The following is a 56979-nucleotide window of genomic DNA, read 5'->3' on the forward strand; positions in this document are numbered from 1 at the left end:
GTTTCCGCGCTAGCCGCGCAACGCGGGCCGGGCCCCCGCCCGGCAATGCGCGCGAGGGTCCGTGGACGCGCGCGCGGGCGCGTCAGTGTTCGTGGTGCAGGTACTTCGCCTGCCGCGGCAGGCGGAAGGCGACAAGGAACACGATCACCATCATCACCGTCACGTACCAATAGAAGCTCGATTCGTGGCCGAGCGATTTGAGGTCCAGTGCAACGTACTCGGCCGAGCCGCCGAACACGGCATTGGCCACCGCATACGCTAGCCCCACGCCCAGCGCCCGGATCTCGGTGGGGAACATCTCCGCCTTCACGATGCCGCTGATGGAGGTGTAGAGACTGACGATCGCCAGCGCGATGCAGATCAGCACGAAGGCGGCGAAGGGGCTGTGCACGCTCTTGAGCGCCGTCATCACCGGCACCGTGGCCAGCGCGCCCAGCGCGCCGAACATCAGCATGTTGTTGCGCCGCCCGATGCGGTCCGACAGCATGCCGAAGACCGGCTGCATGCACATATACACGAACAGGCAGCCGGTCATCACGTAGCTGGCTGTCTTGATCGACATGCCGGCCGTGTTGACCAGGTACTTCTGCATGTACGTGGTGAACGTATAGAAGATCAGCGAACCGCCCGCGGTGTAGCCGAGCACCGTGAAGAAGGCTGCCTTGTGATGGCGGAACAGCTCGGTCAGCGTGCCGGCCTCCTTGCTTGCGCGCGTGGCGGCAGAGGTGGTTTCATGCAGCGTGCGGCGCAGGAAGAGCGCGACGATGGCGGTGATCGCGCCGATCACGAAGGGAATGCGCCAGCCCCAGGATTTGAGCTCCTGCTCGTCGAGGAACTGCTGCAGCAGCACGACCACCAGCACGGCCAGCAACTGGCCGCCGATCAGCGTGACGTACTGGAACGAAGAATAGAAACCGCGCTGGCCCTTGAGCGCGACTTCGCTCATATAGGTTGCGGTGGTGCCGTACTCACCGCCCACCGAAAGGCCTTGCAGCAGGCGCGCCACCAGCAGCAGCGCGGGCGCCCACGCCCCGATGGTGTTGTAGGTCGGCAGGCTGGCGATCAGCAGCGAGCCGCAGCACATCATCAGCACCGAGATCAGCAGCGAGTTCTTGCGGCCATGCCGGTCGGCGATGCGCCCGAATATCCAACCCCCGATCGGCCGCATCAGGAAGCCGGCGGCAAACACGCCTGCGGTGTTGAGCAGTTGCGCGGTGGGATCGGATTTGGGGAAGAAGGACCCGGCAAAATAGATCGCGCAGAACGCGTAGACATAGAAGTCGAACCACTCGACCAGGTTGCCTGACGAGGCGGCGACGATGGCGTAGATGCGCTTGCGTTTTTCTTCGGCAGTCGGGGGGGCGTTCAGGGCGGGGGCGGACAGGTCGGTCATGGTTTGCCTCTTGCTTTTCGTCCTGAGGCCCCGCGCTGAAGACGGCCGCGGGGCCGGGCAGGCACGCAGGTTTCCAGTGTAGTGCGATTGCGCCGGCTCTGCGGCGGTGTGCGCAAAGGTGCATTCGGAGCGGAATCTGCGTGGTCGACAGGACCTGCTAGAGCACCATGAAGTAGTCGAACTCTCCTGTCACGACGTGACATTCCATGCAGCCCGGGACGTTCTGCGCGGCCTTTTCGAAGCCCGCGAAGGATATGGGCGCGGGGCGGTCCGGCACGGCTGAAGGGGAGGGAATACCTGGGCGGCGCACGAACGCCGCGCACGCCGGGGGCACGCGCCTGTCGCGCGATGCCTGCGGGCGTCGCGCGAATGAGGGCCTCCCGGGTGATCGCGCGCAATGCCGCGCGTATCGCTTGCCGCCTGTCTTTCCGCGGATTTACTGCGGTTCTTGCCGCGATTCCTGGCGCGGCTCCTGCGCATCCTGTGCTTCCTGCGGCCAAACGCCGTCCACATCCCTCAGCAGATGGCCTGCCAGGATATAGTCGCCCAGTCGGGTGGCCTTGGCTTCGAGATCGAGCAGTTCGTGATCGGCCAGCGTGCCGAGGTCGAACTGGCAATACAGGTTGCGTTGGCGGAAGGTAGTCTTGGTTTTGGCAAGCCCTTCGATCAGGGCTTCGCGCGAATGGACAGCGATGCTTTCCTGTCCCCGGTACTGCACTTTAATGCCGCGTTTCTCTCCGAGCCGGCCCAGTTCGACGGCGTCCTGCCATCCGGTCTCATAGTCCAGCTCAAGGGCCAGCACATCTTTCGATGCGAGAAGCCGAAGCGCTTCTGCCTTGCTGCTAGCTCGCACTATTGACATCCACACCTCTTATATCAACTTATACTGTACGAATATACAGTCAACGCGCTGTTGCGGCAAGGGGTCGCCCCCCGGCCGGCCACGCTGCCGCACCGCGGGCGTCCTGCGACACCCGGGCAACCTCCATTTTCCTCCACTCTCGCGGTTTCAGGGGGATGGCGTTGCTACCGCAGGGGTGTTGCCTGCCTTTATGGTGGCTGCGCCATCTTGCGCTGCCGTGACAGAAAAATCTCCTGCGTATACCTGGACCACCCTGGCCGGATCCACATACTTGCGGATCGCGGCGTTGACCTGCTCGACGCTCGCCGTGGCGATAGCTTGCTCGAACTCCGTGACATAGCGCATGGTGCGCCCGAGAAACAGCTGGCCGGCCAGCGTGCCGGCCAGGGCCGAGTCGCTGGTGCGCGCGAGCGCGCCTTGCTGCAACAGGCCGCTCCTGGCCTGCGCCAGTTCCTCCGGCGTGATGCCTTGGGCCGTCAGCCGAGCCAGTTCTTCCGCGACGCCCCGCTTGAGCTTGTCGAGGTTTTGCGGCGCATACGCCGCTTGCATGCCGAGGCGCCCATTGGTATCGAGCGCGCCAACCTGAACGAAGCTGCCCACACTGTAGCTGATTCCGTCCTGCTGGCGCAGGCGGTCGGCCAGCCGGCTCTTGAGCGGGTTGCCGCCGAAGACGCGGTTGGCGATCACCAGGGCCGGATAGTCGGGGGCGTCGCTGGTCAGCTCCACCGGCAGCGCGGCCAGATACACGGCGTTGGCCTTGCCCGTTGTCTCGCGCGTGAGGCTCGCCGGCGGCAGCGCCACGAACGGCCGCGCGATGCGTGCATACGGCGCCTGTGCGCGCCAGTCGCCGAACAGGCTGGCCAGCTGGGCGCGGGCGGCCGGCTGGTCGAAATCGCCGACCAGCGTGACCTGGCCGTCGCCGGCCCCGTAGAAGCGCGCGTGGAAGGCGCGGACCTCGTCGAGCGTCAGTCGCCTGAGGGCGGCGATGTCTTCCTGCGGCGTGGCCACGTAACGGGGATCCCCGGCAGGGTAGGGATTGCCGTGCCGCCCCAGCGCGAGCGAAGCGAGCGTTTCCGGGCGCCCCAGCCCGCCTTCGATGCCGGCGATGGCGTTGGCGCGCAGGGTCTCGAACTCGGCGACAGGCAGGCTGGGCTCGCGCAGCACGTCGCGGATCAGTGCCAGCGTCTGCGCCAGCGTGTCGCGCCGCGCCTCGAAGCGCACCGTGACACCCTCCGCATCGCCCTGCAGCGACACCGAGGCCTTGAGCGCGGCCAGCCGGTCGGAGATCTGTTGCCGGTCCATCGTGACCGTGCCCCGCATCAGCATGGCGGCCGTGATGTCGCCCGTGGCGTCGAGGCCCTGCAGGCTACTCAGCTCGCCCGTGCGCAGGACCACCCGGCCGCTCACGGTCTGTCCGCGGCTGGGCTTGGGCAGCAGGGCGAACTGCATGCCGTTGGCGAGCTTGCCGCGCAGCGTGTGCGCTTCGATATTCTCCGGGCTCGGGTCGAAGGCCGCCACCGCGGCCCTGGCCGGCTTGGCCTGGAAGCCCGCCACCATGGCGGCGACATCCGGCGCGGCGGGCATGGCGGCGGGCGCCAGCGCGGCCGTGGCGGTCTCGCCGGGCATGTCGACGGGGATAAAGCGGCCGAGCGTGCGGTTGCTTGGGCGCAGGTAGTTCTGCGCCACGCGCTGCAGGTCGTCCAGGGTGACGCGCCCGGCCTGGTCGCGCGCGATCAGCAGCAGGCGCCAGTCGCCCTTGGCGATGGCATCGGACAAGGCCACGGCGTAGCCGGAGGGGTTCTCCAGCAGGCGCTCGTAGGCATTGAGCAGCCGGGTGCGGGCGCGCTCCAGTTCCGCCTGGGTCACCGGCCGTTCGGCAAAGCCCTCCACCTGCGCCAGCAATGCCCGCTGCGCGGCCTCGAGATCCTGCGTCTTGCCCAGGCCCGCGGCGAACAGCACCGAGCCGGGATCGCGCATGGCCGACACCGAGCCCGACTGCCAGTTGGCCTTGCCGCTTTCGACCAGCGCCTTGTACAGGCGGCCGCCCGCCCCGTCGGTCAGGATGTCGGCCAGCAGTTGCATCGCCACGGCATCCGGGTGCGCGCCCGGCGCGATGTGGTACTGAATCGCCACCATCTGCGCGTCACCCTTGCGGCGCAGGGTGATCTCGCGCGCGCCTTCCTGCGGCGGCTCCACGGTGTACTCCGCCGGCAGCGTGCGCGCCGGCTTCGGGATCGCGCCGAAAAACGTGCCGATGCGGGCCAGCGTGGCGGGCACGTCGAACTTGCCTGCCACCACCAGCACCGCGTTGTCGGGCTGGTAGTAGCGACGGTAGAAGGCCTGCAGGTTGCCGATGGAGACATGCTCCACGTCGCTGCGCGCACCGATCGGCGCCTTGCCATAGTTGTGCCAGCGGTAGGCCGCCGCGCGCATCTGCTGCGCGAGCATGGCGCCGGGTTCGTTCTCGGAGCGCTCCATCTCGTTGCGCACCACCGTCATCTCGCTGTCGAGCGCCTCGCGCGCGATGAAGCTGTTGACCATGCGGTCCGCTTCCATCTTCAGCGCCCAGTCCAGGTTCTCCTCGCTGGCGGAGAAGCTCTCGAAGTAATTGGTGCGGTCGAAGCCGGTGGTGCCGTTGAACTGCATGCCGCGGCGCGTGAGTTCCTGCGCGATGGTGTTGCCGGGCAAGGCCGGCGTGCCCTTGAACAGCAAGTGCTCGAGCAAATGCGCCATGCCGGTCTCGCCGTAGTTCTCGTGGCGGCTGCCCACCAGGTAAGTCATGTTGACGGTGGTCACCGGCTGGGCGTCGTCGGGCGCCAGCAGCACGCGCRGGCCGTTGGGCAGGCGGTACTCGGTGATGCCCTCGGCGCTGGCTACCTGGGCCGGGGTTGCCGCGGCAGGCTGCGTGCCGGCGGGAGCAGCAGGCGTGGAGACGCTGAAGGCCAGGGCCAGCAGGCAGGTGAGGCGCTTGAGGATAAGACGCATGCGGAATTCGGCTTGGAATGGGTTTGCTCCGGCGCGGGCGGACGGCAGGAACAGGCTGCGCCACCTGCGGCAAGGAAGGTCCGGAGGCCGATTCTAGCCGTTGCCGCGCCCTGTGGCGGCATGCCGTCGCGCTTTCCGACATTTCCGCATGCCGCCGGCACCCGCGAGTGCCGGGGCAAATGTCCGAATCCAGCCAGTCCGGTGCCGCCGACGGAGTAGCATGCACCCTATGAAACTCGATCCGGACACCTGCTACAAGGCCGTGGCCTCGCACGACCGCCGCTTCGACGGACGCTTCTTTGTCGGCGTGTCGTCCACCGGGGTGTACTGTCGCCCCGTGTGCGCGGTGCGCACGCCCAAGCGCGAGAACTGCACCTTCTACGAGACCGCCGCCGCGGCCGAGAAGCGCGGCTTCCGGCCCTGCCTGCGCTGCCGGCCCGAACTGGCGCCGGGGCACGGCTTGTCCGATCTGTCCGGGCGGCTGGCACAGGCGGCGGCCACGCTGATCGATGACGGCTTCATGGCCGATGCCGGCGTGGCCGCGCTGGCCGCGCGCATCGGCGTCACCGAGCGCCATCTGCGGCGGCTGTTCGACGCCCAGTTCGGGGTCTCGGTGCTGGAGTACGCGCAGACCCAGCGGCTGCTGCTGGCCAAGCGCCTGCTGACCGATACCGCGCTGACGGTGACCGACGTGGCGCACGCCGCCGGCTTTGGCAGCGTGCGGCGTTTCAACGACGTGCTCAAGACGCGCTACGGGCTCACGCCGCTGGCGATGCGCAAGCGCGCTGCCGACAACATGGCCGACGAACTGGTGTTCGAGCTGGGCTACCGCCCGCCGCTGGCATGGGCGTCGTGGCTGCAGTTCATCGGCGTGCGGGCGGTGGACGGCGTCGAGCAGCTCGGCGACGGCACCTACGCGCGCACGCTGGCCATCGACGTCGGCGGCCGCACCCATCTTGGCTGGCTGCGGCTCGAACATGTAGCGCGCCGCCACGTGATCCGCGTGACGCTGTCCGGCTCGCTGGCGCACGTCATCCCGCAAGCGCTGGGTCGCGTGCGCCGCCTGTGCGACCTCGGCTGTCGTCCCGATGTGGTGGACCAGCACCTGGGGCCGCTCGCGGCGCAAGCCCCCGGCATGCGCCTTCCCGGCGCGGTGGACGGTTTCGAGATCGCCGTGCGCGCGGTGGTCGGGCAGGTGATTTCGGTCAAGCATGCGCGCACCTTGCTGGCGCGGCTGGCAGAGCACCACGGCCCCGCGCTGGCGCAGCCGCTGCCGGGCCTGCGCTACGGCTTTCCAGGCGCTGCCGCGCTGGCGCTGGTGGCGCCCGAAGCGTTGCGCGAGATCGGCATCCCGCTGGCCAAGGGCCGGGCGATTCACGCCATCGCCAGCCGCGTGGCGGCGGGCGAGCTGAAGCTCGAACCGAGTGCCGCGCCCGAGGACGCCATCGCGGGCCTGTGCGCGATCGAAGGGGTGGGCGACTGGACCGCGCAATACGTGGCCATGCGCGCGCTGGGCTGGCCTGACGCATTCCCCGGTACCGACTACGCCTTGCGCAAGGTGCTCGGCATTGCTACCGTGCGTGCCATGAACGAACACGTTGCGCAGTGGGCGCCCTGGCGCGCCTACGCCGCCATCCATCTGTGGCGGCGCTATGAAGAGCGCAAGGAACAAGAGTCGAGAGACAAGGAGAAGGCCACGCCATGATTGCCTATCGCATTATCCCCAGCCCGCTGGGCGAGGTGCTGCTGCGCGCCGACGGGGCGCGCCTGAGCGGGCTCTTCTTTGCCGGGCAGAAGCATTATCCCGCGACGGCCACTCCGGCCGCGATCGTGCCGGCCGCGGCCAAGGCCGTCTTCGAGCAGGCCGCCGACGAACTGGACGACTACTTCGCCGAACGGCTGCAGGCATTCACCGTGCCCATGGTGCTGGCCGGCAGCGCTTTCCAGCGCTCGGTCTGGGACGCGCTGCGCGCGATCCCGTTCGGCGAGACGCTCTCGTACGGCGAACTAGCCGCGGGCCTGGGCCTGCCACCCACGCATGCGCGCGCGGTCGGGGGCGCGGTGGGACGCAATCCGCTGTCGGTGATCGTGCCATGCCACCGCGTGCTCGGCGCCAGCGGAGACCTCACCGGCTACGCCGGCGGCACCGACCGCAAGCGCGCGCTGCTGCGCCTCGAGGGCACCGCCGCCGCGGCTGCCCTGCCCATCCTGCGCCAGTCAGCGCTGGCGTTCGAATGAGCGGCAGGCCGCCGCCGCCTTTCGCCGGTATTTCCGCTCCTGTACGATAGGGAGCGGACCCGGAAGTGGCCTGGCCGGCAAGTTGCCCGGGCAACCATGCGAGGGCCGAATCGATTGAAGCCACCGGCTGGCTTCAGCGGAGCGTGGTTTCGAATCTCGGCAGGGGTGGCTCACCATGGCATATCGGCTGGATCCGCTGTTCCTTGGGCTGGGTATCGTCGTCTGCGATATTCTCGCCTGGCGCCTTATCCGCGCCGAACGCCAAAGGCTGCGCCTCTTCGTCCGTCTGGCCATCTTCGCGCTCCTGACCATCGTCCTGTTCCGGGGCGGCATGGTCCCGCTCGATGCCGCTCCGTGGCCTGACCAGCCAGTCCGGCATTTTCTCGCGCAGGCGCTGGAGATCACCTGGTGGCTGCTCGGCGCCCGGGTCCTCGCGGCGCTCTCGGGCGCCCTGTTCCTGCCCAAGGCCTGGCAAGGCGAGCGCCTCTTCCAGGACGTTCTCGGCGCGCTGATCTTCGTTGCCGCCGCCGTCGCCGCCGTTGCCTATGTGCTGGAGCTTCCGGTGAGCGGCCTGCTGGCGACATCGGGGGCGCTGGCGATCATTGTCGGGCTGGCCATCCAGAGCACCTTGAGCGACGTGTTCTCCGGCCTTGTCCTCAACACCACCCAGCCCTACCACCTTGGCGACCTGGTATCCATCGATGGCGTCGACGGGAAGGTGCTCGAGATCAACTGGCGCGCCACCCATCTGCTGAGCGCGCAAGGCAACCTGATCGTCATTCCCAACAACGCAACCGCGCGCGCCAAGATCACCAACTTCAGCCGGCCTTCGGAGCTTCATGGCGTCAACGTGATCATCGAGGTGACACCGGAGGCGCGCCCGCAACTGATCCTCGATGCGCTTGAACGTGCCATCAGGGGCTGCCGGGTGGCACTGCCGAAGCCGGAGCCATCCGTCATGGTCAAGCGCATGAACACGAACGCGATCGAGTACGAGATGACGTGCTACGTGGCCTCCCTGGCGAGCAAGGCAACCGCGGCGAACCAGCTCTTCGATCTCGCATACCGACACCTGGCTTCCGCCGGCATCGACCTGCGCTCGCTGGCCACCACCTACAGCAAGCCGCCTTCCGCTTCCGACCGTCGCCTGCGGCTGCTCTCCACGGTGAACATCTTCCAGGAGCTCGATGCGGATGAGCTTTCGCGTCTGGCCAAGCGCCTGTCGCGGCATGAATACGAGTCAGGACAGGAGGTCGTCGCGAGTACCGATATCACCGACTACCTCCTGCTGGTGGACGCCGGCGTGCTCTCCGTGACGGCGAACCGGGGGGGCGAGCGCGTCGAGACCGCGCGGCTCGGCCCCGGCGATACCTTCGGGGAGTTCGGCGTGCTCGCCGGCATTCCCATGCAAGTCACCATCGAGGCCATCACCAGCGTAGTGCTCTACCGGCTGGAGAAGACGGATCTCACGCCGATTCTCCAGGCGCGCCCGGAAGTGGGGTCGAGGATGTGCAACCTGCTCTCCCAGCGCAAGGAATCGAACGATACGCTGGCGAAGATGCGAGTCGCGCCGGAAGCACAGAAGACCAGCATCCTGCAGTGGCTGCAGGCAAAAATGCATGCCCTGCACGATATGGCATGAAGTGACGCGCGATTGCCGGCGCGATTGCCGGCGCGATAGCCGCATCCGGCTATTGCACTGCCCAGCCTGCGTCGGTCAGCGTTAGCGCCTGCGTGAGCGGCATGCTGCCGCTGCCCTTCACCACCCGCGCCAGCACCGGAAAGGCTTGCTGGACGGCGGGCTCGCGCGTCCATGGCGCGGCATCGATGACGTAGGTATAGCGCACCGTGGTGGTTTGCCGCGGCCGCGCGCCCTCGCCGGCGCGCGGCGGTTCCCAGTCGAGCACGCGCGCCAGGCTGATCTTGCCGTAGCAGAGATCGGCCTGCGCGGCGCCGGCCTGCGCGGTGCTGACCTGGGGGTGTTCGCGGAAATACTCGCGGCCCTTGTCGGTCAGCTGGTAGCGGCGCGCCTTCACGGTCTCGCTGCTGCCGTCCTGGTGATGCAAGGTCATTTCCGCCGGCGTGTGCGCGACCAGGCCGGCACGTTCCAGCGCSGGCATCTGGATGCCGTCGCGCAATCCGCTCGCAGCAGGCGTATCGGGTACGTCCACGGGCCACAGGTGGCGGCCGATGCACAGCTCGCCGTGCCCTTCGAAATACTGCTGCAGCGCCGCGCCGAAATTGCGCTCGCTCGGGTCGGAGGCTTGCTGGCAGGCGGCCAGCAGCGTGAGTGACAGGGCGCAGGCGATCGCGTGCGCGGGCCGGGAGGAGATGTTCATCGTGAAGCCTGGGTAGTGGTGGCCGGCGTGGTGGCCGGCGCGGCGGCCGGCGTGGCGGCGCGCGCGGGGTCGTAGCCGTCGGTCAGCGTGGCGAGGAACTTGAGCAGGTCCGCCATTTCCGCGTCGGTCATGGGCGGCTTGCTGCCGGCGCGGCGCTGGTCCAGCGGCATCTGGTCGTCCAGGTTGGCGCGGTAGCGCGCGGGCAGGTCGTCGAACTTGCGCACCTTGCCGCGGGCGTCCCTGGGGTACCACAGCTCGGGCCGGGTATCGCGCGTGTTGTAGAACTTGACTACGTCTTCGAGTGACTTGAACACGCCGTTGTGCATGAATACGTGGCGCGTGGCGATGTTGCGCAGGACCGGTGTCTTGAACATGCCGCAACCGCTCGCGGCATCCTTGCCCTTGCCCTTGCCCTTGCCCTTGCCCGGAAGGTGGTCGGTGCGCAGCGGTCCGCACAGGCCCAGGTCGAAATGCGCGGGATCGGCGTTGGCCGGGATGTCCTTGTTGCGCGGCACGCCGATGGCGGCGAACGAGTAGTCGCTGGTGATGTCCAGGCTGCCGTCGTTGCCGCCGCCGAGCAGGTGGCAGGCCATGCAGTTGCCCTTCTTTGGGTCCAGGAACACGCGCAGGCCGCGTGCCTCGGCTTCGGTCAGCGTGCCGCCGGTCTTGTTGTTGCGGTAGCGGTCGAACTTGCTGCTGTACGGATGGAAGCTCTTGTCCTCGACCTGGAAGGCCTGCAGCGCGGCGCCCGCCAGTGCGAAGGCGCGTTCGGGCTGGTCGAGCGCATCGGCGCCGAAGGCCTGGCGGAACAGCGCAGCGTAGGGCGCGTGGCGGATGGCTTCCACCACCGCGGCCGGGCTGTCGTTGGCCATCTCGTTGGGTGCCAGCAGCGGAATCGCGGCCTGCGCGGCCAGCGTGTCGGCGCGCCCGTCCCAGGCAAAGCCGCCGCCGGGTCCGGGCGGGCTGATCGCGTCCGGGTTTTCGTAGGTATCGGAGTACGCCTTGGTGTAGTCCTTGTACATCAGCGTGGGCACCGCGCGCGTGCCGGCCAGCGTGAGATCGCGGCCGCCGAGCTGTACCGCCAGCTTGTTCGGCGGGCCGTAGGCGTGCGCCGGATCATGGCAGCTGGCGCAGGACATCCTGCCCGAGCCGGACAGCGCGGGATCGAAGAACATCTTGGCGCCGGCCTGGGCGGCGAGCGAAAGCGGTGCGGGCGGGGCGAGCGTCTGCGAGGCCGTGGCCTGGACCGTTGCCGGTGCCGGTGTCGCCTGGGCCGTGGCCCCGCTGGTGACCTGCCGGTCCTTGCATGCCGCGAGGGCGGCGGCGAGCAGGCAGGCGGCGATGAGGGAAGTGCGCATGGTTGCGGCGCGCGGCGTCACCGCCGCGCGCCCGTCAAGGTGTTGCGGGAACAAGGAAGGGGCCGCGCCGCAGCGCGGCCCGCATCGCGTTACGAGTGCTGAGCCCAGATGTTGATCTGGGTGGTGTCCGGGCCGGCGGCCACGTTGCCGTTGTTGAACAGGCCGCTGCCGCCCGCGCCTGGCGTGGCGCCGCCCGACTGGCGGTCGCCGGCCTTCACCACGTAGCGGTGGTTCATCGGACGCACGGCGTCGAAGTGCGTGTCGGCGCTGCCCGAGTATTCGGCCAGGCTGGCGAGGTTGGCGGCGATGTACGACTCCGTGTACTTGGAGCGGTTCATGTAGGACGTATTCACGCCCGGGTCGGCCAGGGCGAACATGTCCTGCATGGTGCGCACGAAGGAGAAGTGGCTGTAGGAGTCGGAATCCGCCACGCCCTTGGGCGCGCTCGCCTGGTTGGTCAGCACCGCGAAGATGGTGGGACCGTCACCCTTGTTGCTGCCGTTGTACTTCGGCACCGCGGTGGTGATGCCTTCGCCCAGCGGCGCGCCGCTGGTGGCGCCGCCGCCCACGTTCCAGCCGCAGCACGAGGAGCTGCCGAAGAAGCTGCTGCCTTCGTCGAACAGCAGCACGATGGCCGAGCGGCGGTTGGTGTTCTTCCAGACCGGCGAGGCCTTGATGGTCTCGACCAGGTACTTGGCGTACTTGTCGCCGCGCGCGATGCCGGTCGGGCCGGACACGCAGTCGGCCACCGCGACGCCGGTGCCGTGGATGTCATCGCACTGGTCGGGCACGATGTAGTTCAGCGCGCCGATGTCGCCGCTGAGCAGGTCATCCTCGAACTGGTGCGTGTTCCAGGTGATGCCGTGCGCCTTGGCATAGCTTGCGATCGCTGCATCCCACTGGCCGCCGCCCACGGTGCGGCTCAGGTTCTTGAAGAAGTCGGGGCGGGTGCGCACGTCGTCGAAGTTCACCGCCGGATGGTGCTTGGTCTTGTACAGGCTGGCGATCATCGGTTCGGTCGCGCCCAGCCCCGAGGTGGTGTTGACCGCGGTGATGGCCACATTGCCGGCGCCATCCTTGCGCGGGTCCTGGCCCGGGTCCATCGATTCGCTGTAGACGCGCGTGCCGATGCCTGCCTTGTACAGCGCCGTGAACATATTGCGGCGGCCCTTCAGGTTATGCACCTTGGTGTCGCCGTTGCAGGCGACCAGCGGCATGTAGGCGTCGGTCGGCTGGTTGGCGGTGTCGCCGGCCGGCAGGCAATTCCAGGCATTGTCGTCGGCCACGCCCCAGTCGTCGGCGCTGGCCAGCGAGATGTAGTTCGGCTCGCTGGGGTTGCCGGTGGAGAAGTAGTTCGAGGCCTTGTTGCCTTCGACGTTGAGGTATTTGTAGAAATTGGGATACGAGGCGCTGTCGACCGTCTGGTTGCTGTGGTTCTCGAACACCACCACGAACAGGTGGTCATAGCGCGGGATGCCTTCGGGGTTGAAGGCGTTGTCCTGCGCCACTTGCAGCGTCTGCACGGCATCGGTCGCCGCGCTGGTGACATAGCCGCGGTCGAGGATGGTGCTGGCCAGGGCGAAGCGGCTGGCCAGCATGTTTGCCTCGCCCAGCAGCGCCGCCTGCGCTCGGCTGTCGGTCACGGCGGCCACGTCGGCCACCACGCTGTCCGCTTGCACCGTCACGTCGGTCGGCAGCGCCGGGGTGTTCTGCAGGCTCAGGCGGCCGGCCAGCGCGGCCTTGGCGTCGGCGAAGGACTGCTTGCCGGCTTCCATATTGCGCACGACTTCGGTCGACAGCGGGCTGATCACAACCTTGGCGCCCGCCACGTTCTGCTCGCCCGCGCTGCGCAGGATCATCTTCTGCGCCACCTTGGCGCTGCTGCCGGTGTTGGGATCGGTAAAGGTAGCGTCGGTGCCCACCACCGCGGCCAGGCTGCCGGTGGTGCCGGCGGGCAGCGTGAAGCTGCCGTCGGCCGCGCTCAGCGTGGAGGCCTCGCCGCCGTCGCACAGGCCGTTGCCGTTGGTGTCCGCGCACACCTTGGCGTTGCCGTAGGCCACGAGCTGGAAGGTTTGCGACACGGCAACGCCGGTGGTGCTCAAGGCGTAGTCGACGCCACCGGCGGCGCTGGAGTTGGCCGCGCCGGTGGGGTTTTTCACTGCCGCGCCGATCACGCTGCCCTGCACGGCGGATTGCGTCGGCGTGACGCTGCCCGGGGTGCTGGCGGTGCCGGTGCCGTCGCTGCCGCAAGCCGCCAGCATGGCGGCGGCGGCAAGCGCCGTGACGGCGGGGATCAGGCGGTGTGGGCTTGCATTCTTCTTCATTGTTGACCTCGAGGGGACTGTGGCAAGGATGGAACCGGCACCGGCAAGCCTGCGCGACATGCCGGCTGGCGCGTCCGTGGCATCTGCATGAAGGCGCGCCGGATGCCGATGCGCACCCGCTCTTCACAGGCCGTACGGATGCATCCGTCGCCATGGTCGCGGGCCCCGCCGGGTGAGCGGAAAATGGGCTACGCGCCACGCCAAGGTTGCGGCAGGCGGGATACTATCGGCGTTAAGTGACAATTTAATTTCATTTGAAACTATGTGACGCGCTAATGTCCGTATGTAGTGATTTGCGTACATGGGCGCCGTGGCGCCATACTCGCGGCGCCATTTCGCTTCCTCCCCGCCACCTGCCCGCCATGTCAGACACCACGCTTGCCACCATCCATTTCCCCCCCGCGCTGCGCGACTGGATCACGCAGGGACTGCAGCGCGGCGCGGCGCCAGACAAGATGGCGCAGGCGCTCTGCGCGCAGGGCTACGATGCGCTGGTCGCGCGAGAACTGGTGGCAGCGTTCGCGCGCGCGCGCCGCGACGGCCGCCCCGCGCCGCAGGACAGCATCACCATGCCCCGGCCCAGGCCGGCGGCACCCGGCGCGCGCCTGGGGCCGGGTTCGCTGCTGCGCGCCGCCGATCGCGACGTGCGCGTGCTGTCGCGCATGGACCGGCCGGTGATCGCCGTGCTCGAGGGCGTGTTGAGCCACGACGAATGCGATGCGCTGGTGGCCATGGCGCAGCCGCGCCTGGCGCCTTCCACCACCGTCGATCCCTCGACCGGCTTCACCGTGGTCAGCGACGACCGCTCCAGCCATGGCATGTTCTTTCGCCTGCAGGAAAATGCGCTGGTCGCGCGGCTCGACCAGCGCATCGCCGCGCTGATGCAACTGCCCGTGGAGAACGGCGAAGGCTTGCAGGTGCTGCGCTACGGGGTGGGCGCGCAGAGTACGCCGCACTACGATTTCCTGATGCCGACCAACGCGGCCAACCAGGCTTCGCTGGCGCGCAGCGGGCAGCGCGTGAGCACCCTGGTGGTGTATCTCAACGACGTGCCGGCCGGTGGCGAGACCGCCTTCCCCGAAATCGGCTTCGCGGTTTCGCCGCGCAAGGGCAATGCGGTGTACTTTGAATATTGCGATGCGGCCAACCAGCTCGATGGCAGGACGCTGCACGCGGGCGCGCCGGTGCAGGCCGGCGAGAAATGGGTCGTGACCAAGTGGATGCGGCAGCGGCGCTTCGTGCCTGCCGGCGGCGCGCCGCAGAGGATGGCGGGCTAGCCCGGCGCGGCAGGGCGCGCACAAGAGGTGAATGGCATGGCACGCCTGTTCGTGGCGATCGAAGTTCCCGCGGTGCTGGCAGACGCGTTGCTCGCGCGCGTGCCGCGCGTGGCGGGCGTTCGCCTGGCAGCCCCGCATCAGGTCCACCTGACGCTGCACTTCCTTGGCGAGCGGGACGAGGACACGGCGGTATGCATCGAGCAGGCGCTGCAGGCAGTCTCGTGCACGCCGTTCGCGCTCAGCGTGCAGCAGGCCGGATGTTTTCGTGGCCGCCGCGCGAGCGTGCTGTGGGCGGGCGTCGCACGCTGCGCCGCGCTCGATGCGCTTCACGCGGCGGTCGAGGATGCCCTGGCCGGCTGCGACGGCGATGCCGGCGCACAGTCGCCGGCCCCACCCTCCACACACCGCCGGCATGCCGGCTTCCTGCCGCACATCACGCTCGCGCGCAGCATGCAAGCGGTGCCGGACAACGCGCTGCGGGCATGGCGCGCCGCGCAGATGGACCAGGTCGGCGCGCCGCTTACAGTCGAGCGCTTCGTGCTCTACCAAAGCTACCTGCGCCCCGGCGGCGCGCAGCATGTCTGCCGGCGGGCCTACGCGCTTGCCGTCACCGGCTGAGGCCCGGGCCGGCGGCGCATCTCAGGCGAGATTGCCGAGCCCCAGCGCCAGCCCGAGTCCCAGCAGTGCGCCGCCGATGACGCGGTCCAGCAGGCGCTGGCGGCGCTGCATGGCGCAGCGCAGCGCCGGCGTGGTGAAGCAGCAGGCGATCAGGCCGAACCACGCCAGGTGCGCCAGCGACATGAACAGCCCGTAGCCGAACTGCACCGGCAGCGGCGTTCCCGCATCCACCACCTGCGTATAGGTGCTCACCACGAACAAGGTGGTCTTGGGATTGAGCGCATTGGTGAGAAAGCCCATCTTGAGCGCCGCGCTCGCCGACAGCGCCGGCGCCGCGGTCGCGCTATCGGCAGCCGCGGCAGCCGCGGCGGGAGCACGCTTGCGCAAGGTCTGGATGCCGATCCAGACCAGGTAGGCGGCCCCCAGCACCTTGACCACGCCGAGCAGGCCGTGGGCATGTTCCATCAGCAGGGCCACCCCGAACATCGTGTAGAACACGTGCACCTGCACGCCCAGCGCAATGCCCAGTGCGCTGAGCAGGCCCGCGCGACGGCCGTGCAGGTAGCTGTTGCGCATCACCATGGCGAAATCGGGGCCGGGGCTGATGACGGCCAGCACGGTGATGGTCGCGACGGCCAGCAGTTCGGTGAACGGGTGCATATTCGTGTGAGGTTACCTGATGGTGATGGCATGCCGCGAGGCACGGCCCGTGCAGCCGGAAGCGCAGGAAATACTGCTGCAATTGCGCCATTCTCCCGGCCGGGCGGGTCCCTCACAACCGATTTATACTGCTGCAATTCCGTCAGGAAAATTCACGTATCTCATTGACTGGGGCGCCGCATGCACTGGCTTGGCTGGATCCGTTTCTTCGAGGCCGCGGCGCGGCACCAGAGCTTCATGCGCGCCGCCGACGAACTGCACCTGACCCACGGCGCGGTCAGCCGGCAGATCCGCCAGCTCGAGGACGCGCTCGGCGTGGCGCTGTTCGAGCGGCGCAACCGCGCGGTGTTCCTGACCGAGGCCGGGCACGCCCTGCATGCGGCCGCCACACAGTCGCTCGAGCTGCTGGCCGGCGCCGTGGACCGCATCCGCGCGCAGAGCCGGCAACAGACGCTGGTGTTGTCGTGCGAGCCCACCATCGCCATGCGCTGGCTGATTCCGCGGCTGCCTCGCTTTGCCGAGGCGCATCCGGATATCACGCTGCACCTGATGGCCGCGGGTGGTCCGCTCGATTTCGCGCGCAGCGGCGTGGACCTCGCGCTGCGGCGCGACGATTTCCGCTTCGGCGCGCAGCTGCATACGCATGAGGTGGCCGAGGAATGGGTGGGCGTGGTGTGCCGCGCCGGCACCGCGAACCTGGCCGGGCAGYCGCGCCYGCACACGCGCTCGCGCCCCGACGCGTGGCAGCGCTGGGCACAGGCTGCCGGCGGCAGGCATCGCTTTGGCGCCGACGCGTGGTATGAGCATTTCTACCTGAGCATCCAGGCTGCCGCGGCCGGGCTCGGCTGTGCCATCGCCTCGCGCCTGATGGTGGCCGACGAGATGGCCGACGGCCGCATTGCCGCGCCGCACGGCTTCGTGCGGGACGGCTCCTCCTACCATCTGCTCTCGCCGGTGGCCTTCGAGCGCGACGAACGGCGGCGCGCGGTGCGCGACTGGTTGTGCCGCGAGGCGCTGGCATCGCTGGGCGCCGAGCCGGCCAAGGTGACCGTGCCGGCACATCGCGCCACCGCGCCTGGCGGGGTTGCGCGCCCGCGCAGGGCGGCGGGCATCACCGGCCGGCCCGGCGCCGCGGGCGACGCCTGAACGCGGCCCGGCGGGCTACCCCACGGAAGTCTGGCTCAAGTTTTGCCACATTTCGCCGTAGACCGAACAAGAGCTTGCGCAGCGACCAGCGCCACGCTTAACATGCGGCGCTGGCCGCCCGCTCCATGTTCGCGGCCAGCCCGTTTTCCCGTCGCAAGCCAGTCTGGCGCGACGCAGGCCTCTCACAGACGTTTGCGTGATTTCATGAGTCTCCAAGATTCCCCGGAGCAATCCGAGCTAGACGCGGGCGCGTTGCCAGACGACCGCTATCGCCTTACCCATTCCTCGCAGATCGGCACCGTGCTGCGCGACCTCGCCTGGCAGAAGTGCGTCATCAACGTGCGGGCGCGTACCGCGCACGAGATGGTCACCACGGTCCTGCATGTCGATCCGGCCAACCGCACCTTTGTCTTCGACTGGTGCCGCACCGAGCCGGAGCGGCAGGCCTTGCTGGCCTCGCCCGAGAACGCGTTCTCCGCCTCGCTGCGCGGCGTGCCCGTGAACTTCGTGATCGGCACGCCCGAAGCCACCCAGTTCCAGGGCGGCCCGGCGTTTGTCGCACCGTTCCCGGASAAGCTSTATCACTTCCAGCGCCGCCGCCATTTCCGYGCGCGCACGCTGGTCACCAAGGGCTACGGCTGCACCATCAAGATGTCGGACGGCGCCGCGCTCAAGCTCGACATTGCCGACCTGTCGCTTTCAGGCGTAGGCTTGCGCTCGAAGACGGTGGATGCCACGCACCTGCCGGTCGGCACCACGGTGGCCGGCGCGAAGCTGGACTTCGGCCCGCTGGGCAAGCTCGATCTGAGCCTGCAGGTAGTCGGCCACTGGCTGGCAGGACGCGACGACAGCGCCATCCACCACTTCGGCTGCGCCTTCTCCAACCTGGACGGCCGCATGGAGAATTTCCTGCAGCGCCTGGTGTTTTCCCTGGAACTCGCCAGCCGCGGTTAGGACCGGCCAGGCGCAAGGAGGCAGCGCATGGAAGAGACGGGTTGCGCGGATTTCCTCGTTATCGGGGGCGGTATTGCCGGCGCGTCGCTGGCCTACTGGCTGGCCCAGGCCGGACGGGTAGTGGTGCTCGAGCGCGAAGCGCAGCCCGGCTATCACTCGACAGGCCGTTCAGCCGCGCTCTTCATGGAGAGCTACGGCCCCCGGCAGGTGCGCGCTCTCACCATGGCCAGCCGCGCGTTCTTCGATGCGCCGCCAGCAGGCTTTTCCGAACACCCCGTGCTCAGCCCGCGCGGCGCCATGACCATCGGCAAGCCCGGCGAGGGCGCCGAGCTGGACCAGCATTTCGACGGCTTGCGCAGGCTCGGCGCGCGCGCCGCGCGCCTGCACCGCGACGCCACCTGCGCCCTGGTGCCGGTGTTGCGCGGGGAGAAGGTGCTGGGCGCCGTGCTCGAGCCCGACGCAGCCGACATGGACGTACATGTCCTGCACCAGGGCTACCTGCGCGGCATGCGCCAGCGCGGCGGCACCCTCGTCTGCGACGCAGAGGTTACCGCCATCGAACGCAGCCAGGGCATCTGGGAAGTGCAGGCGGGCGGGCGTACCTGGCGCGCCCCGGTGGTGGTCAATGCGGCCGGCGCCTGGTGCGACGTGGTGGCGGGACTGGCCGGCGCGAGGCCGCTGGGGCTCACCCCCAAGCGCCGCTCGGCCTTCGTGTTCGCGCCGCCGGCGGGACTGGAGATCGCCCGGTGGCCGATGTTCATGTGCTTCGACGAGAGCTGGTACCTCAAGCCGGACGCCGGCATGCTGCTGGGTTCGCCGGCCAATGCCGACCCCGTGTCGCCGCACGACGTGCAGCCCGAGGAAATGGATATCGCGCTGGGCATCCACCATATCGAGGACATGACCACGCTGGAAATCCGCCGCCCGGCCCGCACCTGGGCCGGCCTGCGCTCCTTCGTCGCCGACGGCGACCTGGTGGGCGGCTTCGACGACCAGGCCCCGGGCTTTTTCTGGGTGGCCGCGCAAGGCGGCTACGGCATCCAGACCTCGGCCGCGATGGGCGAGGCCTGCGCGGCGCTGGTGCAGGGCAAGCCACTGCCGCAGCGCATCGTGGATTTCGGCCTCGACGCGGCCATGCTCGGGCCGGCTCGCCTGCACCGCTAGGCGGTGCAGGGCCGCTCAGGCGGCAATCAGCTTGCCGATGGCCACGGCGGCTTCGCGCATCGGCGGCAGCAGCCGCGACACCATCTCCGCCTCGGATACCTGCGTCGCCTTCATGCTGACGCTGATGCCGGCCATCACGCTGCCGGAAATCCCCCGCACCGGCACCGCGATGGCGCGCAGGCCCGGCTCCAGTTCCTCGTCCACCATGATGTAGTCCAGCTCGCGCGCGTTGGCGAAGCTGGCCTCCAGCTCGGGGCGGGAGATCTTGGTCTGCAGGGTGCGCGGGCGCAGGTCGACGTGGTCGAAGTAATCTTCCAGCGCCGGCTCCGCCAGGTGGGCCAGCAGCAGGCGCCCGATCGAGGTGCAGTAGGCCGGCAGCCGGCTGCCCATGCCGAGCGAATAAGTGAGTACGCGCTGCACTTCCGAGCGCACCAGGTAAAGGATGTCGGTGTCGTCGAGGATGGCCAGCGCGGAGGTCTGCTGGATCCGCGCGCTCAGGCCGTCGAGGATGGGCTGGGCCAGCGATACCAGCGCCGTGGACGAGAAATACGCATGTCCCAGGTGCAGCACGCGCGGACGCAGGGCGAACTGCCCGCCTTGCTGGCTCACGTAGCCGAGCTGCTCCAGCGTGTACAGGCAACGCCGCACCGAGGCTCGCGACAGCTGGGTGCGCTGCGCGACCTGGGAGATGGTGAGCGGGCGCTTACGCTCCGAAAAGGCCTCGAGCACGCTCAGGCCCCGCGCCAGCGACAGCATGAAATTGGGGTCGCCGGCGAAGCTGTTGAGAAGGTCGGCCTGGGGACGGGCGACGCGGACAGTGGCGGCCGGTGCCTGGCCAGGGCTGCTGGGAATGGAGGCGTCCATTGGGCGGGTGCGCGCGTGTTGTTCGATAATCGCGCATCTTAAACTGCCTCGGCCCGCCCGGCCAGCGCTTTTCTTGTGCCGCCGGCCCCGCTTTGGTGCCACGCGCGGCGCCTGCGCACAAAAAAACGTCGCCGTTCCAAGGTGGCGGCGACATCGAAGGGGTGTCATCAAGACGGGGGTCTCGGCGACGTTCCCAGCATAGGACGCGGTGCGCAGACATTAAATACAACTTTTGAGGGGATCGATGTATGGGATCCGTCTCACTGCCGGCACGGGCCGGGACGGGTAGAATCGCGCCCTTGTTTCCGATGCAGATGCCGCCATGACCGACCAGCCCGAACTGTCCCAAGACCAAGCCGGGGAAGACGCCGAGAAGATCCAGGAAGCCCGCCTGTGGCGCGCCGACGGCTGGACCGCCCGCGTGATCAAGAACGAGGACGACGACGGCTGGGCCGTGGCCATGATCAAGGACGGCGAGCCCGAGCCCGCCCTGGTGGGCCCGTGGACCATGGGCCGGGACAAGAAGAATCCCAAGCCGCTGGACACCGGTGCGTTCTCGACCCTGGTCAAGACTGCCTCCGAGGTGCTGCGCCGCCACGAACAGCAGCTCCACGCCATGCTGCACAAGAGCGTGATGGTGGATACCGACACGGCCCGCATCGCCGTGACGCTCGATATCGTGCCCGACGAAGACAATCCCTACGCCGTGCTGCGCGCCTGCGACGAACTCGGCGCGGAACTGGCGCAGGTGCGCGTATCTCCCGCGTTCAAGCTGAGCAAGGCCAGCGCGGCGGCGTGGATCGACAACGCATACCGCCGGCCGAACTGAGCTTTCAGGCGCGGGCCAGCAGCACCAGTCCGATGGCCACCGCCGCCGGCACGGCCTGAATCCACAGGATCTTCCGGCTCGCCGTGCAGGCCCCGAACACGCCGGCCACCAGCACGCAGCCCAGGAAGAACAACTGCACCGGCACCGCCGCGCTGGCCAGGCCCCACAGCAGCCCGGCGGCAAGGAAGCCGTTGTAGAGCCCCTGGTTGGCCGCCAGCGCCCGGGTCGCGGTGGCGAATTCCTGCGTTAGCCCGAAGGCGCGCATGCCGCGGGGTTTGTCCCACAGGCACATCYCCAGCACCATGATGTAGACATGCTCCAGCGCCACCAGCGCGACCGCTGCGAGGGACAACCATTTCATAGCCAAGGCTCTCGGGAAAGTACGGCAGGGTTGGGAATCGTTCCGGTACCCGGCGGGTACTCTGCGGGTATTCGGCGGGTATTCGGCGGGTATTCGGCGGGTATTCGGCGCCGGCGTCGCCGCCACGCGTGTTCAGCCCGCCACGGCAGGCGCGAGCCGCGCGATCAGCGCGGCGTGGCGCGGGTGTGCCTTCTGCAGGCTGGCGGCGTCGGCCAGCTCGAATTCGCTGAATTCGAAGCCGGGCGCCACCGTGCAGCCGACCAGCGAGAATCCGTCCGGATCGCTGCGCTCGGCGGCGAACCAGCAACCCGCCCTGACTACCGCCTGGAACACCGTGTCCTCATGCGCAAGCGCATCGCCTAGCCGGTGCGTGGTGAGACTGCCATCGGCTTCCAGCACGTGCACATGCAGCGGGCAGCCCGCATAGAAGTGCCAAACCTCGTCGGCGCGGATGCGATGCCAGGCGGAGTACGCCTCGTCGCACAGCAGGTAGTAGATCGCCGTGGACGCGGCGTGCGTGGCCACGCCGGCCGGGCCGCCTTCGCGCGCCACGCGCGCGGTGTCGCGATGGGTCTCGCGGTAGTAGCCGCCTTCGGGATGTGCCTGCAGGCCGAAGCGCTGGATCAGTTGGTCTTGCAGGGCGGGTCGGGCGGGCATGCGTGGCTCCGGGACAGGCAAGGCGGGACGGGAAACGGATAGCCGACATGATGCCTGCTGGCCGGGGAGAAGTCAGCGGCGAAGGCTGGTCCGGCGCCCGGCCGGCGCGGCCGGGATCGACCTGCAAGCCTGACCTGCAAGCCTGACCCGCGCCGGCATCGCGATTGGCTGCATCCACCGCGCGCCGCGCGGCGTATCTGTCTTCAACCGCGCGATTCACGTGTGGCCGGAACAGCGCAACGCGCTGCGCCTTGCTAGCAATACTGCGATCCGCCGATCGCCAAGAAGGAGAGCATCATGAAGACCCCCAGCCTGAAGCTCCTGATGACGTCTGCCGCACTTGCGGGCCTCGCCACGCTGGCGATCCCGGCGCAGGCCACCGGCCCCAGGGACAGCGCCGTGTCCGCCGACCGCTATGGCTATGTATTCCACGCGTTCCACGCGTCGCGCTTCGACGTGTACAGCGACGGCGCGCGCCTCGACCCCGCCGCGCCGCCCGTCCCCGTGGCGTCCGCCAGCCAGCTGCGCAGGCCGGACCCGTACTCCGATGGCGCGCAGAAGCTGGCCGGCTGGGATCGCACCGGCGTGTCGTCCGACCCGGCACGCAAGATCGACACGTTCCAGGACGGCGCCCACGCCTGAGGTGCATCGGGACGATGCGCGCGGCGACAGCAGCGGCTGGCCGGCGGCTCTTCATTCAGGGTTTTTGAGGCCGCCATGCAAGACTCTGCGCCGCACGGTGCCGCCATGGTGGCACACTACGCCTATGCCCGCCGGCGCGGGCATCCCGCCCGCGCCGCCTGAGTTGAGGGGCAGAAAAGCGCGGAGAGTGGCGTGGGCAGTTTGGGCGAATTGAAGACCTTGCTTGAGAACCACGGCGTGATGCTGGTGTTTCTCAATGTGCTGGCCGAGCAGGCCGGGCTGCCGGTGCCGGCCGTGCCGATGCTGTTCGTGGCCGGGGCGCTCGGCATGCGCGACACCGGGCCGTCGATCGGGCTGGTGCTGGGGGCGGTCATCCTGGCCTGCCTGATTGCAGATACCGCGTGGTACTTTGCCGGCAAGCGCCTGGGCCAGCCGATGCTGCGCACCATCTGCCGCGTCTCGATTTCCCCCGACAGCTGCATCCGCCAGACGCAGTCGCTGTATCTGCGCGTGGGCCCGCGCAGCCTGGTGTTCTCCAAGCTGCTGCCGGGCGCCGGCGCGCTGTCCACCGCCATGGCGGGCATGACCGCCACGCCGTTCGCGATATTCCTGTTCTACGATGCGCTGGGCGCGCTGGTGTGGGCCGGCGGGGCGCTGCTGATCGGCGTGGTGTTTACCGATTTCGTGGAAGCCATCCTGCTTGCCTTCAGCACCTATGGCCCGGTGGCGGTGGCGGTGGTGCTGGCCGCTTTCGCGGCCTTCGTCGCGTACAAGTTCGTGCGGCGGGTGCGGCTGCTGCGCCGGACCCGCCTGGTGCGCCGCATGACGGTGGGCGAGCTCGAGGCGCGGCGCCAGGGCGACGCTTCCCCGCTGGTGGTGGACGTGCGCACCGAAGCCATCGAAAGGATTCCCGGTGCGCTGACGATGGATCTGCACGCGCCGCTGGACCTGCTGTCGACCCATCCGGCCAACGTCGAGATCGTCATCTACTGCGCATGTCCGAACGAGGTGTCCGCCGCCATCCTGGCCGAGCGGCTGCAAGGCGCGGGCTATCTCAACACGTGGGCGCTGGCCGGCGGCTTCGACGAATGGAAACGCCTGCACGACGCGGCGTCCGCCGCGGACGACCTCGCCGCGCGGGAGCCCGCCCCGCGCACGTCCTAGCGATCCGCCTGCGCTAGCAGCCGACCCAGTAGGCGTACCCGACCAGCCGCTCGCCAAGGAAATACAGCCGGTACTGGTCGCCGTCGCCATCCAGCGTGTACAGCGTGGTGTAGGCGAGGTGCTCGAGCGGATCGTCTTCGTCGCGGTCGGCCGGGCTGCGCACCTTGCCGGGTGCCTCCGCCATTTTCCAGCGCGGGTTCTTGCGCAGGGCCGAGTTGAGTTCGCTGAGCGTCGTGGTCGCGGCGATGTCGTGGCCCTCGAGCTTGAGCGTCAGTCCCGCCGGAATGCCGTGCAGGGAACGGATCACGGCGTCGCCGCTGCGGCCCACTTCGATCAGCGCGTCCGGGTAGCGGTAGTCCACCAGGTTCTCTTCGTCGAGTGCCGTACCGCATTCTTCCTGGTTGGGCGTGATATTGGGCGGCTTGCCCCAGGCAGCCTGCACGTCCGCCATGCTGGATAGCCCGCGCAGCGCCACCAGCGGGCGCGCCAGCGGGGCCGGAGCGAAGGCGGGCGAGTCGTCGGGCTGGCCGGCATCGTCGGCGCGCGCGGTCGAGGCGTCGGCCGCCGCCGGGGCAGCCGGTGCCGGCTGCTCGCGTTCGCAGCCCGTCAGCGCCGTCAGCGCGGCGCAGGCGGCGAGGATGGACAGGCAGCGCAGCAGCGGCGCGCTGGCGGGGGCGTTGAGGCAGGACTTCATGCAAAAAGAATAGCCGCTGGGGCTGGGACCGCGTCAGGTGCGCAACCATACACTGAAGCGGGCGCTCTGAACATCCTCCATGTGGCCTGCCGCACGCACGGCGCCACCAGCGCGGCCTCGCGCCGGCAGGCGCCGGTCTTCAGCGTGCCGTGCCGGCGCGCTGGAAGGCCGTCATGTCGGGATAGATCGCGCGGATCTTGTCCCACTCCACCGCGTTGAAGAAGCGGCACTTGTCCTGGCCGAAGCGCTTGGCCACTTCCACGCAGAAGCGCACCGCCTCGGCGATGTCGATCTCGTGGTTGGCGCTGGTGGCGCTGCCCGAGACCACCGATTGCGCGGTCAGCGCCACGCCCACCACCGGCGCGGAAGTGGCCACATGCGGCTGCATGATGCTGTTGAAATGGTACAGGCCTGGCTGCGTGCGGACTTGGATACAAGGTGGCGTTGCCTATACTGGGGCGGGTATCTGCGAGGGAGAGCCGCATGCCAGCCGAAGACCAGCCTTCCGGTGACGAATCGGCGCGCATCGCGCGGCGGCGCCGGCAACTCGGTATCGCCAGGCGGATGCGCGACGGCGACGGCAACTGGGCGCTGGCCCTGTCCGGCGGAGGCATCCGCAGCGCCACCTTCTGCCTGGGCGTGATGCAGGCGCTGGCCAAGGCGCCGCCGCCGGCGCTGGCGGGGCAGGCCGGCGCCACGCCGCACCAAGCCGGGCACGAAGCCGGGCACGAAGCCGCGCACGCGCCGCCGCCCGGGGCGGCGCGCGCCGATGTGCAGGAGGGCGACGGTCCCGACGCCATCGAGCCTGCCGCCGTGCCGGCCACCGCCTCGCTGCTCGGCCAGTTCGACTACCTCTCCACCGTCAGCGGCGGCGGCTACCTCGGCGCCTTCTTCTGCAGCCTGTTCGTGCCGGGCCGCCTGAAGCCAGGCACCAACGGCGTCGAGGCCGCGACGCTGGCCTACCGGACCTTGCAGCAGGAGCCACCCGGGCGCATCCGTTCCTCGGTGTCGTACGCCGGCGATCCCGGCCGCGCCGCGGTGGCGTGGCTGCGCGAGAACGGGCGCTACCTGACGCCGACCGGCGCCGGCGACTCGCTGTACGCGGSATCGCTGGTGGTGCGCAACTGGTTCGCCATGCAATACGTGATCGGCAGCGCGTTGCTGCTGTTGCTGGCGGTACTCGCGCTGCTGCGTCACCTGGCCGTGGGCACCTATATCGATCTGGGCCGGCACGAGATGGACCTGCTGCATGACGCACGGCAGGTCTTCAACGAAGGCGGCCTGGCGATCTGGTGGAGTGAACTGATGTGGCTGCCGCTGGCCGCGCTGCTGCTGTTCGCGGTGCCGCCTGCCGTGGCGTACTGGCTGGTCTACCCGCATCCCGCCGATGCGCGCCCGGCGCTGCGCTTCGACAGCCTGGCCACGCGCCTGGCCGCGCTGGCGGGCGTCGTGATGCTGGGCCTGGCGGCATGGCTGCACCGCATGGGGCCTGGCCTGGCGGTGGCCTGCCTGTTGCTGGGCGCGGCGGTGCTGGCCCTGCTCGGCGTAGCCTGCTGCTTTGCGCTGTGCCGCGTGCGGCCGGCCACCGTGCAGGCCTACCGCGTGCGTGCCACGCGCTTGCTCAGCGGCGCCGTTGGCACCGTGCTATGGCTGGCGGCGCTGGGCGTGGCGGATACCGTGGCGCGCACGTTCTACCTGTACACGCAGTCCACCGGACATCCCTGGGGCGCACTCGGCCCGGCCGGGCTGCTGGGCGGCGTGGTCTGGCTGATCCGCTACGGCGCGGGCCTGGTCGACGGCAAGGGCGGCGACGGCAAGGCTGGCGTGACCGGCTGGCTGTCGCGGCTGCCGGTATCGCTGCTGGCCGGCATCGCCGCGGCCGTGGTGGCGATGCTGGTCTTCGTGCTGTGGTCGTGGCTGGTCCTGTGGGTGCGCTGGAATGGCGGCGAGCCGGTCGACTGGCTGGTGTTCGGCAATGCCTACACCACGCCTGTGCTGGGCACGCTGAGCGCCCTGGCGCTCGGGCTGACGCTGATCGCCGGGCGTTTCGCCGGCTTCCTGAACCTGTCGACCTTGCAGCAGTTCTACTCGGCGCGGCTGACGCGCGCCTACCTTGGCGGCTCCAACGGCCAGCGCTTCGCGCCTGCCGCGGGCGAGGGAACGGCGGCGCGCCAGCACGCCATCCAGCGCGCCCGCCTCAGCGTCGCCGAGCCCGCCGATGGCGATCCGCTCAGCCTGAACGCCTACTACGATCCCGCCATGCTGGCGCCGCTGCACCTGATCAACATCACGCTCAACCTGACCGTGGATCCGGCCGAACAACTGGTGCAGCGCGACCGCAAGGGCAAGCCGCTGTGCATCGCGCCCGGGCCGTTCACGCTGCCGGCCACCACGGCGCGCGGGCTGCCCGCCGACGCCTTCGTGCGCTTCACGGTGGACGGGCAGCGCTACTTTCCGGAAACGCACAAGGCCGGCGGCAGCGAACTCTCGCAGGCGCGCACGCTTGGCGACTGGATCGCCACCTCGGGCGCGGCCATCTCCACCGGCCTTGGCCGCTCCACCACACTTGGTACCTCGCTGCTGCTGGGCCTGGCCAACCTGCGCCTGGGCACGTGGTGGCCGTCCTATCCGCTCGATGCGGGCAGCGCACCGCGCGCCGGCGGTGCCGAGCGCGACCGCGTGCAGGACGACCGCCCCGACCGGCCCTGGCTGGGTGCCTTCATCTCGCTGTTCCGCACGCATTACTACCTGGCCTGCGAGCTGAGCGCGCGCTTTCACGGCACCCGCCGCGGCTGGCAGTACCTGTCGGACGGCGGCCATTTCGAGAACACCGCGGTGTATGAGCTGCTGCGGCCGGAGCGCGCGGTGTCGATGATCGTGCTGTGCGATTGCGGGGCGGATCCGAACTACCAGTTCGGCGACCTTGCCAACCTGATCCGCCTGGCGCGCATCGACATGGGGCTGGAGATCGTGGTCGACACCGCCGCCGCCGGGGATCCCGTGCTCGGCAGCGTGTTCGGCACGCCAGCGGATTTCACGCCGCAGGCCCGCGCCGCGGCCTGCGAGAAATGCGCCTTGCTGCTCGATGTCTATCGCGCCGACGAGCCTGCCGCCACACGCAGGCCGGTGACGCGCATCGTCCTGCTCAAGCCTTGCCAGGTCGCCAGCGCACCGGCGGACGTGCGGCAATACGGTGGCAGCCATCCGGCCTTTCCGCAGGAACCCACCAGCGACCAGTTCTTCGACGAGGCGCAGTGGGAGAGCTACCGCGAACTTGGCTTCGCCATCGGCCAGCGCGTGTTCGGCGGCGGCGCGGCGGGCGATGCGGTGGCACGCGCGCTGTGGGCGCGCTGAGCAGACCCTAGCGTCCGAAACCGACGACTTCCTCGAGCCGCCGGCTGGCGTCGCGCAGGGCATCGAGCATGCGCGGCACCGCCTCTTCATCCAGGCGCTGCTGCGGCCCGGCGATGGCCAGCGAGCCGACCACCGCGCCGTGGTCGCGCGACCACAGCGGCAAGGCGAGCCCGGCTACGCTGGCGGCTGCCTCGCCGCGCGTGTGGGCCCAGCCCTGCGCGCGGATCTCCGCCAGCTGGGGCTCGATCACGGCCGGATCCGTCGTGGCCAGGCCCGGCTGCGCATGCGCGGGGTCGCTGGCGTGCGCGAGCACGCGGGCGCGGAAGGTGTCGTCCTGGAAAGCCAGGATGACCTTGGCATGGGCACCCGCATGCAGCGGGAACCGCTGGCCCAGCTCGATCGAGAAACGCAGCTGGTGCTGGCCTTGCACCATGCCCACGCACAGGCCTTCATGGCCGTCCAGCCATGACAGGAATACCGTCTCGCCGCTTTGCGCGGCAAGCTTTTCCAGCACCGGCTGCACTACCTCGGCCGGCGAGAAGGTCTTGCGCACCACCTGGCCCAGCTCGAACAGCCGCAGCCCCAGTGAGTACTTGCCGCTGGCCGCGTCCTGCACCAGGAAGCCGTTGGCGGCGAAGGTCGCCAGTACGCGGTGCACCACCGCGTGGTGCACCCCGCTGTGCTTGGCCAGCTCGCGCACGCCCCAGGTGGGCTGCCGCACCGTGAAGTAGGTCAGCAGGGCCAGCGCGCCGTCCAGAGTCTTGAGAGTCATACCATGTTCCCGCTTTGCATGGGCAGCATGGTACGGATAAGCGGCGCGCGGCTCAATGTCCGCGCGCCGCCCGTGTCGCCGCGGCTTAGCGGTTGACCACCCTGGCTGGCATGGCCAGCACCAGGAAGCAGGCGCCCAGCAGGCAGCCGGCGAACAGGATCAGGCCGGCGCTGGGGCTGTGGAACGTGTCTTTCAGCCAGCCCAGCAGGTAGGTGGCCGCGAAGCCCCCGAGGTTGGCGATGGAGCAGGCCAGCGCGATGCCGGCGGCGGCCGCGGTGCCGCTCAGGAACGTCGACGGCAGGCACCAGAACACCGGGAAGGTCGCCACGATGCCCACGTTGGCCAGGGTCAGCATCATCACGGTGGCGGAGGCCGAGCCGGTGACGAAGGTGCTGCCCACCAGGCCGGCCGCGCCCGCCAGGATGGGGATCACGATATGCCAGCGGCGCTCGCGGGTCTTGTCCGAATGGGCGCCGTTGAGCAGCATCGCCACGACCGCCACCGCGTGCGGGATGGCCGTGAGCAGGCCGATATGCAGCGGGCTGGCCACGCCGGTGTCGCGGATGATGGTGGGCATCCAGAAGCCGATCGAGTAGGTGCCCATGAGCAGGCACATGTCGATCAGGCCCAGCATCCACACGCGGCGGTCGGTGAAGGCCGCCTTGAGCGAATGGCTGCTTTCCGTGAGCACGTCGGACTCCAGGTTGCGCTGCAGGACACGCTTCTCGTCGGGCTGCAGCCATTTGGCGTCGGCAATGCCGTTGGGCAGGTAGATGAACACCATCACGCCCAGCAGCACCGAGGGAATGGCTTCCAGGAAGAACAGCCATTGCCAGCCGGCCCAGCCGTGCACGCCGGCGAACGCCGTCATGATCCAGCCGGACAGCGGGCTGCCGATCATGCTCGCCAGGGGCAGGCCCATCATGAACAGGGCGATGATCTTGCTGCGCTTGTGGGTGGGAAACCAGTAGGTCAGGTAGAGCAGCACGCCGGGGAGGAAGCCCGCCTCGGCCGCGCCCAGCAGGAAGCGCAGCACGTAGAACTGGGTCGGCGTGGTGACGAACATGGTCGCGCCGGACAGCAGGCCCCACGTGATCATGATGCGCGCGATCCACAGGCGCGCGCCCACCTTCTGCAGCACCAGGTTGCTCGGCACCTCGAACAGGATGTAGCCGACGAAGAACAGGCCGGCCCCGAGGCCATAGACCGTCTCGCTGAAGTGCAGGTCGTCGAGCATCTGCAGCTTGGCCAGCCCGACGTTGATGCGGTCGAGATAGGCTGCGAGATAGCAGGCGCAGAAGAACGGGATCAGGCGCCACGTCACCTTGCGGTAGACGTCGGGCCGGGACGCGGCGGGCAGTACGCCCGCCGCGCCGTCTTGATACTGATACGACATGTTCACTCCTTTGTTTTCTACCGTTGTCTGCCGTTGGGTGTCTTCGCCAGTGCTGCCGGCGGCGGGCCGCCGTCTTGCTATGCAAGCTGCGGGCCAGCGCCTGTGCAGTGATGGCTGGGTCGTTTTCTTATGGTTTGATGCGGGCCGCAGGGCACATTGGCCGTCTGCCGTGGCGCCGTCCTTGTGCAGGGCCGGCACCGCTTTCCTTCACGCCGCACTCATGTAGTGCCTGCTACATGATCATTCAGCGTAAGCTACATGAAACAGCCGTGCAAGGGCGAGGGCGTGGTTTTCTCCTCGGGGTTTTCCCGCCTGGAGGCGCTATCAGGGTCAAGCGAAGCGGTCCAGGCCAGGCGTAACTGCCGCAGGCAAGCCGTACCTGCCATGGCCGTGCGGCGAAGCCGGGACCGCCTCGATAGTGCTTCTCAGTGCGAAGGCGTGGCACGGGCCCTGGCCAGCGTCTCGTCGACGTTGTCCCAGGCGGGTTTGTCGGGGGCGAAACGGGCGCGCAGGTAGTGCACCAGTTGCGTCAGCTGGGCGTCGTCGAGGCTGTCGCCGAACGCCGSCATATAGCCCAGCGCGCTGGCCGCCGGCGCCGGGATGCCGTCGAGCAGCACGCGGATCAGGTTGTCGGGCTTGTCGCCATGCAGATTGGTATTGAGCGCCAGCGAAGGCTTGATGCCGAACTGGCGGATGCCCTGCTCGCCCTGGTGGCACACCGCGCAGGCGCTCTGGTACAGGCGCTGCGCCGGCCCGGCGAGCGCGCGCGCGGCAGCGGCGCTGCGCTGCTCGAGCAGCGCGGCCTGCGCGGCTGCCTGCGCCGCGTCCGGCGCGTTCTCGCCGAAGGACGCGACATAGTGCGCGATAGCCCGCACATCCTCTTCCGGCAACAGCGCCAGCTCCTCGACGACGGGCGCCATCGGTCCCGCCGCTGCGCCGTGATGGGGCGCGTAGCCCTGGCGCAGGTATGCGAACAGCGATTGTTCGGTCCACGGCACCGGCGCGCGCGACAGCGTATTCAGCGCGGGCGCCTCCCAGCCTTCGGCCTCGCCGCCGCCGAGGTAAGCGCGGCCGCCACGCTCGGCACCCAGCGCATTGCGTGGCGAATGGCAGGCGCTGCAATGCCCCAGGCCTTCGGCCAGATAGGCGCCGCGGTTCCATTGCGCGCTGCGCGCGGGGTCGGCTTCGAAGGGCTTGGCGCGATGGAACAGCAGGTTCCACCCGGCCATCAGCGGGCGCAGGTTGTAGGGGAAGGCCAGCGCCGTTTCCGGCGCCCTGGCGCGCACCGGCTCGGCCGCCATCAGGTAGGCGTAGAGCGATTGCAGGTCGGGGTCGCTGACCTTGGCGAAGGCGGTGTACGGAAAGGCCGGGTACAGATGCCGCCCGTCGCGGTGGATGCCCTCGCGCATGGCGCGCTCGAAGGCGCCGTAGGACCAGTTGCCGATACCGGTTTCCGGGTCCGGCGTGATGTTGGTGCTGTAGATGGTGCCGAACGGCGTATCGAGCGCCAGCCCGCCGGCGTTGCGCACGCCGCCGGGCGCCGTGTGGCAGACCGCGCAGTCGCCGGCGGCGGCCACCAGGCGGCCGCGTTCGATGGTGGCCGCCGAGTAGAAGCCGGGCGCGGGCGGCGCCACCGGCGCGATCGGCGCGCGCCAGGGCATGGCGGTTGCGATCAGGCCGGCGGCGGTCGTCGCCGCGGTGGTTGCGGCGGCAAGCAGCCAGTTGCGCTTGCGCCTGGCGCCGCGCGCATCCGTGCCGCCTGCCTGCGCGGCCAGCGCGGCGCGCAGGCGTTCGCCGCTGAAGGGCGGCTCGCGCAGGCGCACGCCGGTTGCGTCGAAGATGGCATTGGCCACGGCGGGCGCGGCCGGCAGTGTCGTCGCCGCGCCGGTGCCGAGGGTCGCAGGGCCGAGCGTGCCGGCGACGCGCACGGTGGGCAAGGGCGCGTCGGCAAGCGCCGGCAGGTGATCCTCCTGCTGCAAGGCCTGCGTCTCTCCCCAGCTGTCGAAGCCGCCGCCGGCGGTGAGGCGCTGCGCGGCGCGCATGGCTTGCTGCTGCAGTGCCGGCGCGTCGGCGGGGACAGGCTTGCCCGCAGCTTCGCCGTCGTGGCCCAGCGTGATGCCRGTCACGCTGACCTCGCCCGTGGCCGCGTCGACTTCGACGTCCGCCACCCATGCGGACCAGCTCCGCCCGGCATGGGCGTCGCCGGCGTCGATGGTGCTGGCGTAGGCGAAGCCACGCCCGCGCCGCACATTGCCGCTGCCTTGCGCGCGCGTGGCGCGCGGCTGCCAGCCGGCCTGGGCGGCGACACGGCCGACCAGCGCGGCGYCGCGAGCGTCTTCGAGATGACGCAGGCGCAATGCCACCGGATCCTGCGCACTGGCGGCCGCGATCTCGTCCAGATGCGATTCGCGCGCGAAGACGTGCGCGCGCGCCGTCTGTCCTGCTTGCCCCGCTTGTTCCGCCGGCGCCGCGGCAGGCGGCTGGCCCGGCGCGTCGGCCTGTGTCACGCGCAGGCTGGCGAAACGGTAGGGTGGCAGGATGGCGTCGCTCGCGTCGGGTTGCGCAGCGCCGCCATGCGCATCGGGGCGGATCTCGCTGACGGGCGACGGCGTGCCGGTCAGCCAGAGCGCCAGCGGCGGCGCACTTGCCAGCGCCGCGCTGTGGCGCGCGTCAATGGTGGCATCGGCAGCATAGGCCGTGATCTGGCCATCGCTCGCCCATGCACTTTGCAGATGGATGCCGGCCCACGCCTGCGTGGCGCCGAGTTCATGCGCCTGCACCCGCACGCGCACCGGGCGGCCGGCGGCGTGGGCCATCAGCGCTGCGTCGGCGGCGGCATGGTGGGCGTAAAGCGGGTCTTCGCCGGACGCGCCATCGTCCATGGCCTGCCAGCAGACCAGCGTGATGCGGTCCGCGCCGATCCCAAGCAGCGCGGCCAGTTCGGCGCGCAGGGCGCCGGGCGTGCGGCTGGGCAGCCAGACGCGCAGCGCGCCGCCGCGCCAGTCGGCAATGGCGGTGCAGCCACCGGGCTGCGTGCCGGCCAACGGCCAGCGGTAGTCTTGCGTGCTCCCGCCCGCGGCGCTCGCCGTGGCCTGGGCGGCATCGCCGTGCGCGGCGATCACGCGGGCGCCGGGCCGCAGCTCCGGCTTGCCGGTATCCGGCGCGCGCCAGCGTGCGCGCAATGCGCTGGCAGCCTGGGCCGCCTGCTGCGCGGTGCCGGCGGCAATGCCGAGAAAGTTTGCGCGCCGCGCCACCGCGGCCACGCCGGCCACCGCGCGCGCGGCGGCCTCATCGCAATCGACCAGCCGGGCGCTGCRCAGGGTGCCGGCCTGCCACGCAAGCTGCGGGGGCCGCACCATATGGCAGGCGAGGCAATCCGCTGCTTCCGGTGGCATCCAGGGCGCCGCGCCGGCCTGGCCGGCGACGATCTCGTCGCGCCCGCTCATGGCGCGCCTTCCGGTCCGGCAGCCTGGCGCAGCAGCACGGCGGCGCGCTGCACCGCGCGCAGGATTTCCACATGCGTGCCGCAGCGGCACAGGTTGAAGCGCAGCGCCTCGCGGATCTGCGCTTCATCGGGACACGGGTTCTCCGCCAGCAGCGCCTTGGCGGTCATGATCATGCCGTTCAGGCAGTAGCCGCATTGCGCCGCCTGCTCGTCGATAAAGGCCTGCTGCACGGGGTCGGGCCGCTCCGGCGTGCCCAATCCGTCGAGCGTGGTCACCGCGCGCTGCGCCACGGCCTTGACCGGGATCACGCACGAGCGTGCCGCGACGCCGTCGACCAGCACCGTGCATGCTCCGCACTGGCCCAGCCCGCAGCCATACTTGGGGCCGTTGCATGCCAGGTCGTTGCGCAGGATATAGAGCAGCGGCGTGTCGGGGTCGACCTCGGCATCGAGCAGGTGCGTGGTCCGGTTGACCCGGAGGGTGAGGGGGCGGGGCGTGTGCATTCCAGTGGGGCGGGGGCGTTCCAGAACATCACTCTGCGAGGCCCGGTCCCCGGCTCCGGCGCCATGCCTGCGACGTGGGCAGGCATGTGCGGCCGGAGGCCCCGGGGGCCTGGCGGTATTGCCGGATCTGGCTCAGGCGGCGATCGCCACCTGCCCGGCTTGCGCCAGCGGCACGTTGAACACATCGTAACCGAAGCACCAGTCCGGGTTCTCGTTGGCGCGCAGCCAGGTATTGTTGTGCGAAACAAGCTGCACCTTGCTGGCGCGCGCGGCGCGGTTGGCCTCGTACAGCGAGAAGGCCGTGCCGAAGTCCGACAGTCCGGTCTGCTCCAGGCAGCGCGTCAGCATGGCGGCATCCTCGATCGCCATGGCCGCGCCCTGCGCCATGTGCGGCTTCATCGGGTGGCAGGCGTCGCCCAGCAGCACCAGGCGGCCGCGGCTCCACAACGGCAGCGGGTCGCGCTCGAGCAGCGGCCACTTGGTGACTTCCACCGTGCCCTCGATCAGCGACTGCACCCCTGTGTGCCAGCCGTCGAAGGCAGCGCGCATCTCTTCGATGCTGCTCGGCAGCCAGCTCTTGCTCAGGTCCCAGGTGGGCTCGGGCACGCCGGTCACGTAGTAGATCTCGTCGAGCTTGCCGGTGTCGAAGTAGACCATCATGTGACGGTCGTCGGCCCACCATTTGGTGCAGCGGTCGTGCGTGAAGCCCTTCACGCGCGAGATCGGGAACACGGCGCGGTGCGCCACGTAGCCGGTGTAGCGGGGCGGCTCGGCACCCAGCAAGGTCTCGCGGATGCGCGAATTGATGCCGTCCGCGCCGATCACGATATCGGCTTCGTCCACCGTGCCGTCGGTAAAGCGCAGGCGTACCGCGTGCCCCAGGTCTTCCACGCTGTCCAGCTTCTTGTCGAACAGCAGCGTGCCCGGCGCTACCGCCTCGGTCAGCAGGGCGTGGAAATCGCCGCGGTGCACGGTCAGGTAGCTGGCCCCGTAGTGCGACAGCGCGTAGTCGCCGAGCGGGATCTGCGCGACCACTTCGCCGCTCTGCCCGTCGCGGCTGTACCAGAAATCCGGGTGGCAGCCCATCTGGTTGAGCGCATCCTCGATGCCGATGCGGCGCATGATCTTCATCACATTGGGCCCCACATGGATGCCCGCGCCCAGACGCGAGAACGCCGGAGCCTGCTCATACAGCCTGACCTCGAAGCCGCTGCGCTGCAGCAGCGCCGCGGCAGCGGTCCCTCCCAGTCCGGCCCCGATGATTGCGATCCGTGGTTTGCCTTGCACGATATTTCTCCTGGCGATGTATGTGGGTCTGGAGCGGCCTTTCGGCCAGTTGGTGAAATCGAGTGTACACACCATAAAAATGGAAGTAAAGGAACGATATGCGCGTCCTATGGAAAACCCTTATCCGGATGTGATTGCAGCGGTGCATTGCACTGTACACGGGAAAATATGCCCATTTTCAGGCATCATTTCGTTAAGCGAGCACTGAATAAGTGCGGCACGCGCGGCGCATTGATTTGTTGTGAAATTACAGTGTGTACACTACAATCGTTCGCAAGGTACCGGGGCGCTGGCAAGCCGCCGGGCCGCCGTGCAAGGAGCTGGCCACGCAAGCGCAGCGCCTGGGCGGGTGGACAAAACAGATGGATGATGGAGTCGACAGTGCAGAAAAATTTCCGTATCGGCCAGATCGTGCCGAGCTCGAACACCACGATGGAAACCGAAATCCCGGCGATGCTCGCGGCGCGCCAGCTGGTTCGGCCCGAACGCTTCACCTTCCATTCCAGCCGCATGCGCATGAAGAAAGTGGTCAAGGAAGAGCTGGCGGCAATGGACGCCGAATCCGACCGCTGCGCGCTGGAGCTGAGCGACGCGCGCGTCGACGTGCTGGGCTACGCCTGCCTGGTGGCGATCATGGCGATGGGACACGGCTACCACCGCGTCTCCGAGAAGCGCCTGCAGGCCCATACCGCGGCCAATGGCGCCGATGCGCCGGTGATCACCAGCGCCGGCGCGCTGGTGGACGCGCTCAAGGTGATCGGTGCGAAGCGCATCGCCGTGGTCGCGCCGTACATGAAGCCCCTGACCGAGCTCGTGGTGGACTACATCCGCAATGAGGGCTACGAGGTGGTGGACTGGCGCGCGCTGGAGATCGCGGACAACCTGGAGGTAGGCCGCCACGACCCTGCGAACCTGCCGGGCATCGTCGCGCAGATGAATACGAAGGACGTGGATGCCATCGTGCTGTCCGCCTGCGTGCAGATGCCCTCGCTGCCGGCCGTGGCCAAGGTGGAAGCCATGACCGGCAAGCCTGTCATCACCGCCGCCATCGCCACCACCTACGCCATCCTCAGGCAGCTCGATCTCGAACCGGTGGTGCCCGGCGCGGGCGCGCTGCTGTCGGGCGCCTACTGAGCGCGAGAGAGCCAGCCATGAGCGAGTTTCTCTACGGCGGCCATGTGTCCGCCAACGGCATCCGCCAGCACTACCTGCGCTACGGCGGCAACGCCGGCGCGCGCGCGCAGCGCGACGCGGTGATCATCGTGCCCGGCATCACCAGCCCGGCCGTCACCTGGGGCTTCGTCGGCGAACGGTTCGGCCAGCACTTCGATACCTATGTCCTCGATGTGCGCGGCCGCGGCCTGTCGGCCGCGGGCGATACGCTTGACTACGGCCTCGATGCGCAGGGCGCCGATGTGCTTGCCTTTGCCCGGGCACTCGGCCTTGCGCGCTACGCCATCGTCGGCCACTCGATGGGCGCGCGCATCGGCATCCGTGCGGCGCGCGCCAATCCCGCCGGGCTGACCCGCCTGGTGATGGTGGACCCGCCGGTGTCCGGTCCGGGCCGCCGCGCCTATCCGTCGCAACTGCCCTGGTATGTCGATTCGATCCGCCTGGCGCGGCAGGGCATCGATGCCGAGGGCATGCGGCGCTTCTGCCCGACCTGGACGCAGGACCAGTTGCGCCTGCGCGCCGAGTGGCTGCATACCTGCGACGAACGCGCGGTGGTGGCCAGCTTCGAGGACTTCCATCGCGACGATATCCACGCCGACCTGCCGGCGCTGCGCGTGCCCGCGCTGCTGATGGTGGCCGGCCGCGGCGATGTCATCCGCGCGGAAGATATCGAGGAGATCCGCGGCCTGCTGCCCGCCGTGCTGGTGGCGCGCGTGCCCGATGCCGGCCACATGATCCCGTGGGACGACGAAGCCGGCTTCTACCGCGCGTTCGGCGATTTCCTCGGCGCGCCGCTCGTGTGCGACCAGACCGCCGCCTGAGCGCGCCACCGCCAACCAAGGAGAAACCATGCCCGTAAGCGATCACGACCTGACCCAGGCCTGGCGCCAGGTGCTCACCTTGTCCAGGCTGCAGCCCGGACAGACCGTCACGGTGCTGACCGGCGCCGCCACCCACCCGCAGACGCTGCGCACCGCGCAACTCGCGGCGGCGTCGATGGGCGCCATCGTCAACCGGCTCGACCTGCCGCCCGTCAACGGCGAGCGCGCGCTCAGCCGCGACGCGCTGGCCTATCTCGGCACCACGCCGCTGACCGGCAACCCGGCCGCCATCGCCGCGCTCAAGGCCAGCGACCTGGTGCTGGACCTGATGACGCTGCTGTTCTCGCCCGAGCAGCACGAGATCCTGTCCGGCGGCACCAAGATCCTGCTGGCGGTGGAGCCGCCCGAAGTGCTGGTGCGCCTGGTGCCCACCGAGGACGACCGCGCGCGCGTCATGGCCGCCACCGCGCGGCTCGGGCGCGCCAGGGAAATGCACATCACGTCCGGCGCCGGCACCGACCTGCGCTGCGCGCTGGGCGAGTTCCCGGCCATCAGCGAGTACGGTTTCGTCGACAAGCCCGGGCGCTGGGACCACTGGCCGAGTGGCTTCGTGCTGACCTGGCCGAACGAGGGCGGCACCAGCGGACGCATCGTGCTCGACCGCGGCGACATCCTGCTGCCGATGAAGTCCTATGTGCAGGCGCCCGTCGACATCACCGTGCGCAATGGCTATGTCACGCATATCGAAGGCGGCCTCGACGCCGACCTGCTGAGCGACTACATGGCCTCCTTCAACGATCCGGAGGCCTACGCCATGTCGCATATCGGCTGGGGCCTGCAGCCGCGCGCGCGCTGGTCCACGCTGGCCATGTACGACCGCGAGGCCACCATCGGCATGGACGCACGCGCCTTCGAAGGCAATTTCCTGTGCTCCTTCGGTCCCAACAACGAGGCCGGCGGCAGCCGCACCACGGCTTGCCATATCGATATCCCGGTGCGGCATTGCACCGTGCGGCTCGATGGTGAGGCGGTGGTCGAGCGCGGCAAGGTGCTGGACGGCTGGCACCAGGCCGGCCAGGCGCAGTCGAACCAGGGGCAAACACACGAGAGCGGAGCCACCCATGCACGATGAAGCCACCACCTACCAGCGCCAGGGCTTTGGCGCCACGCTGGCGCCCAGGGCGCCCTACGGCCTGCTGATCATCGACTTCGTCAACGGCTTCGCCAATCCGGAGGTGTTCGGCGGCGGCAATATCCCTGCCGCCATCGCCAACACCGTGCCGTTGCTGGCCACCGCGCGAGAGCAGGGCTGGCCGGTGGCGCACAGCCGCATCGTGTTCGCCGACGACGACAGCGACCAGAATATCTTCACCCTGAAGGTGCCCGGCATGCTGGGCCTGAAGGAAGCCAGCCACGACAGCGCCATCGTGCCGCAGCTCGCGCCGCGCGCCGGCGAGCTGGTGGTGCGCAAGACGGTGCCCTCGGCCTTCTTCGGCACCTCGCTGGCGGCGTGGCTGACGCAGCGTGGCGTGCAGACGCTGCTGGTGGCGGGCTGCGTCACCAGCGGCTGCGTGCGCGCCAGCGTGGTCGATGCGATGTCGCTGGGCTTTCGCCCGCTGGTGCTGTCCGATTGCGTGGGCGACCGCGCTATCGGCCCGCACGACGCCAACCTGTTCGACATGGCGCAGAAATACGCCAGCGTGATGCCGCGCGACGAGGCGCTGGCGTTGCTGGCGCGCGCCGGTGGCGATGCGCGCTGAGCCGGGGCGGCTAGGCGCGCCGGGCGCGCGCGGCCTTCCTGGGAGGCGCGGGCTCCGTCGGCGCCGCGACCGGCGCGCTGCCGGACGGGACCACGCAGACCGTGCTCAGCACGGTGCGCTGCATCATGTTGCGCCAGTGCTCGAGCGCGGCCTTGCTCATCATCGGCTCGCCCAGGAAGGCGCTGAGCGTATGATGGTTCGAGTTGTAGAAGTAGCCCAGCGAGGCGATCACCAGGTAGACATCGCGGGCGCGCACATCGGCATGAAACAGGCCGGCGGCCTTGCCGCGCTCGAGGATGCCGTCGAGCACCGACAAGGCATAGCTGGAAATGTCCCTGAGCCGGCCGGATTTCTTGGCGTGCTTGCCCTGGCTCATGTTCTCGCTCGACAGGATGGCGACGAACTCGGGATGCTCCAGGTAGTAGTTCCAGACGAAGTCGACCAGTTGCGTCAGTGCGCGCACGGGGTCCCCGGCGTCGAGCTTGAGTGCCTGTTCGGCCTCGTTGAGCTGGGTGTAGATGGTTTCCAGCACTTCGACGAACAGCTTTTCCTTGCTGCCGAAGTAGTAATAGATCATGCGGTCGTAGGTCTTGGCCAGCGACGAGATGCGTTCCACGCGCCCGCCCTCGTAGCCGCCCATGGCGAAGACCTTGATGGCTGCCTTGAGGATCTTGGCCCGGGTGTCCTGAGCCTGCCGGGCCCGGGTTCCGGCTGCCGCGCTCTTCCTAGCGGTCGGGGTGTTCATATGTCTGGGGCCTGAAGCCGCGTTGCTGTGCTGATCAAGGCTGGGAGTATAACGGGCAGGGCATGGCGCGCCGCAAACGCGGCGCCCGCGCGCGCACCGAAGTGATGAACAAGGGATGGACAAGGGATGGACGAGTGAGGGAAGCCATGCAAACCGACCCCGCCGCCGCGCAGGCCGATGCGCGCGCATCATCGTCAGTGGCCGCCTCCGCGACCTCGCCCGGCGCGCTGCGCGACGCGCTGCTGCGCAGGCAAGGCGCCTTGCTGGTGACGCGCGCGCCACAGGCCGCGCCGCGTCCGGCGCCGGGGCAGCCCGGCGCGGCATCGGACTATGTGGCGGCGCAGCCTGACATCTTCGTGGCGCTGCTCGACAACGGCGAGATCCTCGCCTTCAACGGCCATGTGGACCTCGGCACCGGCATCCGCACCTCGCTGGCGCAGATCGTGGCCGAGGAGCTCGACGTGCCGGCCGCGCGCGTGGCGATGACGCTGGGCCATACCGAGGCCACGCCCAACCAGGGCCCCACCATTGCCAGCGCCACCATCCAGATCTCGGCGCTGCCGCTGCGGCGCGCGGCGGCGCAGGCCATGGCCTGGCTGCGCGAACGTGCCGCGCAGCGGCTGGGCGTGCCCGCCGCCACGCTGGCCGCCGACGACTGCCGGCTGCACGTGAAGGGCGCGCCGGRCCAGGCACTGTCGTATGCCGAACTGCTGGCGGGCGAACATGTCGAGTTGCCGCTGGCCGACCAGTTCGACACCAAGCCGGTCTCCGAATACCGCGTGGTCGGCCGCGCCGCGGCGCGTGTCGATATTCCCGCCAAGGCCACGGCGCAACTGGCCTTCGTGCATGACGTGCGCGTACCCGGCATGGTGCACGGCCGCGTGGTGCGTCCGCCCTACGCAGGCCGCGATTGCGGCGACTTCGTCGGCACCAGCCTGCGCGGGGTGGACCGCGCCTCGCTCGAGGGCGTGCGCGGCGTCATCGACGTGGTGGTGCAGGGCGATTTCGTCGGCGTGGTGGCGCAGCGCGAGGAGCAGGCCATGCAGGCCGCGCGCCGCCTGCGCGTGGACTGGAAGCCGGTGCCGCCGCTGCCCGCGCTCAATGGCCCGGGCGAGGCGGAGGCCGCGCTGCGCGCCAACCCCGCCACGCGCCGCCAGCTGGTGGACGAAGGCGACGTGGCCGGCGCGCTCGAAGCCGCGCGGGGCAGCGGCAAGGTGCTGTCGCGCAGCTATGCATGGCCGTTCCAGATGCATGCATCGATCGGCCCCTCGTGTGCCGTGGCCGACTACCGCGACGACGGCCTCACCGTGTGGTCCGGCACGCAGAACCCGCATGTCCTGCGCATCGATCTCGCGCGCCTCACCGGTCTCGACGAAGGCTGTATCGAGATCGTGCGCATGGAGGCTGCCGGGTGCTACGGGCGTAACTGCGCCGACGACGTCTGCGCCGACGCCGTGCTGCTTTCGCGCGCGGTGAAGCGGCCCGTGCGCGTGCAGCTCAGCCGCGAACAGGAACACCTGTGGGAGCCCAAGGGCGCGGCGCAGCTGATGGACGTGCGCGCGGCCATCGGCGCCGCCGGCGACCTGCTTGCCTATGACTTCGTCAGCCGCTATCCGTCCAATGACGCGCCCACGCTGGCGTTGCTGCTCACCGGCATCGTCGACAATGCCCCGCGCACGCTGCAGATGGGCGACCGCACCGCGGTGCCGCCGTACCACTACGCCAGTGCGCGCATCGCCTGCGATGACACGCCGGCCATCGTGCGGGCCTCCTGGCTGCGCGGCGTCTCGGCGTTGCCCAATGTGTTCGCGCACGAGTGCCTGATCGACGAGATCGCCCACGAAGCCGGCGCCGATCCGCTCGCCTTCCGCCTGCGCCACCTGCCCGACGAACGCGCCAGCGCGCTGTTGCGCGAACTGGCGACGCACGCCGGCTGGCGCGAAGGCGCGCGCGGCACGCGCGGCACGCCTGGCGCGGACGGCCTGCTGCGCGGGCGCGGCGTGGCTTACGCCCGCTATGTCCATAGCCGGTTTCCCGGTTTCGGCGCCGCCTGGGCGGCCTGGGTGGTAGACCTCACGGTGGCGCCCGATACCGGCGAGATCGTCGTGCAGCGGCTGGTGGTCGCGCAGGACACGGGCATGATGGTCAACCCCGACGGCGTGCGCCACCAGGTGCAGGGCAACGTGGTGCAGGCCCTTGGCCGCGTGCTCAAGGAACAGGTGCGTTTCGACGCGGCGGGCGTGGCAAGCCGCGAATGGGGCAGCTATCCGCTGCTGGCCTTCCCGGAACTGCCGCCGATCGAGGTGCTGTTGCTGGAACGGCAGGAGGAAGCGCCCATGGGCGCCGGTGAGTCGGCTTCGCTGCCGGGCGCGCCGGCCATTGCCAATGCCTTGTTCGATGCCACCGGCGTGCGGCTGCGGCGCGCGCCCTTCACGCCGGAGGCGGTGCTGGCGGCGCTGGCCGGCAGCATCGCGCAGCCGGCCTGACGCCGGCTACGCCTGCGCGTCCGGCGCGGCGTCGCGTTCGCCGCGTTCGTCGCACTCGCTCATCTTGCGCAGCAGGTAGAGGATCGCCACACGTTCGGCCGGGTTGAGGTCGCCGAAGGTCTGCTCGGAGATGCGGTGCGCGAACGGCACCGTTTCCTCGATCAGCGCGAGACCGCCCGGCGTGACGGTGACCACCACCTTGCGGCGGTCGTTGGCATCGTGCGATACCGCCACCAGCGCCCGCGCCTTGAGCCGCTCGATGATGCCACGCACGGTGGCCTGGTCGATGGCGGTGGCGCGCACGATCTCGCTGAGCGAGCAGGAGCCGCGGTCGTTGACCGCGCACATCACCACGAACTGCGCGGCGGTGAGCTGCGAATCGGCAATGGTCTGCTGGAAGATCGCCACATGGCGCTGGTAGGCGCGCCGCAGCAGGTGGCCGACCTGCTCGGTGAAATCGTAGGGTGCGGCGGCGGGTGCTTGCGCGGCGGTCTTGTGCGCGGAGGAAGAGGACACGATGAGCGGTCTGCAGGCAGGGGTAGACGTGCCTGCGAGTATACCGGCCGTGACCGTGCGCGGCAGCATTTATCGCGTGCCATTCCTGCGCATTGCATGCGCGGCATGACGCRGCGCAAGGATGCCGCACGGGCAGCATTTCACAACCGCCACGGCGTCGCCGGGCAGCGCGACGGCAAACCATCGGACGTCGGCGGGTAGCCGCGCAATCCCTCCAGCTAGGTGAATGAACCTCGCCCTGATTCCGACCTCGTTGGCAGCGTCTGTCCCAGGCCAAGGCACTGGCGCCGGCGACTGCCGCCGAAGCGCTACTATATGCCGTGCCGTGCGGTGTGCCGCGTACGGGAATTCGCGCCGGATTCCGGCCTTGCCTGTGTGCGAAAGCCAGCACGGGCGTCAGGGTCTCACCTTGCCCCCTGCCGTGGCGGCGCGCGACAATGGGCACGGCCGCGTGCTGGCGCAGTGGGCGCGTCCAGTCGCCGAAGCATCCGCGCCGGCCAAACCGAGAGAAACCGAGACATGCTGCCGGCCCTTGCCGCCTCTCCAGACAGACTTACGCTGCCGCAGCGTCTCAAGCACGAGACCGCCGCGCAGGATGCCTTCGACCGCTTCGGCGCGTTGCTGCGGCGCCATTCCTCACTGTGGTGACAAGCCTTGGATGATGCCGACGCAGCCTGCGCGCGCGACGCGGTGCCGCCTACGAGGGCCGCCGCCGCGGAGGCTTCCCAAGACACCCCGCTGCGGCTGGCGCGCACGCGCACCGCGCGCGCGCTGCTGACGGCGCTGGCGCTGCTGAGCCTGGGCGTGGCCATCCTGGGGCTGTTCGTGCCGGGGCTGCCGAGCACGGAGTTCGTGCTGCTGTCCGCGTGGGCCGCGGCCAAGGGCTCGCCGCGCCTGCATGCATGGTTGCTGGGCCATCGCGTGTTCGGGCCCATGCTCTATAACTGGCATCACGGCCGCATGGTCAGCCGGCGCGCCAAATGGAGCGCCACGGCCGCGATGACGGTGTGCGCCGGCGTGCTGCTGTTCGGCATGCACCGGCCCTGGCTGGCCTATGGCGCGATTGCCTGCATGGCGTGCGTGCTGGCCTGGCTGTGGTGCCGTCCCGAGCCGCCGGGCTAGGCCGCCTGCACCTCCCGCCCCCTGGCGGCCCTGGTGGCCCTGGTGGCGCGCGCCGCTTTCACGGCCTTGCCGGGCCACGCCTGCATCGCCATCTCCGCCATCTGTTCCAGCGCGATACGCGTGGCGCCGTCGCGCGCCTGCATCGACATGCCCTGCATCACTGCGTTGAAGAAGCGCGCGAGCGCTGCGGCGTCGGCGTCCGCGGCAAGCTCGCCTTGYGCGATGCCGGCCTCGATGCGCGCCTGCATGGCTTGTTCCTTCTCGCGGCGACGCTGGCGCAGGGTGTCCTCGATATAGGCGCAGTCCGCCGAATGGCTGGTGCCGCTCATGAGGAAGCAGCCGGCCGGATTGCCCTTGGCGCTGAACAGCGCGGCCGCGCCGCGGAGCAGCCCGTGCACGGCGTCGCGGGCGCTGCCGCCGGCCTCGAGCGGCCCGTACAGCAGCGCGCCATGCGTCTGCGCATAGCGCTCCACCGCCTCGTAGAACAACTGCTCCTTGCTGCCGAACGCGGCGTACAGGCTCGGCGCCGTGATCGACATCGCCTCGGTCAGCGTGGCGATCGAAGTGGATTCATAGCCATATCGCCAGAACAGCGACAAGGCCTGGCCCAGCGCCGTCTCGCGATCGAATTGCCTGGGCCGTCCGCGGCCCGCACCGGAAACACTCTTTTTCATAGTGGTCATTATATTTTTCCGTTGCCAGTCGCACCAGCGTGTGATTAATATAGCGATCGTTCAATAAATTGCCGGGCTGGCCGCCGTTCTTCCGCCGGACCTTCCGCGGGACGTTTTGCCGCCATCCGTCGCAGTCAATCTTCGTCGCCATGATTCCCTATTCCCTGCTTGACCTGTCCCCCATCGTGGAAGGCGGCGATGCCGGCCAGGCCATGCGCAACTCGCTGRCGCTCGCGCAGCACGCCGAGCGTCTTGGCTACCATCGTTTCTGGCTGGCCGAGCACCACAATATGCCCGGCATCGCCAGCGCCGCCACGGCCGTGCTGATCGGTTATGTCGCCAACGGCACTTCCACCATCCGCGTGGGTTCGGGCGGCATCATGCTGCCGAATCACTCGCCGCTGGTGGTGGCCGAGCAGTTTGGCACGCTCGAAGCCTTGTTTCCCGGCCGCATCGACCTCGGCCTGGGCCGCGCGCCCGGCACCGACCAGTCCACCGCGCGCGCGCTGCGCCGCAGCGCCACGCAGGATACCGCCGACGCCTTCCCGCAGGACGTGGAAGAGCTGCAAGCGTACTTCGATGCGCCGCGCCCCGGCCAGCGGCTGCGCGCCGTGCCAGGCGCGGGCCTGAAGGTGCCGCTGTGGCTGCTCGGCTCGAGCCTGTTCAGCGCGCAGCTGGCCGCCGCCATGGGCCTGCCCTTCGCCTTTGCCTCGCACTTCGCGCCGGGCTTCATGCGCCAGGCGGTGGATCTCTACCGCCAGACCTTCCGGCCCTCCGAGCAACTGGCCAGGCCCCACGTCATGCTTGGCCTCAACGTCTTCGCCGCAGACAGCGATGCGCGGGCGCGCCGGCTGTTCAGCTCGCTGCAGCAGCAGTTCCTGGCGCTGGTGCGCGGCACGCCGGGCCCGATCCGCGCGCCGGTGGACGATATCGAATCGCTGTGGAGCGAGACCGAGGCCACCCATATCCGCCGCTCGCTGGCATGCTCGGTGGTGGGGGACGCGCAGGGCGTGCGCGCCGGCGTGCAGCGCTTTGTCGACGACCTGCGCCCGGACGAGCTGATGCTTACCGCGCAGATCCACGATCACCAAGCGCGGCTGCGCTCGTTCGAAATCGCGGCGCAAGTGATGAAGGAACTGGAGCCCGCCGCGCGCGCCGCCATCTGAGGCGCGCCGGAAAATAGACAGGGCGGCCGGGCCGCCCTTGCCGGCTCGCACGCCGGCGCGGAACAAGACGCGCCAGGCGGCGAGCTTGAACACGCCGACCGCGCGCATCATCGACTGCGCCTGCTCCGCCAGCGCCTGGGCCGCTGCCGCGGCCTGTTTCACCAGCGCGGCGTCCTGCTGCGGCACCGCATCCATCTGGTTGACCGCCTGCCCGACCTGCCCGATGCCGGTGGTCTGTTCTCGCCGCCACGCCGCGCGATCTCCGGTGCATTCACCGCCAGCGCGCCGGCCTGGCGCGCTGCCGCCGGCAAGCTTTGCGTTCCCTGCCTACAATGTGCTTTTCGCCGCGCCTGGACCGGCGCGGCACCTTTGCCGCCGGCAGTCATGCCAGATGGGGTTCGGGCAGGGCAGCGGCCCGACAGCGGTCTGACGGGGGCGGTTCGATGCAACTCGCGGAGCAACACGGATGACCTCAAGCATCACCAACAGCATCACCAGGCGCAAACTGGGCAGGTCCGGGCTGGAAGTCTCGCCGCTGGCATTCGGCGGCAATGTGTTCGGCTGGAGTGTCGACGAAGCCACTTCGTTCAGGTTGCTGGATGCCTTCGTCGGCGCCGGACTCAATTTCATCGACACGGCCGACGTCTATTCCCGCTGGGTACCCGGCAACCAGGGTGGCGAATCCGAGGCCATCCTCGGCAAATGGTTCAGGCGCAGCGGCAAGCGCGCCGATGTCGTGCTGGCGACCAAGGTCGGCATGGACATGGGCGAAGGCCGCAAGGGCCTGTCGCGCGCTTATATCGAGCGCGCGGTGGACGCCTCGCTGCAGCGCCTGCAGACCGACTACATCGATCTCTACCAATCGCACACCGACGACCAGGACACGCCGCTGGAGGAGACGCTGGACACCTACGACCGTCTCATCAAGGCCGGCAAGGTGCGCGCCATCGGTGCTTCCAACTACACCGCCGCGCGCCTGGCCGAGGCGCTGGAGACCAGCCGGCGCCTCGGCCTGCCGCGCTACGAGAGCCTGCAGCCGCACTACAATCTTTACACCCGCAATGAGTATGAGAGCGAGCTGGAAACGCTGGTACTGCGCGAAGGGATCGGGGTGTTCAACTACTACGCGCTGGCCAGCGGCTTCCTGAGCGGCAAGTACCGCTCCGAGGCCGATCTCGACAAGAGCAGCGCGCGCGGCCAGCGGGTCAAGGCCTACCTGGATGCGCGCGGCCTGGGCATCCTGGCCGCACTGGACGATGTGGCGGCGCGGCACGGCGCCAATCCCACGCGGGTCGCGCTGGCGTGGCAGATCGCGCGTCCCAGCATCACCGCGCCCATCGCCAGCGCCACCTCGGTCGCGCAGCTCGACGACCTGATCGCCGCCACGCGCCTGCAACTGGGCGCGGACGATATCGCATTGCTCGACAAGGCCAGCGCCTGAGCGCGGCCGAACCTGGAGCGGACATGGACAGCAAGAAGGAAGACAGCAAGGGCCACGGGCTTGGCGAGGTCAAGGCGCTGGTGTTCGATGTGTTCGGCACGGTGGTGGACTGGCGCAGCAGCGTCAGCGCCGACCTCGCCGCGTTCGGCAAGCGCAAGGGCATCGAGGCGGACTGGGTGGCKTTCGCCGATGCCTGGCGCGCCGGCTACGTGCCCGGCATGGACCGCGTGCGCGAGGGCGAGCGGCCCTGGGCCAATATCGACGTGCTGCACCGCGAGCGGCTCGACGTGCTGCTCGACGAGTTCGGCATCGAAGGCCTGGACGAAGTGGAGAAGGACTATCTCAACCGCGCCTGGCACCGGCTCTCGGGCTGGCCCGACACCGTGCCGGGCCTCACGCGCCTGAAGCAGCGCTACATCATCTCCACGTTTTCCAACGGTAGCGTGTCCTGCCTGGTGAATACCGCCAGGCATGCCGGCCTGCCCTGGGACGCGGTGTTCAGCGCCGATATCGTGCGGCATTTCAAGCCGGACCCGAGGATCTACCGGGGCGTGATCGGCTTTCTCGGCCTGCGCCCGCACGAGGTGATGCTGGTGGCGGCGCACAACGACGACCTGCGCCACGGGCGCTCGCACGGCATGCGCACCGCCTACGTCAACCGGCCTGCCGAATATGGCCCGAACCAGTCCAGGGATCTTGCCGCCGAATCCGACTGGGATGTGGTGGTGAGCAGCATGACCGAGCTGGCGGACCGGATCTGCTGATCCGCCCGGTTTCGTGCTTTCCGTTTCGCGCGGGTCGTCGCATGCGCCGGCCCGCGCACATCCAGGGCGGAGATCCGCGCGCGTRCGCGGCGCATGAAGTGCAGGCCGCACATCGCATGAAGAGGTTTGCCCAAGCGGTTTGCCCAAGCGGCTCCCTGTCGGATACATTAGGATTCCCGGCCGCCCGTCATTCCAGAGGCACATAGAGCCGGCGACGGCGCCAGGCCGGGAGACGACAAGGAGACGACGATGGACCTGCGGCAACGCGAGCACATCGATGCGGTAGTGCAGCTCACCACGCACGCCGGCGCGCTGTTGCCGCGCGCGCCCGAGACCATCATCCAGAACTCCTGGCGGCGCTGCGTGCACCAGTACGGCCTGGACCCGGCGCGCATGCAGCAGGCCTGCATCCTGCCGCAGACGCGCCTGCGCGAGCACCAGCAGCGCATCGACGATTTCGCCCGCATCGCGCGCCACGGGCTGCAGACGCTGTACAGCCAGGTCGCCGGCATGGGCTACGTGGTGCTGCTCACCGACGCGCAGGGCGTGACGGTGGACTACCTCGGCGACGCCAGTGCCGATGCGCGCCTGCGCCGCGCCGGCCTGTACCTGGGCGCGCAGTGGAGCGAGGCCGGCGCCGGCACCTGCGCGGTGGGCACCGCGCTGGCCACCGGGCAGGCGCTGACCGTGCACCAGGCCGACCATTTCGACGCCACCCATATCCCGCTGACCTGCACCGCCGCGCCGCTGTTCGATTCGCACGGCAGCCTCTGCGCCATCCTCGACATCTCCGCGCTGACCTCGCCGCAGGCCAAGGACAGCCAGGGCCTGGCGCTGCAGATGGTGCGCATCTACGCCAGCCATATCGAGAACGCCAGCTTCCTGCGCAGCCATCGCGAAGACTGGATCCTCAAGCTCAATGCCGCGCCGGAATTCGTCGACGTGAACCCGGAATACCTGCTCGCGCTCGACGCCGGCGGCCGCGTGGTCGGGCACAACCGCCGCGCGCAGCAGATGCTGGGGGCCGAACCCGGCCTGGGCGGGGCGCCCCTGCTTGGCATGGCCTTCGAGGCGCTGTTCGACGCGCGCCTCGACGAACTGGGCCGCTTCGTGCATTCGCGCCCGAGCGAGCAGCGCGCGCTGGCCCTGTCGCGCAGCGGCACGCGGCTCTACCTGAGCGTGATGCCGCCGGCCCTGCGCTGGCAGCCGGCCGCCGCCGTGCGCAGCCCGCCGCTGCAAGCGCCGCTGGCGGCCCTGTGCGGCGGCGATGACGCGCTGCAGCAGCAATTGCTGCGCGCCGCCAAGCTGGTCGACTCCCCGATCAACCTGCTGATCAACGGCGAGACCGGCAGCGGCAAGGAATATCTCGCCAAGGCGCTGCACCAGTCCAGCGGACGCCGCCAGGGGCCCTTCGTGGCGGTGAACTGCGCGGCGATCCCCGAATCGCTGATCGAGAGCGAGCTGTTCGGCCACCTGCCCAACAGCTTCTCGGGCGCCGGCTCGCGGCCCAAGCGCGGCCTCATCCAGGAAGCGGACGGCGGCACCCTGTTCCTCGACGAGATCGGCGACATGCCGCGCGAGCTGCAATCGCGCCTGCTGCGCGTGCTGGCCGAAGGCGAGGTGCTGGCCATCGGCGCGGCGCGGCCGGTGCCGGTCAGTGTGCGCGTGATCTCCGCCACCCACCATCCGCTGGACCAGCTGGTGAGCAGCGGCCGCTTCCGCGAAGACCTCTACTACCGGCTCAACGGCGCCCGCCTGATGCTGCCGCCGCTGCGCGAGCGCTCGGACCTCGACTGGCTGATCGGCAAGATGCTTGGCACTGGCACTGGCACTGGCACTGGCACTGGCACTGGCATCGGCGCCGGCGCCGGCGCCGTCAGCCTGTCGCCGGCGGCGCGCGCGCGCCTGCACGCGCATGCCTGGCCCGGCAACCTGCGCGAACTGCGCAACGCGCTCGAGTATGCGCGCGCGATCTGCACCGACGGACATATCGAGGTGGAAGACCTGCCCGAAGGCATTGGCGCGGCGGCGCGCCAGCAAGGCCTGCTTGCCACGGCGGCCGCGCCGGCGGCGCCGGCCGCCACCATGGCGCAGCCGGTCCCGGTCCAGGTGCCGGCGATGGCGTCGCCGGCACCCGGCTTCGATCCGCACCAGCTGCCGCCCGAAGCGATGTTGCTGATGCAATATCTGCGCGCCGCCGGCTGGAACCTCAGCGCGGTGGCACGCCAGATCGGCGTGAGCCGCATGACGCTGTACCGGCGCATGGCGCGCTACGGCATCGCGTCCCCCAACCAGCGCGACGCGGCGCACGACTGAGCGCGGCGCCGCGCTGCGCCCCGCGCCTCGCGACACCTGTCCAGCGGCCGTACACCTGATGCTGTGACACCTGTCACGCGGTGCGCCGCCACGCCCGGCCAAAGTCCCTTTTTCCTGCGGGTAATCCCGCGCTTTTCCTGCCCTGCGCGCGTGTCCGGCGGGTGGCACGCCCATTGCGATATGCCTGTCACAAGACAAGACGGCAGGAGACACGCATGGGTGAGCAGACGCTGGCCGAACGGCCCCTGGTGGGCATCATCGCCAATCCGGTCTCGGCGCGCGATATCCGCCGCGTGATCGCCAACGCCAACACGCTGCAACTGGCCGACCGCGTCAATATCGTGCTGCGCCTGCTGGCCGCGCTGGCCGCCTGCGGCGTGGGTCGCGTGCTGATGATGCCGGACCGCGAGGGCATGCGCGTGCTGCTGGCGCGGCACCTCGCGCGTCGCCAGGGGCCGGACGCAGCGCTGCCCGGGGTGGAGTACCTCGACATGCCGGTCACCGCCCGCGTGGACGACACCTTCCTGGCCGCGCGCATGCTGCGCGAAGCGGGGGTGTCCGCCATCATCGTGCTCGGCGGCGACGGCACCCACCGCGCCGTGGTGCGCGAATGCGGCGACGTGCCGATCGCCGGCATCTCCACCGGCACCAACAACGCCTATCCCGAAATGCGCGAGGCCACCATCACCGGGCTCGCCACCGGCCTGTTCGCCAGCGGGCGCATTCCGGCGGCGCACTCGCTGGCCGGCAACAAGCGGCTGGACATCTGCATCGCCGGCACGAACGAGGTGCGCCGCGATATTGCGCTGGTGGATGCGGTCATCTCCCACGAGCACTTCATCGGCGCGCGCGCCCTGTGGAAGACCGAGACGCTGGGCGCCGTGTACCTCGCCTTCGCCGATCCGCAGGCCATCGGCCTGTCCGCCATCGGCGGCCTGCTCGACCCGGTGGGCCGGCACGAATCCGGCGGGCTGGCCATCGAGCTGGCGGCTGCCGGCGCAGGCCGCTTCGAACTGCGCGCGCCGATCGCGCCTGGCTTGCTCAGCGCGGTGCCCATCGCAGGCTGGGAGCGCCTGACCGACGGCGTGCCGCACCGCGTGCGCCAGCGCAGCGGCGTCGTCGCGCTGGACGGCGAGCGCGAGCTGGTGTTCGGCGAGCAAGACGAAGTCACCGTGACGCTGCGCGAGCGCGCCTTCCTCAGCATCGACGTGGCGGCCTGCATGCGCTACGCCGCCGCCGCCGGGCTGATGCGCGGCGGCCGCGCGCCGAGCGCGCAGGCGCCGCCTTCGCATGCGGCGCCGCCCCTGGCGTCCCGGCCAGTCTCGCAGCCGTACCCGCACCCGCATCCGCACCCTCAGTCGTAACCCCGCTCACATACCGCCACTGCAAAAACCGTGAAGGAGACAGACATGACGACAACCTCAAGCAGCCAGAACACGCTGCCCCTCGGCAAGGAAGACCTGCTCGCCGTCTACCGCCGCATGCGCACCATCCGCGATTTCGAGGAGCGGCTGCACGTGGACTTCGGCCGCGGCGACATCCCCGGCTTCGTCCACCTCTATGCCGGCGAGGAAGCCGCCGGCGTTGGCATCCTGCATCACCTCGGCGACGGCGACCGCATCGCCAGCACGCACCGCGGCCACGGCCACTGCATCGCCAAGGGCGTGGACCCGGTGGCGATGATGAAGGAGATCTACGGGCGCAAGGGCGGCTCGTGCAACGGCAAGGGCGGCTCCATGCATATCGCCGACCTGTCCAAGGGCATGATGGGCGCCAACGGCATCCTCGGCGCGGGCGCGCCGCTGATCTGCGGCGCCGCGCTGGCGGCCAAGTTCCGCGGCAAGGGCGAGATCGGCATCACCTTCGCCGGCGACGGCGCCTCCAACCAGGGCACCTTCCTGGAGAGCCTGAACCTGGCCGCCGTATGGAACCTGCCGGTCATCTTCGTGATCGAGAACAACGGATACGCCGAATCGACCGCGCGCGACTACGGCACCGCGGTGGACAGCTATGTGGACCGCGCCGCCGGCTTCGGCATTCCCGGCGTGACCGTGGACGGCACCGATTTCTTCGCCGTGCACGAGGCTGCCGGCGAAGTCATCAAGCGCGCCCGCGAAGGCGGCGGCCCGGCCCTGCTCGAATGCAAGATGGTGCGCTTCTACGGCCATTTCGAAGGCGATGCGCAGACCTACCGCGCAAGCGGCGAGCTCGACGACATCCGCGCCAACAAGGACTGCCTGAAGAAGTTCTCCGCCACCGTGACCCAGGCCGGCGTGATCGCGCCGGAGGAGCTCAAGGCCATCGACGAACAGGTCGCCGCGCTGATCGRAGACGCGGTGCAGCAGGCCAAGGCCGCGCCGTTCCCGACCGCCGCCGACCTGCTGACCGACGTGTACGTCAGCTACTGAGCGCGGCGCAGACCGGACCGCACGAACGAACAGCACGAACAGCACGAACAGGAGACCAAACCATGTCCCGCAAACTCAGCATGAAGCTGGCGATCAACGAGGCGATCGACCAGGAAATGACCCGTGACCCGAGCGTGATCATGCTCGGCGAGGATATCGTCGGCGGCGCCGGCGCGGACGGCGAGAAAGACGCCTGGGGCGGCGTGCTCGGCGTCACCAAGGGCCTCTACGCCAAGCACGGCGACCGCCTGCTGGACACGCCGCTGTCCGAGTCCGCCTACGTGGGCGCGGCCATCGGCGCGGCGGCCTGCGGCATGCGCCCGATCGCGGAGTTGATGTTCATCGACTTCATGGGTGTGTGCTTCGACCAGATCTTCAACCAGGCGGCCAAGTTCCGCTATATGTTCGGCGGCAAGGCCGAGACCCCGGTGGTGATCCGCGCCATGGTGGGCGCGGGCTTCCGCGCGGCGGCCCAGCACAGCCAGATGCTCACGCCGCTGTTTACGCATATCCCCGGGCTCAAGGTGGTGTGCCCGTCCACGCCGTACGACACCAAGGGTTTGCTGATCCAGGCCATCCGCGACAACGACCCGGTGATCTTCTGCGAGCACAAGAACCTGTACGGCTTCGAAGGCGAGGTGCCGGAGAACTCGTATGCGATCCCGTTCGGCGAAGCCAATATCGTGCGCGACGGCAAGGACGTGTCCATCGTCACCTACGGGCTGATGGTGCACCGCGCGCTGGAAGCCGCCGCCACGCTGGCCAAGGAAGGCATCGAGGCCGAGGTGGTGGACCTGCGCACGCTCTCGCCGCTCGATATCGACACCGTGCTGGAGACCGTGGAAAACACCGGCCGCCTGGTGGTGGTGGACGAAGCCAGCCCGCGCTGCAATATCGCCACCGACATCGCCGCCCAGGTCGCGCAGCAAGCCTTCGGCGCGCTCAAGGCCGGCATCGAGATGGTGTGCCCGCCGCACACGCCGGTGCCGTTCTCGCCCGCGCTGGAAGACCTCTACATCCCCAGCGCGGCGCAGATCGCCGATGCCGCGCGCAAGACCGTGAAAGGAGGGAAACACTGATGGCCGAGATCACCCCGATCGTCATGCCCAAATGGGGCCTGTCGATGAAAGAAGGCACCGTCAACGACTGGCTGGTGGAAGAGGGCGCGCAGATCACCGTGGGCATGCCCATCCTCGACGTGGAGACCGACAAGATCGCCAACGCGGTGGAAGCGCCCGACGCCGGCACGCTGCGCCGCAAGGTGGCGGCGGTGGGCGATGTGCTGCCGGTGAAGGCCCTGCTCGGCGTGCTGGCGCCCGCCGGGGTCAGCGACGCGGAGATCGATGCCTACGTGGCCGCCTACGAGACCCCGGCGGCGGATGAGGACGATGACGCTGCCGCGGCGGCCGCCTATCAGTTCATCGATATCGACGGCATCCGCGTGCGCTACGCGAAGCGCGGCGAGGGCGCCGAGACCGTGCTCTTCCTGCACGGCTTCGGCGGCGACCTCGACGCGTGGCTGTTCAATCTCGATGCGGTGGCCGGCACCCATACCGTGGTGGCGCTGGACCTGCCCGCGCATGGCCAGTCCACGCCGCGGCTGCCCGGCACCACGCTGGCCGCGCTGGCGGGCTTTGTCGCGCAGTTCATGGATGCGCTGGATATCGGCCAGGCCCACCTGGTGGGCCATTCGATGGGCGGCGGCGTGGCCACGCAACTGGCGGTGGACGCGCCGCAGCGGGTGCGCTCGCTGGCGCTGATCTCGCCGGTCGGCTTCGGCGACGAGATCAACAATGGCTACACCGAAGGCTTCGTCAGCGCGCAGTCGCGGCGCGATCTCAAGCCGGTGGTGGAGCAGCTGTTCGCCGATACCGGGCTGGTCAGCCGCCAGATGCTGGACGATCTCCTGAAGTACAAGCGCCTGGACGGCGTGACGCAGGCGCTGGCGAGCCTGGGCGAGAGCCTGTTCGGTGGCGGCCGGCAGACCGAGCAGCCGGGGCGCAAGCTCGGCGGCAAGCCGGTGCTGGTGGTGTGGGGGGCGCAGGACCGCATCGTGCCGGCCTCGCATGCGCGCAACGCGCCGGCGCAGGCGACCGTCAAGGTCTTCGACGACACCGGGCATATGAGTCAGATGGAGCGGGCCAATGAGTTCAATGCCTTGCTGAAGGCGCACCTGGGAGGGTGAAGCCTGGCGTTGGGTCCGGGCGTGGCCGCCGTGGCAGCGCCTGGCCATCTTTGTATCTCGGCGGGGACGTGGCAGTATTGGCCGGCGGTACTTGTGCAACGTCGTCACGATGCAACCCATGTCCTTCGCCTACCTCACTCCCGACCCCACCGATCCCGATCCGCTGCGCGCCGAGCAGGCCATGCTCGAGCAGGCCGCCGCCGGCCGCTGGCTGGCGCACCTTTGGCAGGCACCAGTGTCGCTGGTGGTGCCGCGCAGCTACCTGCGCCACGCGCAACTCGAGGCCGGGCGCAGCGCCTTTGCCGCGCGCGGCTGCCCGGTGTGGCTGCGGCTGTCCGGCGGCGGACTGGTGCCGCAGGGTCCGGGCATCCTCAACCTGAGCCTGGCCTATCCGGTGCGCGGCGGCGCCGGCACGCATGCCGAGGCGGTCTACCTGCACCTGTGCGAAGTGCTGGCCGGCGCGCTGTCGCAGCTCGGGCTGCGCACGCACTGGCAGGCCGTGGACGGCTCCTTTTGCGACGGCCGCTTCAACCTGGCCTGGGGCCCGGCCGCGGACGCGCGCAAGATTGCCGGCACGGCGCAGTACTGGCGCCGCGTGGCCGGCGCGGCCGATGCGAGCCTGCACGTGGTGCTGGCCCACGCCGTGCTGCTGGTCAGCGCCGACCCGGAAGAGATCAACCAGCGCGCCAACGCGTTCGAGGCCGCCATCGGCAGCGGGCGCCAGTACCGTGCCGACAAGGTGGTGAGCGTGGCCGGCGCGCTGGCGCAGGACGGGCTCGCCGTGCCCGCCGGGCTGCCGGAGCTGACCGCGGACGCGCTGCGGCACGCGCTTCGCGCCAACCCCCCGGCTTTCGCCGTGCCCGGCATCTGACGTCACCGGCAGCCCGATTCGTCGCTATTGACGATTCGCCCGCCCGGCGCCCGTGGCAAACTGCCCGCCAAGGCACATCCGGGGCGCACCCGGACACAGACAACCGGAGACAGGATATGGCGGGACCCTTGGCAGGACTGAAGGTGGTGGAGATGGTAGGGATCGGCCCGGCGCCGTTCTGCGCGATGATGCTGGCCGACCAGGGCGCCGAGGTGATCCGCATCGACCGGCCCAGGCCCGCCGCCGCGGGCGAGCCGGCCGCCACCAGCGCCGGCCGCGCGCGCTGCGACGTGACCGCGCGCGGCAAGCGCTCGCTGGCCATCGACCTGCGCAAGCCCGGCGCGGCGCAGGTGGTGCTGGACCTGATCGCGAAAGCCGACGTGCTGATCGAAGGCTTCCGCCCCGGCGTGATGGAGCGCCTGGGCCTGGGCCCCGAGGCCTGCCTGGCGCGCAACCCGGCGCTGGTGTACGGCCGCATGACCGGCTGGGGCCAGTACGGGCCGCTGTCGCAGGCCGCCGGCCACGATATCAACTACATCGCCATTGCCGGCGCGCTCCACGCCATCGGCCGCGCGGGCGAGCCGCCCGCGGTGCCGCTCAACTATGTCGGCGATTTCGGCGGCGGCGGCATGCTGCTGGCGTTCGGCGTGATGTGCGCGCTCAACGAGGCGCGCCAGTCCGGCAAGGGGCAGGTGGTGGACGCCGCCATGACCGACGGCACCGCGCTGCTCGGCGCCATGATGTACGGCTTCAAGGCCGCCGGCCGCTGGACCAACAAGCGCGGCGACAACCTGCTCGATGGCGCGGCGCATTTCTACGACACCTATGCCTGCGCCGACGGCAAGTACGTGGCGGTGGGCGCCATCGAGCCGCAGTTCTACGCGCTGTTGCGCGAGCGCTGCGGCCTGGACGACCCGGCCTTCGATGCGCAGCTGGACAAACGCCAGTGGCCCGCGCTCAAGGCTCGCATGACAGAAATGTTCCTCACGCGCACGCGCGACGAATGGTGCGAATTGCTCGAAGGCAGCGATGCCTGCTTCGCGCCGATCCTGGACTGGGACGAAGCTCCCGCACACCCGCACAACCGCGCGCGCGAGACTTTCCTGGAGATCGAGGGGGTGGTGCAGCCGGCGCCGGCGCCGCGCTTTAGCCGCACGCCGGCCGGCGTGCCCCGGGCGCCGGTCGAGGCTGGCGCGGATAGCGAGGCGATCCTGCGTGAATGGGGTGTGGACGCGGGCGTCGTT

49 protein-coding genes and 2 pseudogenes (2 of these 51 running past the window's edge) are annotated in these 56979 nt (G+C 69.5%); 30 read left to right on the forward strand and 21 right to left on the reverse strand.

Translation table 11 applies throughout. The annotated features are described in order from the left end of the window. Nucleotides 1-13: the 3' end of an ImmA/IrrE family metallo-endopeptidase gene (locus AC1DO7_RS00265; protein ID WP_477115658.1), read on the forward strand. Its footprint begins 803 nt before the window's first position; the window shows 13 of its 816 coding nt (coding positions 804-816); the start codon falls outside the window, past its left edge; the stop codon is at nt 11-13. A 69-nt stretch (nt 14-82) separates the two neighbouring features. Here AC1DO7_RS00265 and AC1DO7_RS00270 read toward each other — a convergent pair whose 3' ends face one another. The 4 genes and pseudogenes from AC1DO7_RS00270 to AC1DO7_RS00285 all read right to left on the reverse strand — a co-directional run bounded on the left by AC1DO7_RS00270 (nt 83) and on the right by AC1DO7_RS00285 (nt 5240). Beyond that, a complete protein-coding gene (locus tag AC1DO7_RS00270; RefSeq protein ID WP_441643344.1) occupies nt 83-1393 on the reverse strand; it encodes an MFS family transporter in 1311 nt (436 codons plus the stop codon). A gap of 160 nt (nt 1394-1553) precedes the next feature. Then, nucleotides 1554-1670: pseudogene (locus tag AC1DO7_RS00275) on the reverse strand (Lrp/AsnC ligand binding domain-containing protein); the annotation flags it as partial. Nucleotides 1671-1829: 159 nt separating this feature from the next. Continuing rightward, on the reverse strand, nt 1830-2255 hold the full coding sequence (locus tag AC1DO7_RS00280) for a PHA-granule associated protein 4 (protein ID WP_441617274.1): 426 nt from the start codon (nt 2253-2255) through the stop codon (nt 1830-1832). A 147-nt stretch (nt 2256-2402) separates the two neighbouring features. Continuing rightward, nucleotides 2403-5240, reverse strand: coding sequence for a M16 family metallopeptidase (locus tag AC1DO7_RS00285; RefSeq protein WP_477115659.1), 2838 nt, complete (start codon nt 5238-5240; stop codon nt 2403-2405). 229 nt (nt 5241-5469) lie between these two features. Between AC1DO7_RS00285 and AC1DO7_RS00290 the strand changes: the two genes are divergently transcribed. From AC1DO7_RS00290 to AC1DO7_RS00300, 3 genes are all read left to right on the forward strand, one after another. Then, complete coding sequence (locus AC1DO7_RS00290) at nt 5470-6945, forward strand: AlkA N-terminal domain-containing protein (protein ID WP_441650111.1); 1476 nt, start codon at nt 5470-5472, stop codon at nt 6943-6945. Then, a complete protein-coding gene (locus tag AC1DO7_RS00295) occupies nt 6942-7478 on the forward strand; it encodes a methylated-DNA--[protein]-cysteine S-methyltransferase (protein ID WP_441617278.1) in 537 nt (178 codons plus the stop codon). Before AC1DO7_RS00290 ends, AC1DO7_RS00295 begins: the two co-directional genes overlap by 4 nt. A gap of 175 nt (nt 7479-7653) precedes the next feature. After that, a complete protein-coding gene (locus AC1DO7_RS00300; protein ID WP_441650098.1) occupies nt 7654-9120 on the forward strand; it encodes a mechanosensitive ion channel family protein in 1467 nt (488 codons plus the stop codon). A 49-nt stretch (nt 9121-9169) separates the two neighbouring features. Here the strand turns inward: AC1DO7_RS00300 and AC1DO7_RS00305 are convergent, their stop codons facing one another. From AC1DO7_RS00305 to AC1DO7_RS00315, 3 genes are all read right to left on the reverse strand, one after another. Next, nucleotides 9170-9817 carry a hypothetical protein gene (locus AC1DO7_RS00305; RefSeq protein ID WP_441650099.1) on the reverse strand — a complete coding sequence of 216 codons (648 nt, stop codon included), beginning with the start codon at nt 9815-9817 and terminating at the stop codon, nt 9170-9172. Next, entirely contained in the window at nt 9814-11175 is a 1362-nt protein-coding gene (locus tag AC1DO7_RS00310) for a cytochrome-c peroxidase (protein WP_441650100.1), read from the reverse strand. Before AC1DO7_RS00310 ends, AC1DO7_RS00305 begins: the two co-directional genes overlap by 4 nt. A gap of 89 nt (nt 11176-11264) precedes the next feature. After that, nucleotides 11265-13499, reverse strand: a complete 2235-nt coding sequence (locus AC1DO7_RS00315; protein ID WP_441650101.1) for an alkaline phosphatase family protein — start codon at nt 13497-13499, stop codon at nt 11265-11267. 362 nt (nt 13500-13861) lie between these two features. Here AC1DO7_RS00315 and AC1DO7_RS00320 point away from each other — a divergent pair, with 362 nt between their 5' ends. Both AC1DO7_RS00320 and thpR read left to right on the forward strand, forming a co-directional pair. Beyond that, nucleotides 13862-14776 carry a 2OG-Fe(II) oxygenase gene (locus AC1DO7_RS00320; RefSeq protein ID WP_441650102.1) on the forward strand — a complete coding sequence of 305 codons (915 nt, stop codon included), beginning with the start codon at nt 13862-13864 and terminating at the stop codon, nt 14774-14776. Between the two features lie 36 nt (nt 14777-14812). Then, the gene (thpR, locus tag AC1DO7_RS00325) at nt 14813-15394 is read left to right on the forward strand and encodes an RNA 2',3'-cyclic phosphodiesterase (RefSeq protein ID WP_441650103.1); all 582 of its coding nucleotides are present in this window, start codon (nt 14813-14815) and stop codon (nt 15392-15394) included. A gap of 21 nt (nt 15395-15415) precedes the next feature. Here the strand turns inward: thpR and AC1DO7_RS00330 are convergent, their stop codons facing one another. Further along, nucleotides 15416-16054, reverse strand: a complete 639-nt coding sequence (locus AC1DO7_RS00330; protein ID WP_441650104.1) for a LysE family translocator — start codon at nt 16052-16054, stop codon at nt 15416-15418. A gap of 180 nt (nt 16055-16234) precedes the next feature. Between AC1DO7_RS00330 and AC1DO7_RS00335 the strand changes: the two genes are divergently transcribed. The 3 genes from AC1DO7_RS00335 to AC1DO7_RS00345 all read left to right on the forward strand — a co-directional run bounded on the left by AC1DO7_RS00335 (nt 16235) and on the right by AC1DO7_RS00345 (nt 19318). Beyond that, on the forward strand, nt 16235-17200 hold the full coding sequence (locus AC1DO7_RS00335; protein ID WP_477115660.1) for a LysR family transcriptional regulator: 966 nt from the start codon (nt 16235-16237) through the stop codon (nt 17198-17200). A gap of 204 nt (nt 17201-17404) precedes the next feature. Continuing rightward, nucleotides 17405-18154, forward strand: a complete 750-nt coding sequence (locus tag AC1DO7_RS00340) for a flagellar brake protein (protein WP_477115661.1) — start codon at nt 17405-17407, stop codon at nt 18152-18154. A 27-nt stretch (nt 18155-18181) separates the two neighbouring features. After that, entirely contained in the window at nt 18182-19318 is a 1137-nt protein-coding gene (locus AC1DO7_RS00345) for an NAD(P)/FAD-dependent oxidoreductase (protein ID WP_441650106.1), read from the forward strand. A gap of 15 nt (nt 19319-19333) precedes the next feature. Here the strand turns inward: AC1DO7_RS00345 and AC1DO7_RS00350 are convergent, their stop codons facing one another. After that, complete coding sequence (locus AC1DO7_RS00350) at nt 19334-20182, reverse strand: IclR family transcriptional regulator domain-containing protein (protein ID WP_441617298.1); 849 nt, start codon at nt 20180-20182, stop codon at nt 19334-19336. A 322-nt stretch (nt 20183-20504) separates the two neighbouring features. On the opposite strand from AC1DO7_RS00350, the gene AC1DO7_RS00355 reads away from it, so the two are divergent. Further along, on the forward strand, nt 20505-21011 hold the full coding sequence (locus AC1DO7_RS00355) for a hypothetical protein (RefSeq protein ID WP_441650107.1): 507 nt from the start codon (nt 20505-20507) through the stop codon (nt 21009-21011). A 4-nt stretch (nt 21012-21015) separates the two neighbouring features. Here the strand turns inward: AC1DO7_RS00355 and AC1DO7_RS00360 are convergent, their stop codons facing one another. Both AC1DO7_RS00360 and AC1DO7_RS00365 read right to left on the reverse strand, forming a co-directional pair. Next, nucleotides 21016-21372 (reverse strand): DUF1304 domain-containing protein, encoded by a 357-nt coding sequence (locus AC1DO7_RS00360; RefSeq protein ID WP_477115662.1) that lies wholly within the window; start codon nt 21370-21372, stop codon nt 21016-21018. A 132-nt stretch (nt 21373-21504) separates the two neighbouring features. Continuing rightward, nucleotides 21505-22029: a cupin domain-containing protein gene (locus tag AC1DO7_RS00365; RefSeq protein WP_441650108.1), complete on the reverse strand. Its 525-nt coding sequence runs from the start codon at nt 22027-22029 to the stop codon at nt 21505-21507. Between the two features lie 297 nt (nt 22030-22326). On the opposite strand from AC1DO7_RS00365, the gene AC1DO7_RS00370 reads away from it, so the two are divergent. Together AC1DO7_RS00370 and AC1DO7_RS00375 are read left to right on the forward strand one after the other, a co-directional pair. Next, nucleotides 22327-22671, forward strand: coding sequence for a hypothetical protein (locus AC1DO7_RS00370; RefSeq protein WP_441617306.1), 345 nt, complete (start codon nt 22327-22329; stop codon nt 22669-22671). 201 nt (nt 22672-22872) lie between these two features. Further along, entirely contained in the window at nt 22873-23835 is a 963-nt protein-coding gene (locus tag AC1DO7_RS00375; protein ID WP_441617381.1) for a DedA family protein/thiosulfate sulfurtransferase GlpE, read from the forward strand. 13 nt (nt 23836-23848) lie between these two features. On the opposite strand, the gene AC1DO7_RS00380 is transcribed toward AC1DO7_RS00375, so the two are convergent. After that, complete coding sequence (locus AC1DO7_RS00380; protein ID WP_441617308.1) at nt 23849-24529, reverse strand: hypothetical protein; 681 nt, start codon at nt 24527-24529, stop codon at nt 23849-23851. A gap of 139 nt (nt 24530-24668) precedes the next feature. Further along, nucleotides 24669-24941, reverse strand: a pseudogene (locus AC1DO7_RS00385) (DUF1177 family protein); the annotation flags it as partial. A 71-nt stretch (nt 24942-25012) separates the two neighbouring features. Between AC1DO7_RS00385 and AC1DO7_RS00390 the strand changes: the two are divergent. Further along, complete coding sequence (locus AC1DO7_RS00390; protein ID WP_477115663.1) at nt 25013-27883, forward strand: hypothetical protein; 2871 nt, start codon at nt 25013-25015, stop codon at nt 27881-27883. A gap of 7 nt (nt 27884-27890) precedes the next feature. Here the strand turns inward: AC1DO7_RS00390 and AC1DO7_RS00395 are convergent, their stop codons facing one another. The 5 genes from AC1DO7_RS00395 to AC1DO7_RS00415 all read right to left on the reverse strand — a co-directional run bounded on the left by AC1DO7_RS00395 (nt 27891) and on the right by AC1DO7_RS00415 (nt 35287). After that, a complete protein-coding gene (locus tag AC1DO7_RS00395) occupies nt 27891-28655 on the reverse strand; it encodes an IclR family transcriptional regulator (protein WP_441617311.1) in 765 nt (254 codons plus the stop codon). Nucleotides 28656-28740: 85 nt separating this feature from the next. Next, nucleotides 28741-30051, reverse strand: coding sequence for an MFS transporter (locus AC1DO7_RS00400; RefSeq protein WP_441617313.1), 1311 nt, complete (start codon nt 30049-30051; stop codon nt 28741-28743). Between the two features lie 425 nt (nt 30052-30476). Beyond that, complete coding sequence (locus AC1DO7_RS00405; protein ID WP_477115664.1) at nt 30477-33497, reverse strand: c-type cytochrome; 3021 nt, start codon at nt 33495-33497, stop codon at nt 30477-30479. After that, on the reverse strand, nt 33494-34000 hold the full coding sequence (locus AC1DO7_RS00410; protein WP_441650302.1) for a (2Fe-2S)-binding protein: 507 nt from the start codon (nt 33998-34000) through the stop codon (nt 33494-33496). The genes AC1DO7_RS00405 and AC1DO7_RS00410 overlap by 4 nt, the downstream gene beginning before the upstream one ends. 132 nt (nt 34001-34132) lie before the next feature. Next, nucleotides 34133-35287 carry an FAD-dependent monooxygenase gene (locus AC1DO7_RS00415; RefSeq protein ID WP_441617319.1) on the reverse strand — a complete coding sequence of 385 codons (1155 nt, stop codon included), beginning with the start codon at nt 35285-35287 and terminating at the stop codon, nt 34133-34135. Between the two features lie 381 nt (nt 35288-35668). On the opposite strand from AC1DO7_RS00415, the gene AC1DO7_RS00420 reads away from it, so the two are divergent. Genes AC1DO7_RS00420 through AC1DO7_RS00435 form a run of 4 tightly spaced genes read left to right on the forward strand, consistent with a single transcriptional unit; the run spans nt 35669 to nt 39041 of the window. Further along, a complete protein-coding gene (locus AC1DO7_RS00420; protein ID WP_477115665.1) occupies nt 35669-36421 on the forward strand; it encodes a maleate cis-trans isomerase family protein in 753 nt (250 codons plus the stop codon). A gap of 17 nt (nt 36422-36438) precedes the next feature. Next, nucleotides 36439-37281, forward strand: a complete 843-nt coding sequence (locus AC1DO7_RS00425; protein WP_441650301.1) for an alpha/beta fold hydrolase — start codon at nt 36439-36441, stop codon at nt 37279-37281. Between the two features lie 28 nt (nt 37282-37309). Continuing rightward, nucleotides 37310-38413 carry a 2,5-dihydroxypyridine 5,6-dioxygenase NicX family protein gene (locus AC1DO7_RS00430; RefSeq protein ID WP_441650300.1) on the forward strand — a complete coding sequence of 368 codons (1104 nt, stop codon included), beginning with the start codon at nt 37310-37312 and terminating at the stop codon, nt 38411-38413. Continuing rightward, on the forward strand, nt 38403-39041 hold the full coding sequence (locus AC1DO7_RS00435) for an N-carbamoylsarcosine amidohydrolase (protein WP_441650299.1): 639 nt from the start codon (nt 38403-38405) through the stop codon (nt 39039-39041). Before AC1DO7_RS00430 ends, AC1DO7_RS00435 begins: the two co-directional genes overlap by 11 nt. A gap of 10 nt (nt 39042-39051) precedes the next feature. On the opposite strand, the gene AC1DO7_RS00440 is transcribed toward AC1DO7_RS00435, so the two are convergent. Further along, nucleotides 39052-39786 carry a TetR/AcrR family transcriptional regulator gene (locus tag AC1DO7_RS00440; RefSeq protein WP_441650298.1) on the reverse strand — a complete coding sequence of 245 codons (735 nt, stop codon included), beginning with the start codon at nt 39784-39786 and terminating at the stop codon, nt 39052-39054. A 146-nt stretch (nt 39787-39932) separates the two neighbouring features. Here AC1DO7_RS00440 and AC1DO7_RS00445 point away from each other — a divergent pair, with 146 nt between their 5' ends. Next, on the forward strand, nt 39933-42272 hold the full coding sequence (locus AC1DO7_RS00445) for a xanthine dehydrogenase family protein molybdopterin-binding subunit (RefSeq protein WP_477115666.1): 2340 nt from the start codon (nt 39933-39935) through the stop codon (nt 42270-42272). A gap of 6 nt (nt 42273-42278) precedes the next feature. Here the strand turns inward: AC1DO7_RS00445 and AC1DO7_RS00450 are convergent, their stop codons facing one another. Next, the gene (locus AC1DO7_RS00450) at nt 42279-42788 is read right to left on the reverse strand and encodes a MarR family winged helix-turn-helix transcriptional regulator (protein ID WP_441617330.1); all 510 of its coding nucleotides are present in this window, start codon (nt 42786-42788) and stop codon (nt 42279-42281) included. 519 nt (nt 42789-43307) lie between these two features. Between AC1DO7_RS00450 and AC1DO7_RS00455 the strand changes: the two genes are divergently transcribed. Both AC1DO7_RS00455 and AC1DO7_RS00460 read left to right on the forward strand, forming a co-directional pair. After that, the gene (locus AC1DO7_RS00455) at nt 43308-43436 is read left to right on the forward strand and encodes a hypothetical protein (protein WP_441650296.1); all 129 of its coding nucleotides are present in this window, start codon (nt 43308-43310) and stop codon (nt 43434-43436) included. A gap of 6 nt (nt 43437-43442) precedes the next feature. Beyond that, complete coding sequence (locus AC1DO7_RS00460) at nt 43443-43910, forward strand: YbaN family protein (protein ID WP_441617333.1); 468 nt, start codon at nt 43443-43445, stop codon at nt 43908-43910. On the opposite strand, the gene AC1DO7_RS00465 is transcribed toward AC1DO7_RS00460, so the two are convergent. Further along, nucleotides 43907-44593 (reverse strand): TetR/AcrR family transcriptional regulator, encoded by a 687-nt coding sequence (locus AC1DO7_RS00465; protein ID WP_441617335.1) that lies wholly within the window; start codon nt 44591-44593, stop codon nt 43907-43909. The genes AC1DO7_RS00460 and AC1DO7_RS00465 overlap by 4 nt on opposite strands. Nucleotides 44594-44733: 140 nt before the next feature. On the opposite strand from AC1DO7_RS00465, the gene AC1DO7_RS00470 reads away from it, so the two are divergent. The 10 genes from AC1DO7_RS00470 to AC1DO7_RS00515 form a co-directional block, all read left to right on the forward strand. Next, on the forward strand, nt 44734-45750 hold the full coding sequence (locus AC1DO7_RS00470) for an LLM class flavin-dependent oxidoreductase (protein ID WP_477115667.1): 1017 nt from the start codon (nt 44734-44736) through the stop codon (nt 45748-45750). A gap of 466 nt (nt 45751-46216) precedes the next feature. Next, a complete protein-coding gene (locus AC1DO7_RS00475; RefSeq protein WP_441650294.1) occupies nt 46217-47191 on the forward strand; it encodes an aldo/keto reductase in 975 nt (324 codons plus the stop codon). Between the two features lie 23 nt (nt 47192-47214). Next, nucleotides 47215-47955, forward strand: a complete 741-nt coding sequence (locus AC1DO7_RS00480) for a haloacid dehalogenase type II (protein ID WP_441617341.1) — start codon at nt 47215-47217, stop codon at nt 47953-47955. A 249-nt stretch (nt 47956-48204) separates the two neighbouring features. Next, nucleotides 48205-50271, forward strand: a complete 2067-nt coding sequence (locus tag AC1DO7_RS00485; protein ID WP_441650293.1) for a sigma-54-dependent Fis family transcriptional regulator — start codon at nt 48205-48207, stop codon at nt 50269-50271. A gap of 215 nt (nt 50272-50486) precedes the next feature. Beyond that, a complete protein-coding gene (locus AC1DO7_RS00490) occupies nt 50487-51635 on the forward strand; it encodes an ATP-NAD kinase family protein (protein ID WP_441617345.1) in 1149 nt (382 codons plus the stop codon). Between the two features lie 45 nt (nt 51636-51680). After that, complete coding sequence (locus tag AC1DO7_RS00495; RefSeq protein ID WP_477115668.1) at nt 51681-52679, forward strand: thiamine pyrophosphate-dependent dehydrogenase E1 component subunit alpha; 999 nt, start codon at nt 51681-51683, stop codon at nt 52677-52679. 62 nt (nt 52680-52741) lie between these two features. Then, the gene (locus AC1DO7_RS00500) at nt 52742-53758 is read left to right on the forward strand and encodes an alpha-ketoacid dehydrogenase subunit beta (protein ID WP_441617348.1); all 1017 of its coding nucleotides are present in this window, start codon (nt 52742-52744) and stop codon (nt 53756-53758) included. Continuing rightward, nucleotides 53758-54864: an acetoin dehydrogenase dihydrolipoyllysine-residue acetyltransferase subunit gene (locus AC1DO7_RS00505; protein ID WP_441650291.1), complete on the forward strand. Its 1107-nt coding sequence runs from the start codon at nt 53758-53760 to the stop codon at nt 54862-54864. The genes AC1DO7_RS00500 and AC1DO7_RS00505 overlap by 1 nt, the downstream gene beginning before the upstream one ends. Before the next feature lie 118 nt (nt 54865-54982). After that, the gene (locus AC1DO7_RS00510) at nt 54983-55735 is read left to right on the forward strand and encodes a lipoyl protein ligase domain-containing protein (RefSeq protein WP_441650290.1); all 753 of its coding nucleotides are present in this window, start codon (nt 54983-54985) and stop codon (nt 55733-55735) included. Between the two features lie 116 nt (nt 55736-55851). Further along, nucleotides 55852-56979 carry the 5' portion of a CaiB/BaiF CoA transferase family protein gene (locus tag AC1DO7_RS00515; protein WP_477115669.1) on the forward strand. The gene runs 30 nt beyond the window's last position, so only the first 1128 of its 1158 coding nucleotides appear in the window; the start codon lies at nt 55852-55854; its stop codon lies off the right edge, out of view.

The sequence above is a fragment of the Cupriavidus sp. 05N40 genome (assembly GCF_056397305.1).

Coding starts and splice junctions, on each gene's coding strand:
- AC1DO7_RS00270 (WP_441643344.1), bottom strand. CDS start 1,393: ATGACCGACCTGTCCGCCCCCGCCCTGAACGCCCCCCCGACTGCCGAA.
- AC1DO7_RS00280 (WP_441617274.1), bottom strand. CDS start 2,255: ATGTCAATAGTGCGAGCTAGCAGCAAGGCAGAAGCGCTTCGGCTTCTC.
- AC1DO7_RS00290 (WP_441650111.1), top strand. CDS start 5,470: ATGAAACTCGATCCGGACACCTGCTACAAGGCCGTGGCCTCGCACGAC.
- AC1DO7_RS00295 (WP_441617278.1), top strand. CDS start 6,942: ATGATTGCCTATCGCATTATCCCCAGCCCGCTGGGCGAGGTGCTGCTG.
- AC1DO7_RS00300 (WP_441650098.1), top strand. CDS start 7,654: ATGGCATATCGGCTGGATCCGCTGTTCCTTGGGCTGGGTATCGTCGTC.
- AC1DO7_RS00310 (WP_441650100.1), bottom strand. CDS start 11,175: ATGCGCACTTCCCTCATCGCCGCCTGCCTGCTCGCCGCCGCCCTCGCG.
- AC1DO7_RS00315 (WP_441650101.1), bottom strand. CDS start 13,499: ATGAAGAAGAATGCAAGCCCACACCGCCTGATCCCCGCCGTCACGGCG.
- AC1DO7_RS00320 (WP_441650102.1), top strand. CDS start 13,862: ATGTCAGACACCACGCTTGCCACCATCCATTTCCCCCCCGCGCTGCGC.
- thpR (WP_441650103.1), top strand. CDS start 14,813: ATGGCACGCCTGTTCGTGGCGATCGAAGTTCCCGCGGTGCTGGCAGAC.
- AC1DO7_RS00330 (WP_441650104.1), bottom strand. CDS start 16,054: ATGCACCCGTTCACCGAACTGCTGGCCGTCGCGACCATCACCGTGCTG.
- AC1DO7_RS00345 (WP_441650106.1), top strand. CDS start 18,182: ATGGAAGAGACGGGTTGCGCGGATTTCCTCGTTATCGGGGGCGGTATT.
- AC1DO7_RS00350 (WP_441617298.1), bottom strand. CDS start 20,182: ATGGACGCCTCCATTCCCAGCAGCCCTGGCCAGGCACCGGCCGCCACT.
- AC1DO7_RS00355 (WP_441650107.1), top strand. CDS start 20,505: ATGACCGACCAGCCCGAACTGTCCCAAGACCAAGCCGGGGAAGACGCC.
- AC1DO7_RS00365 (WP_441650108.1), bottom strand. CDS start 22,029: ATGCCCGCCCGACCCGCCCTGCAAGACCAACTGATCCAGCGCTTCGGC.
- AC1DO7_RS00370 (WP_441617306.1), top strand. CDS start 22,327: ATGAAGACCCCCAGCCTGAAGCTCCTGATGACGTCTGCCGCACTTGCG.
- AC1DO7_RS00380 (WP_441617308.1), bottom strand. CDS start 24,529: ATGAAGTCCTGCCTCAACGCCCCCGCCAGCGCGCCGCTGCTGCGCTGC.
- AC1DO7_RS00395 (WP_441617311.1), bottom strand. CDS start 28,655: ATGACTCTCAAGACTCTGGACGGCGCGCTGGCCCTGCTGACCTACTTC.
- AC1DO7_RS00400 (WP_441617313.1), bottom strand. CDS start 30,051: ATGTCGTATCAGTATCAAGACGGCGCGGCGGGCGTACTGCCCGCCGCG.
- AC1DO7_RS00410 (WP_441650302.1), bottom strand. CDS start 34,000: ATGCACACGCCCCGCCCCCTCACCCTCCGGGTCAACCGGACCACGCAC.
- AC1DO7_RS00425 (WP_441650301.1), top strand. CDS start 36,439: ATGAGCGAGTTTCTCTACGGCGGCCATGTGTCCGCCAACGGCATCCGC.
- AC1DO7_RS00430 (WP_441650300.1), top strand. CDS start 37,310: ATGCCCGTAAGCGATCACGACCTGACCCAGGCCTGGCGCCAGGTGCTC.
- AC1DO7_RS00435 (WP_441650299.1), top strand. CDS start 38,403: ATGCACGATGAAGCCACCACCTACCAGCGCCAGGGCTTTGGCGCCACG.
- AC1DO7_RS00440 (WP_441650298.1), bottom strand. CDS start 39,786: ATGAACACCCCGACCGCTAGGAAGAGCGCGGCAGCCGGAACCCGGGCC.
- AC1DO7_RS00455 (WP_441650296.1), top strand. CDS start 43,308: ATGCTGCCGGCCCTTGCCGCCTCTCCAGACAGACTTACGCTGCCGCAG.
- AC1DO7_RS00475 (WP_441650294.1), top strand. CDS start 46,217: ATGACCTCAAGCATCACCAACAGCATCACCAGGCGCAAACTGGGCAGG.
- AC1DO7_RS00485 (WP_441650293.1), top strand. CDS start 48,205: ATGGACCTGCGGCAACGCGAGCACATCGATGCGGTAGTGCAGCTCACC.
- AC1DO7_RS00490 (WP_441617345.1), top strand. CDS start 50,487: ATGGGTGAGCAGACGCTGGCCGAACGGCCCCTGGTGGGCATCATCGCC.
- AC1DO7_RS00500 (WP_441617348.1), top strand. CDS start 52,742: ATGTCCCGCAAACTCAGCATGAAGCTGGCGATCAACGAGGCGATCGAC.
- AC1DO7_RS00505 (WP_441650291.1), top strand. CDS start 53,758: ATGGCCGAGATCACCCCGATCGTCATGCCCAAATGGGGCCTGTCGATG.
- AC1DO7_RS00510 (WP_441650290.1), top strand. CDS start 54,983: ATGTCCTTCGCCTACCTCACTCCCGACCCCACCGATCCCGATCCGCTG.